The organism is Acidovorax sp. CCYZU-2555 (assembly GCF_018413525.1).
In the GTDB taxonomy this organism is placed as follows: Bacteria; Pseudomonadota; Gammaproteobacteria; order Burkholderiales; family Burkholderiaceae_C; genus Comamonas.
This window is the reverse complement of the sequence record NZ_JAHCDD010000054.1, coordinates 1-40,867: the sequence shown is the minus strand read 5'-3', so window position 1 is coordinate 40,867 and position 40,867 is coordinate 1. Positions and strand designations below refer to the sequence as shown.

General features: G+C 62.6%; 43 protein-coding genes and 1 pseudogene. 19 read left to right on the top strand and 25 right to left on the bottom strand.

The genetic code is table 11. The features are described 5' to 3' along the window. Positions 1-189 precede the first annotated feature (189 nt). Positions 190-705 (top strand): GAF domain-containing protein, encoded by a 516-nt coding sequence (locus KHY18_RS18190; protein ID WP_213303018.1) that lies wholly within the window; start codon positions 190-192, stop codon positions 703-705. A gap of 43 nt (positions 706-748) precedes the next feature. On the opposite strand, the gene KHY18_RS18185 is transcribed toward KHY18_RS18190, so the two are convergent. The 5 genes from KHY18_RS18185 to KHY18_RS18165 form a co-directional block, all read right to left on the bottom strand. Further along, entirely contained in the window at positions 749-1,702 is a 954-nt protein-coding gene (locus tag KHY18_RS18185; protein ID WP_213303015.1) for a SphA family protein, read from the bottom strand. Positions 1,703-1,998: 296 nt separating this feature from the next. Further along, on the bottom strand, positions 1,999-2,295 hold the full coding sequence (locus KHY18_RS18180; RefSeq protein WP_213303012.1) for a hypothetical protein: 297 nt from the start codon (positions 2,293-2,295) through the stop codon (positions 1,999-2,001). Between the two features lie 29 nt (positions 2,296-2,324). Beyond that, positions 2,325-2,489, bottom strand: a complete 165-nt coding sequence (locus KHY18_RS18175; protein ID WP_213303009.1) for a hypothetical protein — start codon at positions 2,487-2,489, stop codon at positions 2,325-2,327. A gap of 250 nt (positions 2,490-2,739) precedes the next feature. After that, the gene (locus KHY18_RS18170) at positions 2,740-5,205 is read right to left on the bottom strand and encodes a TonB-dependent siderophore receptor (protein ID WP_213303006.1); all 2,466 of its coding nucleotides are present in this window, start codon (positions 5,203-5,205) and stop codon (positions 2,740-2,742) included. 135 nt (positions 5,206-5,340) lie between these two features. Continuing rightward, entirely contained in the window at positions 5,341-6,612 is a 1,272-nt protein-coding gene (locus KHY18_RS18165; RefSeq protein WP_213303003.1) for a sigma-70 family RNA polymerase sigma factor, read from the bottom strand. Between the two features lie 161 nt (positions 6,613-6,773). Between KHY18_RS18165 and KHY18_RS18160 the strand changes: the two genes are divergently transcribed. Next, a complete protein-coding gene (locus KHY18_RS18160) occupies positions 6,774-6,950 on the top strand; it encodes a hypothetical protein (RefSeq protein WP_213303001.1) in 177 nt (58 codons plus the stop codon). A 628-nt stretch (positions 6,951-7,578) separates the two neighbouring features. Here the strand turns inward: KHY18_RS18160 and KHY18_RS18155 are convergent. Beyond that, the gene (locus KHY18_RS18155; RefSeq protein WP_213302998.1) at positions 7,579-8,199 is read right to left on the bottom strand and encodes a hypothetical protein; all 621 of its coding nucleotides are present in this window, start codon (positions 8,197-8,199) and stop codon (positions 7,579-7,581) included. Between the two features lie 234 nt (positions 8,200-8,433). Here KHY18_RS18155 and KHY18_RS18150 point away from each other — a divergent pair, with 234 nt between their 5' ends. Then, on the top strand, positions 8,434-9,126 hold the full coding sequence (locus KHY18_RS18150; RefSeq protein WP_213302996.1) for a hypothetical protein: 693 nt from the start codon (positions 8,434-8,436) through the stop codon (positions 9,124-9,126). A gap of 216 nt (positions 9,127-9,342) precedes the next feature. Here the strand turns inward: KHY18_RS18150 and KHY18_RS18145 are convergent, their stop codons facing one another. Then, positions 9,343-9,840 (bottom strand): P-loop nucleotide/nucleoside kinase family protein, encoded by a 498-nt coding sequence (locus KHY18_RS18145; protein WP_213302994.1) that lies wholly within the window; start codon positions 9,838-9,840, stop codon positions 9,343-9,345. 155 nt (positions 9,841-9,995) lie between these two features. Here KHY18_RS18145 and KHY18_RS27445 point away from each other — a divergent pair, with 155 nt between their 5' ends. Then, entirely contained in the window at positions 9,996-10,250 is a 255-nt protein-coding gene (locus KHY18_RS27445) for a TauD/TfdA family dioxygenase (RefSeq protein ID WP_213303032.1), read from the top strand. 71 nt (positions 10,251-10,321) lie between these two features. Here KHY18_RS27445 and KHY18_RS18135 read toward each other — a convergent pair. The 11 genes and pseudogenes from KHY18_RS18135 to KHY18_RS18085 all read right to left on the bottom strand — a co-directional run. Beyond that, positions 10,322-10,738: pseudogene (locus KHY18_RS18135) on the bottom strand (ATPase); the annotation flags it as partial. Between the two features lie 66 nt (positions 10,739-10,804). Further along, positions 10,805-11,059 carry a hypothetical protein gene (locus KHY18_RS18130; protein ID WP_249729213.1) on the bottom strand — a complete coding sequence of 85 codons (255 nt, stop codon included), beginning with the start codon at positions 11,057-11,059 and terminating at the stop codon, positions 10,805-10,807. Positions 11,060-11,176: 117 nt separating this feature from the next. After that, a complete protein-coding gene (locus KHY18_RS18125) occupies positions 11,177-12,163 on the bottom strand; it encodes a Bug family tripartite tricarboxylate transporter substrate binding protein (RefSeq protein WP_213302992.1) in 987 nt (328 codons plus the stop codon). Positions 12,164-12,234: 71 nt separating this feature from the next. After that, positions 12,235-13,176 carry a dihydrodipicolinate synthase family protein gene (locus KHY18_RS18120; RefSeq protein WP_213302990.1) on the bottom strand — a complete coding sequence of 314 codons (942 nt, stop codon included), beginning with the start codon at positions 13,174-13,176 and terminating at the stop codon, positions 12,235-12,237. A 33-nt stretch (positions 13,177-13,209) separates the two neighbouring features. Next, positions 13,210-13,881 carry an amino acid ABC transporter permease gene (locus tag KHY18_RS18115; RefSeq protein WP_213302988.1) on the bottom strand — a complete coding sequence of 224 codons (672 nt, stop codon included), beginning with the start codon at positions 13,879-13,881 and terminating at the stop codon, positions 13,210-13,212. Positions 13,882-13,884: 3 nt separating this feature from the next. Further along, a complete protein-coding gene (locus tag KHY18_RS18110) occupies positions 13,885-14,565 on the bottom strand; it encodes an amino acid ABC transporter permease (protein WP_213302986.1) in 681 nt (226 codons plus the stop codon). After that, the gene (locus KHY18_RS18105) at positions 14,562-15,302 is read right to left on the bottom strand and encodes an amino acid ABC transporter ATP-binding protein (protein WP_249729212.1); all 741 of its coding nucleotides are present in this window, start codon (positions 15,300-15,302) and stop codon (positions 14,562-14,564) included. Before KHY18_RS18105 ends, KHY18_RS18110 begins: the two co-directional genes overlap by 4 nt. After that, positions 15,302-16,153, bottom strand: a complete 852-nt coding sequence (locus tag KHY18_RS18100) for a transporter substrate-binding domain-containing protein (protein WP_213302983.1) — start codon at positions 16,151-16,153, stop codon at positions 15,302-15,304. Before KHY18_RS18100 ends, KHY18_RS18105 begins: the two co-directional genes overlap by 1 nt. 40 nt (positions 16,154-16,193) lie before the next feature. After that, positions 16,194-17,669, bottom strand: a complete 1,476-nt coding sequence (gene hydA, locus KHY18_RS18095) for a dihydropyrimidinase (protein WP_213302980.1) — start codon at positions 17,667-17,669, stop codon at positions 16,194-16,196. A gap of 10 nt (positions 17,670-17,679) precedes the next feature. Next, on the bottom strand, positions 17,680-18,459 hold the full coding sequence (locus tag KHY18_RS18090) for an SDR family oxidoreductase (protein ID WP_213302974.1): 780 nt from the start codon (positions 18,457-18,459) through the stop codon (positions 17,680-17,682). A gap of 181 nt (positions 18,460-18,640) precedes the next feature. Then, positions 18,641-19,558: a LysR substrate-binding domain-containing protein gene (locus tag KHY18_RS18085; protein WP_213302971.1), complete on the bottom strand. Its 918-nt coding sequence runs from the start codon at positions 19,556-19,558 to the stop codon at positions 18,641-18,643. Positions 19,559-19,675: 117 nt separating this feature from the next. Between KHY18_RS18085 and KHY18_RS18080 the strand changes: the two genes are divergently transcribed. From KHY18_RS18080 to KHY18_RS18065, 4 genes are all read left to right on the top strand, one after another. Next, on the top strand, positions 19,676-20,335 hold the full coding sequence (locus tag KHY18_RS18080) for an aspartate/glutamate racemase family protein (protein ID WP_213302968.1): 660 nt from the start codon (positions 19,676-19,678) through the stop codon (positions 20,333-20,335). Between the two features lie 5 nt (positions 20,336-20,340). Next, on the top strand, positions 20,341-21,756 hold the full coding sequence (locus tag KHY18_RS18075; RefSeq protein ID WP_213302965.1) for an FAD-binding oxidoreductase: 1,416 nt from the start codon (positions 20,341-20,343) through the stop codon (positions 21,754-21,756). Between the two features lie 57 nt (positions 21,757-21,813). Beyond that, entirely contained in the window at positions 21,814-22,593 is a 780-nt protein-coding gene (gene yghU / locus KHY18_RS18070) for a glutathione-dependent disulfide-bond oxidoreductase (RefSeq protein WP_213302962.1), read from the top strand. Positions 22,594-22,717: 124 nt separating this feature from the next. After that, the gene (locus KHY18_RS18065) at positions 22,718-23,161 is read left to right on the top strand and encodes a GNAT family N-acetyltransferase (protein WP_213302958.1); all 444 of its coding nucleotides are present in this window, start codon (positions 22,718-22,720) and stop codon (positions 23,159-23,161) included. Positions 23,162-23,218: 57 nt separating this feature from the next. Here the strand turns inward: KHY18_RS18065 and fos are convergent, their stop codons facing one another. Next, complete coding sequence (gene fos / locus KHY18_RS18060) at positions 23,219-23,641, bottom strand: fosfomycin resistance glutathione transferase (RefSeq protein WP_213302956.1); 423 nt, start codon at positions 23,639-23,641, stop codon at positions 23,219-23,221. A 68-nt stretch (positions 23,642-23,709) separates the two neighbouring features. Here fos and KHY18_RS18055 point away from each other — a divergent pair, with 68 nt between their 5' ends. Together KHY18_RS18055 and KHY18_RS18050 are read left to right on the top strand one after the other, a co-directional pair. Further along, complete coding sequence (locus KHY18_RS18055) at positions 23,710-24,231, top strand: GNAT family N-acetyltransferase (RefSeq protein ID WP_213302954.1); 522 nt, start codon at positions 23,710-23,712, stop codon at positions 24,229-24,231. A 9-nt stretch (positions 24,232-24,240) separates the two neighbouring features. Beyond that, a complete protein-coding gene (locus KHY18_RS18050) occupies positions 24,241-24,465 on the top strand; it encodes a glutathione S-transferase family protein (protein WP_213302952.1) in 225 nt (74 codons plus the stop codon). Between the two features lie 11 nt (positions 24,466-24,476). Here the strand turns inward: KHY18_RS18050 and KHY18_RS18045 are convergent, their stop codons facing one another. Further along, positions 24,477-25,085: a TetR/AcrR family transcriptional regulator gene (locus KHY18_RS18045; protein ID WP_213302950.1), complete on the bottom strand. Its 609-nt coding sequence runs from the start codon at positions 25,083-25,085 to the stop codon at positions 24,477-24,479. 146 nt (positions 25,086-25,231) lie between these two features. On the opposite strand from KHY18_RS18045, the gene KHY18_RS18040 reads away from it, so the two are divergent. Genes KHY18_RS18040 through KHY18_RS18030 form a run of 3 tightly spaced genes read left to right on the top strand, consistent with a single transcriptional unit; the run spans position 25,232 to position 28,158 of the window. Continuing rightward, positions 25,232-26,287, top strand: coding sequence for a sugar phosphate isomerase/epimerase family protein (locus tag KHY18_RS18040; RefSeq protein WP_213302948.1), 1,056 nt, complete (start codon positions 25,232-25,234; stop codon positions 26,285-26,287). A gap of 30 nt (positions 26,288-26,317) precedes the next feature. Continuing rightward, positions 26,318-27,202 (top strand): alpha/beta fold hydrolase, encoded by an 885-nt coding sequence (locus KHY18_RS18035; protein WP_213302945.1) that lies wholly within the window; start codon positions 26,318-26,320, stop codon positions 27,200-27,202. 2 nt (positions 27,203-27,204) lie between these two features. After that, positions 27,205-28,158 (top strand): alpha/beta hydrolase, encoded by a 954-nt coding sequence (locus tag KHY18_RS18030; RefSeq protein WP_213302942.1) that lies wholly within the window; start codon positions 27,205-27,207, stop codon positions 28,156-28,158. A gap of 16 nt (positions 28,159-28,174) precedes the next feature. Here KHY18_RS18030 and KHY18_RS18025 read toward each other — a convergent pair whose 3' ends face one another. The 4 genes from KHY18_RS18025 to KHY18_RS18010 form a co-directional block, all read right to left on the bottom strand. Next, a complete protein-coding gene (locus tag KHY18_RS18025; protein WP_213302940.1) occupies positions 28,175-28,462 on the bottom strand; it encodes a type 2 periplasmic-binding domain-containing protein in 288 nt (95 codons plus the stop codon). Positions 28,463-28,816: 354 nt separating this feature from the next. Beyond that, complete coding sequence (locus tag KHY18_RS18020) at positions 28,817-30,400, bottom strand: ankyrin repeat domain-containing protein (protein WP_213302937.1); 1,584 nt, start codon at positions 30,398-30,400, stop codon at positions 28,817-28,819. Between the two features lie 398 nt (positions 30,401-30,798). Beyond that, complete coding sequence (locus tag KHY18_RS18015; RefSeq protein ID WP_213302934.1) at positions 30,799-31,761, bottom strand: IS110 family transposase; 963 nt, start codon at positions 31,759-31,761, stop codon at positions 30,799-30,801. Positions 31,762-32,147: 386 nt separating this feature from the next. Next, positions 32,148-33,425 carry an ankyrin repeat domain-containing protein gene (locus KHY18_RS18010; RefSeq protein ID WP_213302931.1) on the bottom strand — a complete coding sequence of 426 codons (1,278 nt, stop codon included), beginning with the start codon at positions 33,423-33,425 and terminating at the stop codon, positions 32,148-32,150. Positions 33,426-34,295: 870 nt separating this feature from the next. Here KHY18_RS18010 and KHY18_RS18005 point away from each other — a divergent pair. Further along, positions 34,296-35,009: a DUF1294 domain-containing protein gene (locus KHY18_RS18005; protein ID WP_349630314.1), complete on the top strand. Its 714-nt coding sequence runs from the start codon at positions 34,296-34,298 to the stop codon at positions 35,007-35,009. Continuing rightward, positions 35,002-35,562: a GNAT family N-acetyltransferase gene (locus tag KHY18_RS18000; protein WP_213302928.1), complete on the top strand. Its 561-nt coding sequence runs from the start codon at positions 35,002-35,004 to the stop codon at positions 35,560-35,562. Before KHY18_RS18005 ends, KHY18_RS18000 begins: the two co-directional genes overlap by 8 nt. On the opposite strand, the gene KHY18_RS17995 is transcribed toward KHY18_RS18000, so the two are convergent. After that, entirely contained in the window at positions 35,559-36,782 is a 1,224-nt protein-coding gene (locus KHY18_RS17995) for a GGDEF domain-containing protein (RefSeq protein WP_213302925.1), read from the bottom strand. The genes KHY18_RS18000 and KHY18_RS17995 overlap by 4 nt on opposite strands. Positions 36,783-37,132: 350 nt before the next feature. On the opposite strand from KHY18_RS17995, the gene KHY18_RS17990 reads away from it, so the two are divergent. From KHY18_RS17990 to KHY18_RS17975, 4 genes are all read left to right on the top strand, one after another. Continuing rightward, positions 37,133-37,555, top strand: a complete 423-nt coding sequence (locus KHY18_RS17990) for a MarR family winged helix-turn-helix transcriptional regulator (protein WP_349630313.1) — start codon at positions 37,133-37,135, stop codon at positions 37,553-37,555. A gap of 75 nt (positions 37,556-37,630) precedes the next feature. Further along, positions 37,631-38,842, top strand: a complete 1,212-nt coding sequence (locus KHY18_RS17985) for an MFS transporter (protein WP_213302918.1) — start codon at positions 37,631-37,633, stop codon at positions 38,840-38,842. Next, a complete protein-coding gene (locus KHY18_RS17980) occupies positions 38,839-40,044 on the top strand; it encodes a multidrug effflux MFS transporter (RefSeq protein ID WP_249729211.1) in 1,206 nt (401 codons plus the stop codon). Before KHY18_RS17985 ends, KHY18_RS17980 begins: the two co-directional genes overlap by 4 nt. A gap of 281 nt (positions 40,045-40,325) precedes the next feature. Continuing rightward, positions 40,326-40,826 (top strand): hypothetical protein, encoded by a 501-nt coding sequence (locus KHY18_RS17975; protein ID WP_213302915.1) that lies wholly within the window; start codon positions 40,326-40,328, stop codon positions 40,824-40,826. Positions 40,827-40,867 lie beyond the last annotated feature (41 nt).

The following is a 40,867-nucleotide window of genomic DNA, read 5'->3' as shown; positions in this document are numbered from 1 at the left end:
CGGCGATTTCCATCGCCTCGATACAGCCGCGCATGATGGCGCCGCGGCGCGCCGAACTCGGGGCGCTGCTGGCGCGCGAACTGGGCGCGGCGCGCGCAGGCTGAAGGCCGTCGCCAGAGCACGCTGGCGGATACCATCCGTCACAAGCTTGCACCGGAAAGGGGCGTCTGTGGGCTTAGACTTGCTGGCATGCAACTGGACTACAACCCTGACGATATCGACGTCAAGATTTCCGAGCTGCTGGTGGCCACCAGCGACGCCGCGGATCCCGAACTTCCCGCCGCCGTGCGCGAGGTTCTCAATTTGATCCGCACCAAGTTGAGCATGGATGTCGCCTTTGTCTCCGAGATCACCGACGGCCGCCGCATTTTCAAGGCGGTCGACAGCGCGACGGGCTTCACGCCGCAGCTCGAAGCCGGCATGTCGGGCCCGGTGGAGGAAAGCTGGTGCCAGCGCGTGGTCGAAGGCCGCTTGCCCGAAGTGATGCGCGACGCCGCGCCTTATGTGACCGCGGGCCAGGCACCCGACCCCGGATTCCCCATCGGCACGCATCTGAGCACGCCGGTGCGCCTGGCCGATGGCTCGGTCTATGGCACGCTGTGCTGCTTCAGCCGCGGCGTGAAGGAGAAAACCGATATCGATCTGCTGCGCCGCACCGCCAATCTGCTGGCGGGGCGTCTGGCGCCCGGGGCCACGCACGCTTGACGGCGCGCGCGTTCAGCCGTGGACGCGCTGCGTTGGCGAACGCTTATTTCGCCTTGAAAGGCACGACCAGGGTCAGCCAGAAATTCCAGCCTTCGGCGCGGTTCTTCGCGCCCCACTCGTGATAGGCCTTGGCGTTCAAGTAATAGAGCTGCCCACCGGCTTCGAAGAACATGCCGGCCTGCGGGCCTATGCCATTGAGGCTCGACTTGAGCGTGCCCAGCACCGCGCCGCTGCCCGAGTCGCCCTTGAGCTGGCGGTAGAAGTAGCCCACGAGGCCTGCGTGCACATTGGGCAGAAAGAAATACGAGGTGGCCCAGTCGATGTGCGCTTCGGCGCCGCTGCGGTAGTCGCTGGCGGGGTTCCTGGCCTTGTAGTTCATGCCGCCGACAAGGGAAAACTCCAGGCCTTTCTTCTGGTCGAAATAAGTGTAGCCTGCGCCGGCGTCGACGGCCCAGCGGTTGGCGCCGGTGTTGGCCAGCCGGCTTTGACGGTACGAGCCCACGGGAAGAACGCCTGAGGCGTAGGCCATGTAGCTGTGCACGCCGTCGTTCCATTTGACGTTGGCGTTCGGGTAGATGTCGGAGACTCCCGTCACCGCATCGCGTTGCGTGCCCGAGATCGGGCCCAGTACCGGCACGGTGAGTGTCGCCGCGGCCTGGGAGCGTGTGCGTCCCGCGCCAATGCCCAGACCGAGTGACGGCCTGCCACCCCACAGCGTGGTTTCAAAGGTGTAGGTCGGCACGAAAAAGGCCATGTTGACACGCCCTTTGACTTTCGTGTCCAGGTGCCCGGTCGCCGGAAGAGCGCGTGAATCGCTGCCCGCGACCGCCATGTTCAGGTACACCACCGGCAGCGTCCAGCCCGGCTCGTGCGCAATGGCGGCCATGCTGCCCAGCTGGCCCGGTCGCCACAAGTTGACGATGCTTTCGTCGGCATTGGCATGCGAGGCCAGGGCCCCCAAAATCAGTGGGCCCCAGAGGCGGGCATGTGGCTTCATGCAGATCTCCTTGGTTGCAGTCAACGATTGCGGGCGGTGCCTGTGACCGCCATGGGACGTTCTTTCCTTGGCACGACAGCGTAGCAGGGTTTGTAACGTCGAGATACAAGATGACGTAAAAGCCAACAAGTACCTCAGTCGCACCTGGCGTCAGGCCGGCGGTGATTTCGCGACCTGAGCGGGAGCGGCGCGGCACGCATGTCTGGGTCGGCGGCTGCCATGACATGTTCCACGTCAGGGGGCCCAACCGATGCACGGTCACTGGGCGCGAGAGCCTGCGCTCTGGTGGTCAGGCGCTAGGACGGACATCCTTGGTCGGTGAAAGTGATCTGCAGTTTTGCCTTGTGCCGAGCACGCAGCTCTTTCTCGAACTGCATGACCTTGGCAGCGGGCACAGGAAGGCATACCACCAGCAGCACGGTCTTGGGATTGACGCGCACCGCCTCGTCGACGGCGGGCGTGGCAAGCGCCGACTTGACGGCGTTGACTTGGTAGGCATCGGCCGTGATGCGCACTTCCACTGTCTGATACCAATCGGAGCAGCCCGAAAGCGCCAACAGTCCGACCAAGGCCAGGCTTGCGACCACTTTCATCTGTCTTTGATCGCCGCTGATCTGCAGGTTCAGCGGCTGCCTTCGTTGCTCTGCTTTCCCATAGTGACCGACATCACCAGTTCAACCACGGTGGCCAAGGCCAGCACAAGGCCCGCTATTTTGCTGAAATCAGCGAACAGCAGACCTATCGCGACGATGACGCCGGTAAACGACAAATAGTGAATGATCTTCAAGGTGCAACTCGACTTTCAGGGGCGCAGCGCGCCGGCAGGTTGTTGTGGCGACCGCATCGATCACGGCGCCGGCATATGCCGGCGGCGACCGATAGCGTCATTGAAGTGGGTGATAGCAATAACTTAGCAATATGAAAATCAATGTACTTTTGCTATTTTCTTGAAAGCTGCCGACTACACCCATGATCATGAGAATAGCCGATGCCCGCCCTCTGCTGGGGCACCGGCCTGACGATGCACAAGCGCGGGCCTAGAACTGGCCGCGCAAGGTTAGCACCGCATTGCGCGGTGTGCCATACCAGTTGCCGCCCGACGCCGTACCCACGCGTTCGTAGTACACCTTGTCGAGCAGATTGTTGAGGTTCAGCGACACCGTCCAATTGGGATCGATGCGGTACTGCACCAGGGCATTCAATACCGCGTAGCCGCCTTCGGCGAAGGCATAGGGCGAGGCATTGAAGTTGGCGTCATACAGCGCTCCATTGACCGATGTCTTGCTCTGGATATGGGTCGAGCCTCCAAGTTGCCAGCTCGACCATTCGCCGGGCAGACGATAGGCGGTCGACAGCTTGAGCAGATGCTTGGGCGTGATGGTGCTGTAGCTGGTGGCCGTGCTGCGGTCCTTGGTCTGGTTGAAGGTGTAGCCGGCCGCAAGCTGCCAGCCGGGCTGGACTTCGCCGCCGATTTCGGCGTCGAAGCCGCGGCTGCTCACCTTGCCCTGCGGCAGATAGCAGCAGTTGCCGGCCCAGGGATCGCGGCTGGTGGGATAGCGCGCATCGACCACGCCCGTGCCCGTGCGCTCGACATTGAACACGCTGAACGTGGCGTTCAGGCGGCCGTCGAGCAGTTCTCCCTTGAAGCCTGCTTCATAGCTCTTGCCTTTGACTGGGTCGAGTGATGTGCCGGGCAGCGGGCCGGCCTTGAGCAGCGCCTGGGGCTTGAAGATCGAGGCATAGCTGACATAGGCCGACCACTGCGAATTCAAGTCATAGATCACGCCGCCATAGGGCGTGACATTGGTGGGCTCGCCAAATTCGGTGCGCGAAGTCACCGTGCGGTTGCCGGCGGTGTCGGCATTGGAGATCTGCTGCAGAAAGTCGTAGCGGCTCAGGCGGGCGCCGGCGATCACATGCAGGCGGTCCGAAGGGTGCAGGCGCAGCACGCCATATGCGCCTTTTTGCTGCTGGTTCCAGGGGTCGTAGATGTAGTTCAGCGGAACGTTCATGTCGGGATTCCAGGCATTGACCGCGAACAGGTCCGCGGGAACCGCCCAGTTGTCGACCGGCTTGCCTGTGGCCCAGGTGCCCTGCGCGCGCTGCCAATCGGCGCCCAGCAGCAGTTCATGGGTGCGGCCCAGCAGGCCGAAAGTGCCGCTCAGGTTGATGTCCAAGATGTCCTGCTGGCTGGACGTCGCATAGCGGCCGCCGCCCCAGTACGCGCCTTCGCGCGTCTGTGGATCTATGGCGCCATCGACAAAGGCGGTGTGCGCAATGGCGTCGGCCTTCACATGCGCCAGATTGGTCTTGAGCTTCCAGCCGTTGGCAAAGCGGTGTTCGAGTTGGGCAAACAGCTCCGTATCCTTGGTGTCGGAAAAGCCCCAGGGCTGGGTCAGGCTGGCGCTGCGCGGCAGTTCCAGCACTTGGCCGTTGGTGTAGCGCGGCAGGCCATCGCCTATACCGTTCTCGTGCCGCTTGCCGTAGCTGGTACCCACCGTGAGCAGCGTATTGGCCGTCAGATCGGCTTCGAGCACGCCATACAGCGCGGGCTTTTCCTGGCTGCGGTCCAACAGGTGAAAGTGGCGTTCTTCATAGACCGCGACGGCGCGTCCGCGCAGCCGGCCGTCAAAGCCCAGGGTTCCGGTGGCGTCGAGCATGGTGCGGTTGCTGTCCCAGCGGCCCACCGACTGCTCAAACACCAGCTGGTTCTCGGCCAGCGGTTTCTTGCGGGCCAGGTTGACGATGCCGCCCGGGTCGCCCATGCCGCCCAGCAGGCCCGAAGCGCCGCGCATCACTTCGATGCGGTCGTAGAACGCCATGTCCTGCTGCGGCTCGTAGGTGTAGGAACCCAGGGCCAGAGACGCGCCGCCATCGATCTGCATGCTGGTCACCTGGAAGCCGCGCGAATAGAAATCGAACGAGCCGAAGTTGGCGCGGTTGACGGTGATGCCCGGCATCTGCTTGAGCGCATCGTTGACGGTGAGCAGCCGTTGGTCATCGAGCTGCTGGCGCGTGACCACCGACACCGATTGCGGAATCTCGCGAAACGACTGATCGGTCTTGGAGGCAATGCTGGTCACGCGGCTGGTGTAGGCGCCCGTGCCTTCGGTCGTGCCGTCGCCGGCGCGGCGCGCGGCGACGCGCACTTCGGCCAGCGACGCCGTGGGACCGGCGCGCTCGACGACCAGCGTCGAACCATTGACATGGGCCGCAAGGCCGCTGCCTTGCAGCAGGCGTTGCACGGCCGCCGCGGGCGTGAGCGTGGCGCGCAGGGCCATTGCATTGCGGCCTTGGACCAGCTCGGCCGGGGCCAGCAATTGCAGGCCGGCCTGGCGCGCGAGTTCCGACAGCGCCGCATCGAGCGGCTGAGCGGCAATGTCGAAACTGCGCGTTGCCGTCGCGGCGGGCGCGGCAACTGCTGGCTGGGCCCAGACAGCGGGCGCGGCCAGGGCCAGGATGGCGGCGGCGATCAGGTGATGGCGGGCTTGGAGTGATGGCATAACGAGAACAACCTTGGAAATGAAAGCGAAGGGGCCGCAGTGCGGCTTCCAAGGTAGAAACGAACGAGGGCGCGACTTCCCTCACGCTTTTTTTGAAATATCTTTGGCGTGGCCCGGCGACGCCGGCCCACCGCCTCAGCGCCGTGCGATCAGCAGCGCGCGCTCGGCGCCTTGTCCCTCTTCGCGCACCGTCACCGGCAGGCTGCGTGGCAGCAGCCTGAGCCAGGCGCCGGCCTCGGCGATGCGCACGCGGCCAAACACCGTGAGATCTGCCGCCTCGGGCGCGACGCGCAGCGCGACCGGGCTGTAGCGCGCCAGGCGCTGCACTGCCGCGTGCAGCGGCACATGGCGAAAGTCCAGCCAGCCGCTGCGCCAGGGCGCAACTTCGCCCTGGGCCGGTGCGCGCTGCACGCCTGCGTGCGCCGACCAACTCAGCGCCTCGCCCGAATACAGGTCCTGCTGCGCCGCACCCGGCGGCTGCACCCGCACATGGCCTTGCTCCACCGCCACGCGCAGATCGCCGTCGTCGCCCACGGCGACTTCGAAGCGTGTTCCCACCACCGTGATGCGCGCGCCCAGCGCCTCGACGACGAACGGCCTTTCGGCGTCGGCCGCGACATTGAAGAATGCCGAGCCCGCGCGCAACGCCACTTCGCGCCGCGTGGCGTAGTAACGCACTTCGGCGCGGCCCTGGGCATCGAGCGCAATGCGGCTGCCATCGGGCAAGGCCTGTTCCAGCTGCTGGCCGCGCAGCGTCGCCAGCACCACCTGCCAGCCGGGAACAAACGGCCGCCAGGCCTGCCACATCGCGCTGCCGGCCAGGGCCAGGCCGCCCACGCCCAGCAGCGTCGACAGCGCACGCCGGCGACCGCGCCGCTGCACCGTGGCATCGCCGCGCCAGCGCAGCAGCGCGGCCTCGACTGCGTCGAGCGCGCGCATGACTTCGCGCTCTATGGTCTTGACCGATACGCCGTGCTGCTGCGCCAGCTCCACATGCGGCGTGCCTTCGAGCCTGTCGGCCAGAAAGATCGCGCGGCAGCGCGCGGGCAGGGCGGCAAGCGCCGCATCGACCGCGGCCAGCGCCTCGCGGTGCAGATGTCTGTCGGCGACATCGCGCACCGCGGCAGCCGCCGGCATGTCGAGATTGCCGCTGCCATCGAAGCGCTCGGCAGTGCGCCCGGCGCGGCGCAGGTGATCGATCGCCAGGTTGTCGGCCACCGTATAGAGATAGGCGCGCGTCGCGCCCTGGCTGGTCTCGTCGCCACGCGGCCCACGCTCGGCCAGCCGCAGCCAGGCGTCATGCACCAGATCCTGCGCCGTCTGCCGATTGCCCGTACGCCGGGCCACAAAGCCGATCAGCGCGGAGTAGCTGTCGCAGAAGACATCGGAGATCAGGGGGTGGGACATGGCGGGCAGGGTTCAGGCAAAAGCAAGATGCCATTTTAGAGAATAGTTCTCATTACCATCAAAAGGCCCGCGAAGTGACCAAAAGTAAGCCTCCCTTTGACCGACAAGCGCGTAGAGGTGAGTCCCTCAGACTCAAGCTTTCGACTCAAGGAGTGTGTTGGATGAACCCATTGAATCCCGTCTATGCCGTGCTCGCCGCCTGCGCCTTGCTCACGGCCTGTGGTCCCAAGCCCGGTGAACCGGCTGCGCCTGCCCCTGTGCAACATCCCGAGAACTCGCTCAACGGCTCGACGCCAGTGCCTGATGCGCCCGTGGTCGCCGATCCGGCGGCGAAGTAGGCTTTGACGGGCTGGCTGCAAAATGGGTGCATTACCTGTCGTGGTCGGCCTGCTGCTCCAATAACAGTCCGGTGCCCAAGAAGGCCACTGTTTTTCGGTATTTCGGTCTGACTTTCAAATGCCGGCCCTTCGTCGGGCTCTCAAGAAGCAGTTTTTTGTCAACTAAATCAATGAATTAGAGGGCGGTCGATTTTGGCAGACGGCGACAAAACAGTGACCCATTTGTGGTGAGCCTCCCTGGCCGGGCGCGTCGCACCATGAACGGCCTGTGCTCATGACTTGAGCTCAGGCCGTTCATCCTTCGACAGGCTCTCAAGAAACAGCGTTTCTCGTCAAATAAATCAATGACTTAGAAGGTGGTCGATTTTTGTAAACGGCGACCAAACAGTGACCCGTTCGTGGTGAGCCTGTCGAACCATGAACGGCCCATCCTCATGACTTGAGAGCGGGCCGTTCATCCTTCGACAGGCTCAGGACGAACGGATTTTTAACGCCCGCTGTTTCTTTTGAACGCCTTGCGAGACCTTGGCTCGCTTGCCTCACTCAGAGCGAACGGTGGTTGGAGCGTTGCGGAAAACGCCGTTCGGCGGGAGCTAGGTCCGGGTATTCAGATGCCTTTTTCCATGCATCATGGGCTCCGGGAACTCCCTGGCGTCCGGTCCGCCGTCTCAATGAGCGCGTCAAACAATGCAAGGCAATAGCGATCGGTCTTCAATGACAGCGGCGCCGTCTCTTGCCGTTGATCTGCGTTGAACACCAGCCGCCCAGGCGCCAGGCTTTCCAGCAATAGATACCAGCGTCGCAATGGCGCATACAGTTGCAAATGGGTTTCGAAATTGCTGCGCCGTCGCGTGCCGTCATTGGCTTTCTGCGCGCGCACCACATGCTCGGGCGGTTCGAGAAATGCAATCCTGTCCGCGAAACCCAGCTGCTTTTGCGCGATATGCGCGCGCGTGGACACCACGTTGGCCAGCCACTCCTCGCGCGTGCCTTTGCCAACCTGCCATAGACACCAGCCGTAGTGGATCTTCAAGGGATCGGTGTCGAAGCAGACCGCGCCATGTGTGCGTTCGGGTTCCAATTCCCGCAGCCAGCGCTCGCTGTGCCTGTCGCTCCAGAAACGGCCCACGGCGGCGATATCTGCAGTGGCGGCTGGGCTGGCCGTATTTTCTTCAACGATTGCTGGTGCGTATTGCGTGGCCCAACGGGTTTTTCCTGCGGCGCTGACGCCTTCTGCGACGATGATCACGGAGGAATGATACGGTCGCGTGGCTCTCGAAAACGCCTGCACGGATACATGGATCATCAGCAACCGTGCTCCGGGTTTCGTTCTTCGCTGCTGCCAAGATCTGTGTTTTGATAACGCGGTTCAAGGCTATCAGGTGGTGCTGTGCATAGTTAACGAAATTTCTAACAAGAAAAAGCCTACACTGCGAGAGGATGAGTAAAGAATGAGTTATTGCCTTATTAAAGAAGTAGATTTATGAATTTTTTCGAAACGTCGATAGATGCCAAAAACATAAGTGGTTCACTGACGCTGGATGCGCTAAGGGATGAGTTGAATAGCGCACTTTCTCAATCCATGACGTGGTGTATGCCGGATGATAAACAGCGTACCGTATCCAATGCAATGCGCTCCAGCCACTTTTGCTATATGGCTGGTAAATGCCTCACTAAGCTCGCCCCGGGGCTCGGAAGGCTGCGTCACATCAGTTTTAACGATAAAGACATTAAACGCGAATCAGGGGAGTGGTTGTTGGATGCTCTGGTTGCGGAGTGTGATGTCGACGCTTTTGGTGCAGAGGGAGTGGTGACAAAAATCCATGTGGCGATGGAGTGTGAAAGCTCGACCGCGATGAAGGATTTTGTGATCGACTTCAGTAAGCTCCTACACGTAAAGTCGGAGGCAAAGATTTACTTGCAGGGTTTGAATCAACGCCATGAGCCATCGGCGCGCGCGTTTATGGCTGAACGTCTGAAAATGGCATCCAGATACATCAAGCAAATTGACCCAGTTTCAGATTGGTATTTTGGTTTTTGGCCTTCTCCATTAGCTTTAAAAATAGACGCGGATGACCGTTCTCTATGGGCAAATATTGGTGATGAGAAAAACAGTCATTTGATGGGGGTTAAACTTTACAAGTTTAACGGCAAGGAGTTTGCAGACCAAGGTTAAGGAATTTTCTACCATCAACGACGTGGCTGCTTTTTCTCTAGAACTGCAAAAAATCCCATATGAACGGCTGGGATGCTCCACAACGCCTAGTCGTTGTTCTAAGTGTCGGCACACCCGTCCGGAAAGGCTGCGACTCCGCTTGGCTGGCCCATAGCACCCTCAATGGCGAAACGATCTGTCTTCGCAACTTAGCCGGCCGGCCCTGGCCTTGTTGTCCTAGTTATGGCGCACGATCACAAACCCTTCCTCGGCAGACGGCGCCACAAAATGGCGGGTAATCAAGTCGAACTGTGCGTCGGAGGTCTCATAAGGGTGGTCTCCTGATGCGTTTCTGCTGCGCAATCGCGCCTTGCACACGCTGTCGGAGATATCCAGAAAGTGCAGACGGTGCGCTGCGCCGGCGCGCTCGAAAATATCGCGTGCCCAACGGCGCGTGTCTGGCGTGTTGGCCGGGAAGTCGAGTACCACCGACACTCCGCAGCGCAGCAAAGCCTCGATGTGCGGCGCCATTGCTGCGCGCAGCCGGGCCGCGCAGCGCGCGTAGTCCGCTATGGCGAGAATCTCATTGGGGTATAGGCGGGACAGCCAATCGTCCTCGTTGATGCGCACGGTGCCAGACGCCTGGGCGAGCCGCTGGGCCAGCGTTGACTTTCCTGAGGCAATTTTTCCGCACAGCATGTGCAGCACGGCGGGCGGGGTTGCCAATGGGTTCATCTGATCTCCTGTGGTCTGAAAGCCCCCGGAGACAGAAAAAACCCGCCTCGTGGGGCGGGTTGCTGGTGCTGCTCAGGCCGCGCGCCAACCCACCATCCAATGGATGGTGCGAATAATCGACACGATGTGCGAGCGGGCCATGCGAAAAAGCATAGCTGCATTCGGCGCACCAGGCAACTGCATGTGCGGCAGACCCAGCGAGTATTTCGATCGTTCGGCGTCCTCGAGTTGGTAACCGCTGTCGGCATGAAGCCAGATGCCGCCATCGCTGGCAGACCGGCGATCTGATCGCCTGGGACAACCGCTGCACCCATCATCTGGCACTGACCGACTACGACATCAATAAGCTGCGCATCATGTGTCTGACGACCTTGCTGAGGGCGCAGTGCCGCCGGCGTCTGGATGCGTAAGAACTGAAGCGAGGTCGCACCGGCTGTCCTTCAGCGGGAGGAATGCCGGCGCTGCTGGCCGGAGCGGCGCTTCAGGAGAAGGTCTTCCAAAGGTCAGTCGCCAGGAACCAGGGGTTGATGATGCTGGTCTCCAATCGGATGGTGTCGAAATCGATCACCTCGGCCAGCAGCTTGTGCTTGGCGCCCGAGTTGTCAAAGATATAGGCACGATGCGCCACCTCGCAGGCTTCGGTCATAAGCGCGATGGACTTGTGATATCGATCGATGACTTTTTCGCCTGGTACCGGGTGACCGCCTTGCAGCACGCGCCGGTGCACCCGGTCGATGTTGATGGCGGGGTCGTCGGTCGCAACGAAGTATAGATAGATGCGATAGCCGCGCGCCCGGGCTTCTCGCATGAAGTCGATCTTCGAGCGGTGCGACATCACAGTCTCGAAGGTGAAGGTTTTGCCTTCTTCGAGCAGCTCCTGGCGTACCGCTTGGGTCCTGCAAGAACACGAAGGCGCGGCTGGGCAGGTTTGGCGGTCTTGGCCGTCGGTGCTGCGTGAGCGACCTTACTTGACACGCTTGAGGATAGTGCCAGGCTTGACGCGCTTGCCAAGCGGAACGTTCATGATGAACGTTTCGCTGCCGTCGAGCCTGCGCTCGACGATCTGGCCTCTGGCGGTCTTTAGAGTGACCGCGCCGGTATGTTTGAGTGCCGTCCGGTATGCATCATGACCTGCCTTCGCGGCCATCGCCGGAATGCGTCGCTCGGCGATCTGCATTCCGCGTTCGGTCTGAATGGTCTGGTGGGTCTTGGTGGACATGAGAGTGGAGCAAAACGGTTGTCTTGAGTCTATCAGCAAGCGGTCCGGCATGCCACCTTGGCGCTGGCGAGCGATCTCATGCAGGAAGTCTGGCAGTGCTCTGAACCGCCAACTGCCTCACTGCCCTATCGCTCCCGCCCCGCCCAGCTGCGCCACCACCGGCTTCCACTTCGCGGCCTCGGCCTTCACATAGGCCGAAGCCGCGGCATCGCCGATATGCAGATCGGCAAAGATTCCCTGCTCGGCCAGCGTGGCGGCCATGGCCGGCGTGCCCATCACGGCCTTGGTGGCGTCTGCCAGCGCCTTCTTCACCGCTTCCGGCGTGCCGCGCGGCACGGCCACCACGTTCCACAGCATGGCGTCGAAAGGCAAGGCCAGATCGGCGGACTCGGCGATGGTGGGAATGTCGGGCGCCAGCGCCAGGCGCTGGGGCGTGGCGACACCGACGATATGCATGCGCCCGCTGCGGTGAAACGGCAGCATCACGCCCAGCGTGCCCACGGCCATTTCGATCGCGCCGCCCATCAGGTCCTGCATCGCCGGGCCCGTGCCCTTGTAAGGGATGTGCACCATGGGCGCGCCGGTCTGCTGCTTGAAGCGCTCCACGGCCACATGCATCAAGGTGCCCGTGCCCGGCGAGCCGTAGTTGTACTTGCCGGGGTTGTGCCTGGCGGCGATGGCCAGCGTCTTGAGCGTCTTGGGCATGGACGGACCCACGGCGAAGGCGATGGGCGCGCCGCCGAGAACGCCTATGTAATCGAAGTCGTCGGCGGCGCTGTAGCGCGGCTTGGGCTCGGTGAGGTTGTAGAGTGCATGGGTCGAGGCGGTGGCGAACAGCAGCGCGTAGCCGTCGGCCGGGCTGTTCTTGACATCGAGGCTGCCCAGCGCGCCCGAGGCGCCGCCCTTGTTTTCGACGACCACGGTCTGGCCCAGCTGCTTGCCCAGGGCTTCGGCGTAGAAGCGCGCGAAGCCGTCGACCGGGCCGCCGGGCGGAAACGGCACGACCATGCGCAGGGTTCTGGCCGGGTAGGCCTGGGCGCGGGCCGGCAAGGTGGTGGCGAGGGTGGCGGCGCTGGAAGCTTGCAGAAAGTATCGGCGTTGCATGGTCACTCCTGGAATCGCCAGCCCGCAGGCGCTGGTCGGGGTTGAAAAAGAGGGCGGGCGGCCCGCGCGGCTCAGAGCCCGCGTTCGCGCAGTGCGTTCTCCTGGCGTGCGATCAGGCGGCCGAGTTCGGCCATGTCGATGGCGTTGAGAACGGGGCCCGGGCGGCGCACGTAGGCCGAGCGGATCGCGCCGCGGCGCTTGAGCGTTTCCTTGCGCAGCGCCAGGCCCAGGCCGTACTGGAACTCGTGGCGCAGCAGCGGCAGATAAAGGTTGAACAGGTCTTCGGCTGCGTCGCCGCGGCCCTGGTCGAACAGCGCGCAGGCCTGGACCAGCATTTCGGGATAGGCAAAGCCGGTCATCGCGCCGTCGGCGCCGCGCAGCATTTCCTGGGGCAGGAACAGGCCGCCGTTGCCGACCAGCACGCTGATGCGCCGCAGGCCGTCGGCAAGGCTTTGGCTGCGCACTTCGCTGAGCTTGCGCATGCCGGGGAAGTCTTCGTGCTTGAGCATCACGATCTGCGGGAAATCGGCGATCAGCTGGAGGATCACGGCCACCGACATGTGCACGCCGGTGACCTGGGGGAAGTCCTGCAGGCAGATCGGAACGTCGGGGCCCAGCAGCTGGGCCATGCCCGCGAAGTAGTTGTAGATCTGCTCGTCGGTCTTGAGATTGGCGACGGGCGCGATCATCACGCCGGCCGCGCCCTGGTCCATCGCGGTCTTGGACAGGCGTTCGACATGGCGGTTGGACGCATGGCTCACGCCCACCACCACCGGAACGCGGCCGTCAATGCGCCGCAGCACGCGGTCCATCACCGCGAGCGTCTCTTCTTCGGTGAGCTTGGGCGCCTCGCCCATCATGCCCAGGATGGTGAAGCCGGTGACGCCCTTGTCGAGGTAGAAGTCGGTGAGGCTGTCGGTGCTTTCGAGGTCCAGCGCGCCGTCGTCGGTGAACGGCGTGGCGGCGATGATGTAGACGCCCTTGGTGGTCTCGCTGATCTTTTTGGCAGTCATTGGTTTCCTTTGGAGAGAGGTTTTGGGGGCCGCTCAGCGGCGCGCGCGCCGGTGCTCGAGTCGGCCCAGCCAGCGGGTCAGCGGCCACAGCAGCGCGAGGTACATCAGCGCGGCCAGAATCACGGGCGAGGGGTTGTAGACCAGCGATTGCGCGTCGCGCGCGGCGCGCATCAGTTCGGGCATGGCCACGACGCTGGCGATGCTGGTCAGCTTGACGATTTCGATGCCGTTGCCCACCAGGTCGGGGAACACGTTGCGCACGGCCTGCGGGATCACCACCAGGCGAATCGCCTGCAGGTGGGTGAGTCCGGTGGAGCGCGCGGCTTCCATCTGGCCCTTGGCCACGCCTTGCAGTCCGGCGCGGAACACTTCGGCGTAGTAGCTCGCGTTGTTCAGCACAAAGGCCAGCGCCACGGCGGCGACCTTGCCCAGCTCCAGGCCCAGGAACGGGCCGCCGAAGTAGACCAGGATCAGCAGCACCAGCGGCGGAAACGCGCGAAAGAAGTCGATGTAGGCGATGATGGTCCAGCGCAGCCAGCGGCGGCGCGACTGCGTCAGGCCCAGCGCGAGCAGCAGCCCGGCCGCGGCGCCCAGCGGAATCACCAGCGCCGACAGCCAGATGGTGGTCCACAGGCCATTGAGCAGGTGCGGAAACACCGCCGCATAGACTTCGAGATTGAAGAAGTTTTGAATCAGGCTTTCCACGGTCTACCTCTGCTGCCAGTGTTGTTCGAGCCAGCGCGAGAAAACGACCAGCGGCAAGAAGACGATCAGGTAGGCGAGCGCGGCCATCATCAGCGGCGTGGGGTTGCCCGAATGGCTGCTCGCCCCCTGGGCGTTGTTGAGGATTTCGTTGAGCGCAACGACCGAGCCCAGCGCGGTGTTCTTGGTGATCGAGATCACGCGGTTGGTCAGCGGCGGCAGCGCGCGGCGCAGGGCCTGGGGCAGAACGACCAGGCGCATCGCCTGCCACCAGCGCATGCCGGTGGAGCGCGCGGCTTCGAGCTGGCCGGAATGCACGGCCGAGATGCCGGCCCAGATGCTTTCCTCGGCATAGGCCGCAAGCACCAGCGACAGCGACAGCCAGGTGACGGCGAACGCCGACAGCGGCAGGCCCAGCGCGGGCAGCCCGAAATACAGCACGATCAGCACCACCAGCGGCGGCAGCGAACGCATGATGTCGGCAAAGGCGATGATGGGCAGCGTGAGCACGCGGCTGCCGAGCGCGCGCGCGATCGCCAGCAGCAGGCCCAGCAGCGTGCCGGTCACGACCACGGCCAGGCCCACGCCCACAGTCATCACCGCGCCCGAGGCGATCACGGGCCAATATTGCCGGGCCACCTCCGCGTTGAAGAAGGTGAACAGGAAACCGCTTTCTGCGCCCGTCATGTGAGTCGGCTCCCGTAGCGCGCCAGAAAGCTTTGCGTGCGCGGCTCGCGCGGGTGCTCGAACATCTCGGCGGCCGTGCCTTGCTCGACCACCACGCCGCCGTCCATGAAGACCACGCGGTCGGCCGCGGCATGGGCGAAGGCCATTTCATGCGTCACGACCAGCATGGTCATGCCGCGCAGGCGCAGGTCGCGCATCACGTTGAGAACGTCTTCCACGAGTTCGGGATCGAGCGCACTCGTGGGTTCGTCGAACAGGATCACCTTGGGCTTGAGCGCCACGGCGCGCGCAATGCCCACGCGCTGCTGCTGGCCGCCGGAGAGCTCGCTGGGGAAGGCCTGGGCCTTGGCGCCCAGACCCACCTGCTCCAGCGCTTCGCGCGCCAGCGCATGGGCTTGGGCCTTGGGACGGTTTTGCACATTGCGCAGCGCGAGCGCGACGTTGTCGAGCGCGTTGAGATGCGGGTACAGATTGAACTGCTGGAACACCATGCCCACGTCCTGGCGCAGGCGGTTGATGTCGACCACGGCCGACGTCACCTGGTGGCCGTTGGCCAGGATGGTGCCGCTGGTCGGCGTCTCCAGCAGGTTGCAGCAGCGCAGCATGGTGCTCTTGCCCGAGCCCGAAGGCCCGATCACGCACACCAGCTCGCCGGCGTTCACCTCCAGGTCGACGCCGCGCAGCACCACGTTGTCGCCATAGGACTTGTGCAGTCCGGAAATTTCAAGAATGGGCATCAGGCGCACTTGGGGGTCACAGGGGTGGCGTCATAGCCTTCGGTGCCGGGAACGCCGGTGCCGGGGGCGATCTTCACGGCGGCATCGTCTGCGCCGGGCTGGAAGCCGAACCACTTCACGGCCAGCTTGGCGACGGTGCCGTCTTTCTTCATGCACTTGAGCGCGTTCGAGGCAGCGTCGCGGCCGGCCTTGTCGTCGGCGCGGAAGGGCAGGGCCCATACCAGGCCGGTCTTGATGGTGTAGCTGGTCTTCAGATTGGGGTTCTGCTTGGCGGCCCAGGCGACGACGGTGGTGCCGGCCAGGTTGTAGTCGGCGCGGCCCGATTGCACGGCCTGCACGGCGTCGGCATTGGCGCCGTAGACATCGAACTTGAAGCCGTACTTGGCGGCGTTGTCGCGTGCCCAGCCTTCGTAGTTCGAGCCCTTGTTGACGGCCACGGTCTTGCCCTTGAGGTCTTCGAGCTTGGCGATGGCCGGCGCGGCGTTGGTGCCCAGGAACGTGTAGTCGGTGTCAAGATAGCCTTCGGTGAACAGCAGCGACTTGGCGCGCTCTGGCGTCACGGTGACGGGAGCGACCAGGAAGTCGTAGCGCTTGCTGTTGAGGCCGGGAACCAGGCCGGAGAACTCGGCGCCTTCGATTTCAATCTTGCGGCCCAGGCGCTTGGCGAGTTCCTCGCCGAGATCGACATTGAAGCCTTGCACGCCGCCGCCGAGCTTGGCCATGGCATGGGGTGCGAACGTCGCGTCGACAGCGGTGCGCAGCGGCGCCTGCGCCATGGCGGCCGTGGAGGCCAGGGCCAGCAGCGCGCAGGGCAGGGCGCGCAGGCCGGAGAACTTGGAAGTGGATGTCATGGGGGAACTCCTGAAGAGATCGAAAAAGAAGAAAGGGATTTCAGTCGCGGCGCTGCAGGCCCACGAGTTCGCTGAAGCGGCCGCGTTCGAGCGACGGCGTGGGTCGGCTGGCCAGCGGGTCGGGACGGCCACGGGCGATGTATTGGCCCGTTCCGCGTTCCACCTGCAAGGCGTTGTCGCGCACGACACAGCGGCCACGGCTGAACACCTGCTCGGGCCAGCCTTGCAGCACCCGGCCTTCATAGGGCGTGTAGCCCACGTTGTCGTGCAGCATCGCGGCATTCACGCAGACGCTGCGCTCGGGGTCCCACAGCACGATGTCGGCGTCGGCGCCCACGGCGATCGCGCCCTTGCGCGGCGCCAGGCCGTACATGCGTGCATGGTTGGTGGCCGTGAGGGCGACGAATTCCTCGATGCTGATGCGACCCTTCATCACGCCTTCGGAGAACAGCAGCGGCAGGCGCAGCTCTATGCCGGGCACGCCGTTGGCCATTTCCTTGAACGTGGTGGCATCGCCCTTGGGCAGCTTGCCGGTTTCGTCGAAGCGGTAGGGCGCGTGGTCCGATGAGTAGACGCCCAGCGTGCCGTCCTTGAGGCCGTCCCAGACCGCTTCCTGCGAATCGACATCGCGCGGCGGCGGGCTGCAGCAGAACTTCGCACCTTCGACGCCGGGCAGATCGCTGTCGTCGGCTTCGAGAAACAGATACTGCGGGCAGCTTTCGGCATAGACCGCGGCGCCGAGCTGGCGCGCATTGCGAATCACCTCCACGGTCTCGCGGCCGGCCACGTGCACGATCAGCACCGGCACATCGGCCAGGCGCGCCAGCGCGATCGCGCGGTTCGTGGCTTCGGACTCGGCGAGCTTGTCGTGCGCCACGGCATGGAACTTGGGCGCGACATGGCCGCGCTCGAGCAGGCGGTGGGCGATCCAGCGGATCATGTCGTGGTTCTCGGCGTGCATCATGATCAGCGCGCCTTCCTCGCCGGCCACGGCCATCACTTCGAGCAGCTGGTAGTCGTCGAGCTTGAGCTTGTCGTAGGTCATGTAGACCTTGAGCGACGTGATGCCGTCGCGTATCACTTTGGGCAGGTGCTCGCGCAGCGCGGTCTCGTCGGGGTTGGTCAGGATCAGGTGGAAACCGTAGTCGATCACAGCCTTCTCGGCCGCGAGCCGCGAATACGACTGCACCACTTCGGGGATCGAATCATTGCGGTGCTGGGCCGCGAACGACAGGATGGTGGTCGTGCCGCCGAACGCCGCCGAGACGGTGCCCGAGTAGAAGTCGTCGGCGCACATCACGCCCATGCCCGAAAGCTGTTCGATGTGGCAGTGGCTGTCGATGCCGCCGGGCAGCACCCAGCGGCCGCTGGCGTCTATGTCCTGGGTGCCTGGAGGCAGATTGGGGGCGATCGCGACGATCACCCCGTCGCGCACGCCTATGTCGGCGTGGAAGGTGCGATCGGCATTGCTGATGCGGCCGTTGCGTATCGTGAGGTCGAAAGAAGCTGGGGTCATGGCGTGCAGACTAGAAAGTGCCGGGGTAGGAACCGCCATCGAGCAGCAAGTTCTGGGCCGTGATGAAACCGGCCTGGGCGCTGCACAGGAAGGCGCAGGCATCGCCGAACTCATGCGGCTGGCCGAAGCGCCCGGCCGGGTTGGCGGCGCGGCGCTGCGCCAGCACTTCGGCTTCGGGCTGGCCGTTGTCCTTGGCCCATTGGCGCGCGGTCTCGAGCAGGCGGTCGGTCTCGAACGGGCCGGGCAGCAGGTTGTTGATGGTGACGTTGTGCGCCACGTTCTTGCGCGCGATGCCGGCGACAAAGCCGGTGAGGCCCGAGCGCGCGCCGTTCGACAGGCCCAGGATGTCGATGGGCGCCTTCACGGCCGACGAGGTGATGTTGACGATGCGGCCGAAGCGCCGCTGCACCATGCCGCCCAGCGTGGCGCGGATCATCTCTATGGGCGCAAGCATGTTGGCGTCGAGCGCCGCGATCCAGGTGGCGCGGTCCCAGTCCTCGAAGTGGCCGGGCTTGGGGCCGCCCGCATTGTTCACCAGGATGTCGGGCGCAGGGTGGGCGGCCAGCGCCGCGGCCCGGCCTTCGGGCGTGGTGATGTCGGCCACCACGGCATGCACCAGCACACCGTAGGTGCGGCGGATATGCTCGGCGGTGTCTTCGAGGGTGTCACGGCCGCGCGCCAGCAGCGTCAGGCCCACGCCTTCGGCGGCCAGCGATTCGGCGCAGGCCCGGCCCAGGCCCCGGCTGGAAGCGCAGACCAGCGCGTGGCGGCCTTCGAGTCCTAGCTTCATGCCGCCACCTCGCTTGGGTGGACGGGGGACTCAGTGCTGGAAAGAGGGGGTGCGCAACGGGCGCTGTGAAGGCGGGTGCAAAGCATGGGGAGCGGCCTTGGATGCGTTGAAGTTGCATCCATTATTCCGAGCGCTCCCACGCATGTCGCGTGACACTTTGACCGTCGTCATTAACATCATGTTAATGATCTTGGTCGGAAATGCGAAAGCCTTCGCGCTCCATCACGTGCTGCAATACCTCGACGAACGCCTGGGCGGGCTGCGACATGGGCTCGGTGCGCAGCCGCACCAGCGTGGCCTTGAGCACGGGCGCGTTGAGCACCGGGCGCACCACGAACTTGCTCGCGGTCCAGCTGTTGGCCGAGAATTCGTCGACCAGCGCAATGCCCGCGCCGGCCTGCACCAGCGCGCAGGCGTTCTGCGGCGAGCCGGCCTCGATGGCGGCGCGCGCGGTCTCGCCCACGGCGGCGAACAGCGCATGCACCATGGCGCCGAACGGCGATTCGCGGTCGTAGGCGATCAGCGGAAACGGCAGCAGATCGGCCACCGTGAGCGTGGCGCGCCGCGCCAGCGGGTGGTTGTAGGGGCAGATGCATACCAGGCGGCCGCTGCCCAGCTCCTCCATTTCGAGATTCGGGTGGCTGACCGGCAAGATGGTCAGCGCCAGATCGGCCTGGCGGTTGAGCAGGCGCTCGGTCAGCGGCGCATGGCCCAGATACTGGAAGGTCAGCTTGACCTGCGGATTGCTGTGGCGGAACTCGGCCATGGCCAGCGGAATCAGCGCCTGGCCCACGCTGGGGCTGGCCACGAGGTTCAGTATGCCTTCCTGGTGTTCGCTGAGTTCGCGCGCCAGCTCGTTCACGCGCTTGACGCCCGCATAGACCAGTTCGACTTCATGGAACAGCTTTTTGGCTTCGGGCGTGGCGAACAGCCGCCCGCGTATGCGCTCGAACAGCGGAAAGCCCACGCGCGCCTCGGTGTGCGACAGCAGGCGGCTCACGGCGGGCTGGGAAACGAACAGCAGCTGCGCCGCGCCGCGGATGGAGCCGGTGATCATGACGGCGCGGAAAACTTCGATCTGGCGGAGATTGAATGCCATGGTGTACGCGCTAACGAATAACAAGGTGTTAATGATGACGCATGAATTGGCAAGTGTCCAAGTCGCCTTGCGCTTCTACACTCGCCCAAGTTTCTCCACGCTTGCACAAGGCAGCCCATGCGCGACACGCTTTACGTCATCAATCCCAACAGCAGCCAGGCCGTCACCGCCGGCATAGACACCGCCATGGCGCCGCTGCGCCGCGCGGGCGGCCCGCGCATCGAATGCGTCACGCTGGCCGACGGCCCGCCGGGCGTGCAGACCCAGCAGGATGTCGATCGCGCCGCGCTGTCGGTGCTGCGCTTTGCGCAGGAGCACCAGGAAAGCGCCGCGGGTTTCATCACCGCCTGCTTCAGCGACCCGGGCCTGCACATGCTGCGCGAAATGCCCGGCACGCTGTCGCTGGGCATCAGCGAATGCGGCGCGCTAACGGCCCTTACGCTGGGCCAGCGCTTTGGCGTGGTCGCCATTTTGCAGGGCTCGATCGCACGCCACTGGCGCAACTGGGGCGCGATGGGCATCACGCAGCGCGTCGCGGGGGAAGTCGCCATAGGCCGCGGCGTGGCCGCGCTGGCCGACCATGACGCGACGCTCTCGGCCATGGTCGCCGCAGGCCTCCAGCTGCGCGACGAGCAGGGCGCGAACGTGCTGCTGATGGGCTGCGCGGGCATGGCCGCGTACCGCGAACCGCTGCAGGACGCCACGGGTCTGCCCGTGGTCGAGCCCACGCAGGCCGCGGTGTCGATGGCGCTGGGGCGCATTCAACTGGGCTGGTGAGCGCCATGGGCAATCTGCACCCCCGGCTGCTGCTGCGCCTGCATGCCGCGGTGGGTGACGCCGGCCTGATCGCAGACAGCGAAGCCAAGGCGCCGTACGAAAGCGACTGGCTGGGGAAGTGGACCGGCCGCAGCAGCATCGTCGTGCGGCCCGCGAGCACCGCCGAGACCGCGGCCGTGATGTGCATCTGCCACGAGACGCATACGCCCGTGGTGACCCAGGGCGGCAACACCGGCATGAGCGGCGGCGCCACGCCCGACGGCAGCGGCGCGCAGGTGGTGCTGAGCACGGTGCGCATGAACCGCATCCGCGCCATCGATCCGCTCAACAACACGCTGACCTGCGAGGCCGGCGTATTGCTGGCCCACATCCAGGCCGCGGCCCAGGAGGTCGACCGCTTCTTTCCGCTGAGCCTGGGCTCCGAAGGCAGCTGCACCATTGGCGGCAACCTCGCGACCAATGCCGGCGGCATCGGCGTGCTGCGCTACGGCAACGCCCGTGAACTCACGCTGGGCCTGGAAGTCGTGCTGCCCGATGGCCGCGTGTGGCACGGCCTGCGCGCGCTGCGCAAGGACAACACCGGCTATGACCTGCGCGATCTGTTCATAGGCTCCGAAGGCACGCTGGGCGTGATCACCGCCGCGGTGCTGAAACTTTCGCCACGCCCCGTGGCACGCGCCACGGCCTGGGTCGGCGCACGCGATATCGATGCGCTGGTGGCCCTGCTGGCGCAGCTGCGCTCCCACTGCGGCGAGCGGCTGGTGGCCTTCGAGATGATGTCGGCGCCGTCGCTGGCGCTGATCCTGGAACATGTGAGCGATGTGCGCGCGCCGCTGGCCGGTGACCACGCGTTCCACGCGCTGATCGAGCTGGCCGACACCCAGGGCGAGGGCCTGGCCGCGCTGCTCGAAACCAGCCTGGAACAGGCGCTGGAAAACGACAGCGTGCAGGATGTGGCGGTGGGCCTCAGCGGCGTGCAGACGCAGGCCTTCTGGAAGATACGCGAAGGCATCTCGCAGGCGCAGATGCGCGCGGGCAAGGCCATCAAGCACGATATCGCGCTGCCGATTTCGGCGATCGCCGACTTTGTGCACGCGGCCGATGCCGCGCTGCGTGCGCTGCAGCCCGGAGTGCGCATCATCAATTTCGGCCATCTGGGCGACGGCAATCTGCACTACAACGTGCTGCTGCCGCTGGACACGGCGCCCGAAGCGATGGCCGCCACCACCAGCCAGTTCAATCGCATCGTGCACGACCTGGTCGCCGCCGCCGATGGCTCCATCAGCGCCGAACACGGCGTGGGCCAGCTGCGCCGCGACGAGATGCGCCACTACAAGTCGGAAGTCGAGTTTGATTTGATGATGCGCATCAAGCAGTCGCTCGACCCCAACCAGATCATGAACCCGGGGAAGCTGGTCTGAGCGCTGCACGCCGCGGCCATCCGTTCTATCCTATGCGGTCAACTGAAGGAACATCGCATGGAACAAAACCCCTCCGAACAGCCCAAGGTCTGGACCCCGCCGCCCGCCCTGGGCGGGCGCTTCGGCAACATCAACCGGCCCACGGCCGGCGCCCAGTTCACGCAGGAGCTGGCGCGCGGCGACAAGCCCTTGCAGCTGTACTCGATGGAGACGCCCAATGGCGTCAAGGTGGCCATACTGCTGGAGGAACTCGCGGCCCTGGGTGTTGCGGGGGCGGCCTACGATGCGCACCGCATCGACATCATGAAAGGCGAGCAGTTCGGCAGCGGCTTTGTCGCGATCAATCCCAACTCCAAGATTCCCGCGCTGGTCGACCAGAGCGAAACACCGGCGCTGCCGATCTTCGAGTCCGGCGCCATCCTGCTGTATCTGGCCGAGAAGTTCGGGCACTTTCTGCCCACCGGCGCGCAGCGCGCGCAATGCCTGTCATGGCTGTTCTGGCAGATGGGCAGCGCGCCGTATCTGGGCGGCGGCTTCGGGCATTTCTATGTCTATGCGCCCGAGAAGATCCAGTACGCGATCGATCGTTTCACCATGGAAACCAAGCGCCAGCTGAGCGTGCTCGACAACCAGCTGCAGGACAACGAGTACCTTTGCGGCAGCGAGTACACGATTGCTGATATCGCGATCTGGCCCTGGTACGCGGGTGTCGCGCTGGGCCGGGTGTACAACGCGGCGGAGTTTCTCGATGCGCAGGCTTATCCCCATCTGCTGCGCTGGGCGCACCAGGTCGATGCACGGCCGGCGGTGCAGGCGGGGCGCGCGCTGTTCAAGTGAGGGTGCAGGCGGGCGCTGGTGCCTGGCGCCGGCGTCTGCGCGGCATCGGCAGATTGAATCTGCCGCCAATCGAACGAGAGCACGGGGATCAAAGGGGCGCTATGACCAGTTTGGAGAGTTCAAGATGAAGGCAAGAGATGCGGTGGACTCCGACGCTGGAAATATTGCGAATCTATTGGAGCAACTAGGCTATTGCGCTTCAGAGGAATTGGTGCGGGAAAAGATACGGCTTCTGGCTTCAAGCGCCATGGACGCAGTCGTTGTGGTGGAAAACGCCGACGTTATCGTGGGTGTAATCAGCCTGCACGTCTTTGAGTTGTTTCATCAGGTCGGACGAATAGGGCGTATCACCTCTTTGGTCGTCAGTGAAAACGCTCGGGGCAAGGGCGTTGGGGCATTGCTGGTTTCCAAAGCGGACACCTTTTTCTGCCAGCTGAATTGTGAGCGTGCGGAAGTCACCAGCGGCGACCACAGAGCCGCAGCCCACCAGTTCTATCAAAACCAAGGCTATGCGCCAGATGAACGCCGCTTCATCAAGCGGTACCAGATGTTGGATGGTGACAAGTAAGCTGGCGCAGTGCCATTCGCTCGCCAGCGGAAGTCGATGGCCACCCGGATTGAAAATTCACTGCGCCTTGGCGTCAAAAAATTCCATGTCCGCATAGGGCTGGGCACGGCATTTGGCGAGACGGGAAGCCAAGCTTCCCACATGGGCTTCGAGCTTGTGACCGTCCGGGTCGAGAAAGTAGAACGAGTCGCCTTCACTGCCATTGATCTTCCATTCGGGCACTCCCAGCCCACGCAGCCTGGCAACAAAAGCGCCGAAATCTGCTTGTGAGATCGAGAAGGCATAGTGCGTGTACTCCGGCAAGGGAAGCGGCGATCTGCTTGCGTCCACAGACAGGCACAGCCATAAACTGCCAAGTTCAAGATATGCACCAGTTTTCCAGCGCGCGGCAAGCGTGAAGCCCAGCCGGTCTTGGTAGAAGACAACGCTGCGTTCCAGGGACTCGACGGCCAGCGTCAGGTGGTTTATTCCGGTCAGCATTCTTTCGTTTCTCTTGTGGTCGGTGGTATGGGGCAGGCGCAGTTTCTCGAAACAGGAGGGTAGGGGATATGTCAAACCCAGACCGTACGTCGAATGTTCATGATGCACGCGTTGCGAGAATGTGGCATCAGCATCTGCCTGCTCCGCATGGCGGGGTATCGAACTCGCATGTCTTTCGGCCCGTGCGCGGCCAGGATGGTCCCGCGATTGCCATGATTTCGCAGCGCGCGTTTCTTGGCGGGCCGGATGAAGCATCCGAAAACGATTTTCTCGGAAAAGTTTCGGCGATCCTGGGTGGGCGCTACGGTCGCTTCATGGACACCGCTTCGTTGGTTCATGAGTCGTCTTCGGGTGCTCTGGACGCAGCCCTGCTGATCACGGACTACTTGCCCTACGCCTGTCCTGTGATTGCATTGGTCGTCGTTGAAAAAGCGGCGCAGCAACGTGGCGTCGCCACCGCACTGTTGTTGCACAGCCTTGCCGTATTGCACCAGGCGGGTCAGAGCCAGTGCTGCGCGCGTATCACGCAGGGCAATCTGGCTTCCGAGCGCCTGTTTCAAGGCTGCGGTTTTGTTCCCGTCTTGGAGTGAGGCCTTGCCGTGCACCAGTTGCAGGGCAACGAACACCTCTGCGGCAGCGACTGCACGACTGCCTTCATCGCTATCTGGCCGTGGTGCGTGGGTGTCGCGCTGGGCCGGGTGCACAACGCGGCGCAGTTTCTCGATGCAAAGGCCTGTCCGAATCTGCTGCGCTGTTCAAGTGAGAACCCGCGCGGATGCGTGGCGCGCGCAACGTTCACTGCCACCCAGCTCATGAGGGCTTAAGAGGCCTTGGGTCAATGCGTGGCTGGGCTCAACGCCTGGTCCAGCACCCCCATGGCGATCTCTGAGGCCGCGAGCAGGCGCGGGCGCGATACGCCGTCGCGCGCCTGCACCGAGATGCCGTGCAGCTGCGTGGCATAGAAGTCGCCCAGGGCCTGCACATCGGTGGTTTCGCGCAGCTGGCCCGCGTCTTTTGCGCGCTGCAGGCGGTCGATGATGGACTGCGTGCGCTGGCGGCGGTGGCCCGCCAGCCAGGCGGCGACTTCCTCGTTTTCCTGCGCGAAATTGATTGCCGCCATGACCACCATGCAGCCCTGGGGCCGACCGGGCTCGGTATAGACCGTGGCCGCATCCAGCAGCATGCGCGCGATGGCGTCGCGCACCTGCGTTTCTTCGGCCAGGGCGCGATCGGCGAAGCAGCCGGCGCCCGACTCATAGCGCTGCACGGCCTCGCGGAACAGCGCCTGCTTGCTGCCGAAGGCCGCATAGATGCGCGCCGAAGCAATGCCCAGGGCCTGGACCAGGTCCGCCATGGACGTGCCTTCGTAGCCGCGCTGCCAGAACGCCAGCATGGCGCGCTCCAGCGCCTGGTCGCGGTCGAATTCCCTGGGTCTTCCGGCCATGTGTGTTGTCCTCTTCAAAAGTCAGTGCGGCATCTTAGCGGCGTGCCATCGACGGCGCCGCGCGCCGGGTTTGCAAAAACGGCGTCGCTTGCGTGATACCATTCTTTGTCGATCAACAAAGAATACATCAACCCAAGGAAAATCACATGCAGACCATCAAGGGCCCTAGCCTTCATCTCGCGCAATTCGCCGACGACAAGGCACCATTCAATTCACTGGAAGACATCGCGCGCTGGGCCGCGGGCGTGGGCTTCAAGGCCTTGCAGATTCCCGCCTGGGACCTGCGCCTGTTCGACGTGGCCACGGCCGCGCAAAGCCAGACCTACTGCGACGACGTCACCGGCATGCTGGCCTCGCACGGCCTGGTGGCCAGCGAGCTGACCACGCACATCTTCGGCCAGCTCGTCGCCGTGCACCCCGCCTACGACGCCATGTGCGACAGCTTCGCTCCCGAGGCCTTGCGCGGCAATCCGGCGGCGCGAACTGCCTGGGCGCTGGAGCAACTCAAGCTCTCGGCCAGCGCCTCGCGCCGCATGGGGCTCACGGACATGGGCACGTTCTCGGGCTCGTTCGTCTGGCCCTATCTGTTTCCGTTCCCGCAGCGCCCGGCCGGTCTGATCGAGACCGCGTTCGAGGAGCTCGCACGCCGCTGGCGCCCCATCCTGGATGCCTGCGACGCGCAGGGCGTGAACCTCTGCTACGAGATTCACCCCAGCGAAGACCTGCACGACGGCACAAGCTTCGAGCGTTTCCATGAATTGGTAGGCCAGCATCAGCGCTGCAAGATCCTGTTCGATCCCAGTCACTTCGTGCTGCAGCAGCTGAACTACCTCGACTACATCGACATCTACCGCGAGCACATCCGCATGTTCCATGTGAAGGATGCGGAGTTCCTGCCCAGCGGGCGCCAGGGTATCTACGGCGGCTACTCGTCGTGGCTCGATCGCGCCGGGCGCTTTCGCTCGCTGGGCGACGGGCAGGTGGACTTCAAGGCCATCTTCTCCAAGTTCGCCCAGTACGACTTCCAGGGCTGGGCCTCCCTGGAGTGGGAGTGCTGCCTCAAGGACCAGGAAGACGGCGCACGCGAAGGCGTGGACTTCATCAATCGCCACATCATTCGCGTGACCGACAGGATCTTCGACGACTTCGCCGGCGCACCCGTCAATCAGCGCCAGATCAACGCCATGCTCGGCATCGCCTGAGCGCCCTCGCATCCCGATTCGGACCCCAAAATGAACGCTATCCCTTCGACTCTCGCGCCCGCGCAGGACGCTTTTTCCCACGACTATGTGCGCATCGATGGCCACCGCATCCACTGCGTCACGGCCGGGCAGGGCGCGCCCGTGCTGCTCATTCCGGGCTGGCCGCAGACCTGGTATGCCTGGCGCCATGTCATGCAGGCGCTGGCCGCGCAGGGCTTTCAGGCGATTGCCGTCGATCCGCCCGGCACGGGTTTCTCGGACCGGCCCGACACGGGCTACGACACGGGCGCCATCGCGCAGACGCTGCACCGCACCATGCTGGCGCTGGGCCATGCGCGCTACCAGGTAGCAGGCCACGACGTGGGCATGTGGGTTGCCTATGCGCTGGCCAGCGACCAGCCCCAGGCCGTGCAGTCGCTGGCGCTGACGGAGGCGGTGATCCCCGGCCTGGCGCCCGAGCCCAGCATCTTCGCGCCGCCCGAGCAGAACATCTTCCTGTGGCATTTCATGTTCAACCAGCTCGCCGATCTGCCCGAGACCTTGATTGCGGGCCGTGAACGCGCCTACCTGGAATTCATGTTCAACCGCTGGTCGCTGCGGCGCGACCGTGTGGCCGTCGATGTCTATGTCGATGCCTACTCGGCGCCCGGCGGGCTGCGCGGCGGTTTTGCCTACTACCGCGCGATTCCCGAGACCATGCGCCAGAACCGCGAACGCGCGCAGCGCGCGCTCACCATGCCGGTGCTGGCCATAGGCGCCGAGCACGCCACCGGCGATGCGCCCCTGGTCACGCTGCGCGGCCATGCCGACGATCTGTGCGGCGTGATCGTGCCGGACTGCGGCCACTTCATCATGGAGGAGGCCGCCCAGCCCTTCATCGCGGCACTGCTGCCTTTCCTGCAAAGGACGCTGTGACCATGGCCCTGGACGCTGACATCGCGCGCTATCTGCAGGCGCAGGCCCGGATGCCCCAGCCCGCGACACCGCCCACGCTGGCGCAGCTGCGCCAGGCCACAGACGCCGGACTGCGCGCCCTGCACGGCCCGCAGGAGCCCGTCGCGCGCACCGGGAACTTCACGCTGCGCGCGCGCGACGGCGCCCCGCTGCGCCTGCGTCTCTACTGGCCGTCGGCCCATGGCGGGACCCAGCCGGCGCTGGTCTTCGCCCATGGCGGTGGCTGGTGCCTGGGTTCCATGGAGCTCTACGACAACCCATGCCGCGCGCTGGCCGTGGCCACTGGGGCGGTGGTGATCTCGGTGGATTACCGGCTCGCGCCCGAGCACCGCTTTCCGGTGCCGCTGCACGACTTCTGCGATGCGCTGGCCTGGACTTTCGCGCAGGCCCAGGTACTGGGACTGGACCCCCGCCGCATCGGCGTGGCCGGCGACAGCGCGGGCGGCAACCTCGCGGCCGCGGCCTGCCTGGCCGCACGGCAGGGCGACGGCTGGGGCGCGGCCGGTGCGCCGGCGATTGCGCATCAACTGCTGCTGTATCCCGCGCTCGATGCGGCGATGGACTCGCCGTCGTTCGACAGTTTCGGCGAGGGCCACGCCCTGACGCGTGCGGCAATGGCGTACTGCTACGGCGCCTATCTTGCGCATCCCGCGCAGGGGCGGCTGGAGCAGGTGTCGCCGCTGCGTGCCGACAGCCTGGCCGGCCTGCCGCCGGCCACGGTGATCAGTTGCGAGTACGACCCGCTGCGCGACGAGGCCGAAGCCTATGCGCGGCGCCTGCAGGGCGAGGGCGTGGCGGTGCAGGCCGTGCGCCTGCCGGGAATGGTCCATGCGTGCATGCACATGCTGGGGCTGGCGCCCGCGGCGCGGCGGCTGTTCGACGAGGCCGGCGCCGCCGTTCGACGGGCGCTGGGCTAGACGCTGTCCTGCAGCGTCACGGCGCGGAGGGCTGTGCGCGCGCCGCCGCGAGGCAGTCTTCCAGCGCCGCGATCAAGCGCTCGGATACCAGCTTGACGATGGGACCAATCGGCTTGGTCGCATCCACGGCCACGGCGATCTCCTGGGGTTCTGCGCCGCGATCGCGCACCGGAATGAAGACCAGCTGGCCCGAGGCCAGCTCGGCCGCCACGTCCAGTTCGGAAGTGAACACCACATGCTGGCCGCCCAGCGCCAGCTGCGTGACCCGCTGCAGCGAGTTGGCTCGGTGAAGAAACAGCTGCATGACATAGGGATGGAACTGGCGCCCACCACGCCGGAACAGTTCCGCCAGACCAGTGCGCAGGAGACAGGCTTGTATGGTTTGGTCTCCATCAACCAAACTTCAAAAAAGAAAGGGCGAGGAGCTGGGATGAGGACATCGACTGGCTCGTCGTGCCCATCCCACCCGTTTCGCCCTGAGCCCGTCGAACAGCGTTTTGGGATGAAACCTTTCCTGTTCTCCCGCCCATGGCCCTCAAGGTGATTCTTTCGCGCACTATGGCTTGAGCAAGCCAGGTCGCTTGGCATCTTGCAGAGTCCAGACATCGCACGCGCAGGATGCGATGTTTTGCGCCGGGTGCGACACCTGTTTCTGCGTTCAATATTCCGGCGTGTTGCCAATCAAGACCGCATCGACATTTTCGTCGGTAGCGGCTGGCTCAAGCAAATCAGCAGGCGCTTGTGCGGTTTCGCTGGCATCGGGTTTGTCGGTTGTCGGCAGCTCCTCGTCGATTGCCCCATTCTCAGCAATGAAATGCACTAGTGCGCCCAACGTGGTCTCGATATGAATCGGTGATTCCAGGTCGTCCATCAAGGCAGTAAAAAATACCTTTTCTTCGGGGGTTTCGAGCTTGTGATTGTCCTTGTCTTTTTTGTAAATTGTCTCGCAATATTTTTCCGAATTCAATTCGTATTGAGCGAAGTATTTACTGAAGAATTGCTTGATAAGAATTTCTTCTAGCTGAATTAATGATGCTCTATCAAGGGAGATTTTTTCGTCGATTTTTTCGTCGATTTTTTTGAGGATTTCTTCTATCCAGGGCTTTTTGCTGGTTTCCTTCTGGGCGTTTGTGACGATCTTCACAGCGGTTGCTTTCTTCTCGGTGTGGCGTTTTGCGTTGAAAACCCCTCCCAGATCCTGCATTAAATCCAATTCGATATAGTTGCCTGTTTCCACAGCCGTATTCAATTTGTTGGAAATGAAGGCCTTCTTCTCTTCAGAGTCTTGGATTGAATCCCGTAAAATATTAACAAGATTCAAATGCTCAGCATTAATTTTACTAATGGCTGTCTCCAGCGCCAGAATCTGTACAAGGGTTGAATCAGAGATTTTGATTCCCATCTCATTGGGAATTTTCTCGCGCGCAGTGTTTCTCAAGGAGTCTTCTGTGTCGATATTGCCGCCAGCCAGTATATTTAAGAAATCATAGCTTCCGAAACAGAGATGAATGTGGTTTGTTGTTATTTTTGACCCGGCGGCCACTACTGATTCTACAATTTTCATTTTTTCGCGCATGCTAATGCCTTTACGTCCGAGACACCGTATCGCTTGCAGCGGATCATCGAACCGGTTTTCATTGGGAAATGAATTGACATCCGCTTTGGCTTTTATCAATAGATCTACCATTTCAGAAGTACTGTTGAGGGCTGCATTTCCAATAGGTGTCACTCTAAGGCAATCAACTTCATTGGGATCTGCGCGATGTTTCAAAAGTAATTCGGCTAGGTCTAAATCATTTTTTAAAACCGCACTCGTCCATAGAGAAAATGTTTCTGGATTAAGAATTTTTGTATTTGCACCTTTTTCCATCAGTAAATCAATGATTTGATATCTAACTGAAGAGGATTTGGGTTTAAGCTCTGAGATTGCCAAAAATAACGGTGTATACCCACCAAATTTGTTAAGGCGATCGATATCTGGCTTGCACTCGCGATCTAACAAAATCCTAACCATTTCTGGCTGTAATTCAGATACGGCCTTATGGATAATTTCATATCTATTTAAAATATAAGATGAAAATATGCGGTCGTTATCATTGATGATTTTTTTAAACGAAGATAAATCGCCGATGCTTATGGCAGAAATCAAACTTTCGACTGCGGCTTGGATTTTGTCTGGCGCAGGTGGCGACGTATGGGTGCGTGGGAGGGCGGTCTCTTCTGCAGAATTTCCGAAGTTCATGGTGTTGATCCGGGGAGGTGATGAATGAACAAAGCATGTCCGTTCTTCGACATTTGGCCCTGGAACCCGCTGCTGCTCAGGGTGACTGGCAGCAGGCCATGGCGTCTGAAAAGGGAAGCGCTGACAGCTTTTGCTAATGAATATTATAAACTAATAGTCTATAGCTATCAATGGGGCGTGCGATACCGAACCATGGGGGTGTAGATCTTTGGATGGGGCATGCAAGGCTCAGGGCGAACGGGGAACTGTTCACGCTGAACGTAGCTGGACAATTGCTGAAGGTGAACAAAGCTGCGAAAAACGGCAGAACGCTTAACGCAAACCATAGAACCTCAGGGCGGACGTACTGGAGGTGTCGTGCCCTCCACCCGGTTCGCCCTGAGTAACCGTCTTTGAAGTCAAGCTCCGTGAAGTGATTTGTCCCAAGGCTTGTTAGTTTTGACCATCGCGTTGAGCGTGGTTAGCCGCTTGCGCATGCAGGCTACCAAGGCGACCTTGGGCAACTTGCCAGCGGCCCACAGCCGGTCATAGAAGCACTTGTTGGCCGGGTTGTACCGCGCAGCGGTGAGCGTCGCCATGTAAAGCACGCGGCGTATCTCGAAGCGTCCGCCCTGCACGCGTCGTCGGCCCCTGGTGTTGCCCGAGTCATTGGCAATTGGGGCCACACCGACCAGAGCCGCGATCTCGCGCCGATTAATTTTCCCCAGCTCAGGCAGCTCAGCGATCAATGTTGCACTGGCTACCGGGCCTATCCCCACGGCCGAGCGCAGCAGCTTGTCCAGCTCGGCGTAGTGCGCCTGGACATGGCCTGCCATCTGGACTTCGACGTCATCGAGTTGCTTGCGGATTGCCTCGATCATGGCCTCAATGCTCGGACGAACGATAGCGATGGCCAATTGCAACCGCTGGCGCTCGGACAGCATCATTGCCACAAGCTGACGCCTGCGCGTGACCATAGCGGCCAGTGCCTGCTGCTCCTTATCAGCCAGAGGACTTATGAGGCTGCCCAAGTCGTCGCGACGTAGCAACACGCCCGCGAATTGCGCCAACATTCGCGCGTCGATGCGGTCTGTCTTGGCCAGCCGCCCCATGGACTTGGCGAAGTCGCGCGCTTGGCGAGGATTGATCACCGCCACGGGCAATCCTGCAGCCTGCGGAGCGCAGGCCAGAGTCGCTTCGTAGCCGCCAGTGGCCTCCATCACGACCAGTGCCACGCCCAGCGGCTTTAACGCCGCTGCCAGGGCCGAGTGAGCCTCAGCATCGTTGTCGAAACGCTGGCCATCGAGCTTGGCGCCCAGCACCCAGACATCCACGTGCGCCTTGGCGACGTCGATGCCCACCACCACAGAGGTAATAGACATGGTCTTCCGCTGCCTCGCTTGTAAATGCGCTCTCGGACGAGCCGGCGCGCGTAAACGTTCGGGCTTCAGAAAGACCAGCACGATGACCGTGCGCGATGTACTCAGGGACGGGCTTCAAAACCCCAGCTTGTACCAGGCTGCACGGACTGGTCTGGTCACCTCAACGGCAACTAAACTTTAACGCGCTGGTCTGAGTTGAAACATACAAGCATGTCGAAGAGCGTTTTAGGACGAAACGTTTCCTGTTCGCCCGCCCATGGCCCCCAAAGTGATTCTTTCGCGAACTATGGCTTGAGCAAGCCAGGTCGCTTGCCATCTTGCAGAGTCCAGACATCGCACGCGCCGGATGCGATGTTTTGCGCCGGGTGCGACAACTGTTTCTGCGTTCAATATTCCGCCGTGCCAATCAAGACCGCATCGAGATTTTCGTCGGTAGCGTCTGGCTCATGCGATTCTTCTTTCGAGGGCGTTTTGCTGGTTTCCGTCTGGGCGTCGTTGACGATCTCCACAGCGGTTGTTCCCGTCTCGGCGTGGAGTTCTGCGCCGAAAAGTACTCCCAGTTTCTGTGGTGCATTCAGTTTGAGATATATACCGTTTTCCTCAGCCGTTTTCAATCTGTGGGAAATGAAGGCCTTCTTCTCTTCAGAGTCTTCGATGGAGTCCAGTAAAACCTTAACAAGATTCAAATGCCCCGCATCAAATTCTCTATTAGCTATATCCAGCACCAGATTCTGTTTATAGTTCAATTGCCACGCATCAAATTCTATATTGGCTGTCTCCAGCGGCAGATTCTGTTCATAGGTTGGATCAGAGATTTGAATTTTCATATTATCGAGAATTACCTCGCGCGCAGTTATTCCCGAGGAGTCTTCTGTGTCGATATTACCGCCAGCCAGTATATTTAAGAGATCATTATCTCCGAAGCACCAATCTATGTGGTCTATTTTTATTTTTGAACCGGCGGCCACTATTGATTGTACAATTTTAATTTTTTCGGGCGTGTTATCCTTGCCACATCCGACCCCCAGTATCGTGCGCAGCGGATCATTGAACAGGCTTGCATTGAGAGGTGAATTGACTTCCGCTTTGGCTCTTATCAATAGATCTACCATTTCAGAATTTCTCTTGTCGGCTGCATGTCCAATCGGTGTCGTGCCATATATATTAGTTTCATTGGGATCTGCGCAATGTTTCAAAAGTAATTCGGCTAGGGCTAAATCATTTGTGGAAACCGCAGTCGACCATGGAGTAAGTCCATTTGGAAAAAAAACTTTAGTATTTGCACCATTTTCCATCAGTAAATCAATGATTTGATAGTGATCTGAAGAGGAGTCGGGTTCAAGCTTTTCGAATGCGAGAGATAACGGTGTATGCCCAGTGCTGTGAAGACCGTCGATATCTGGCTTGCACTCGCGATCTAACAGAGTCTTAACCATTTCTGGCTGTAATTCAAATACGGCCTGATGGAGAATTTCATGTTTGTTTAAAATATCAGATGAAAATATGCGGTCGTTATCATTCATGATTTTTTTAAACCAAGATAAATCGCCGATTCTGATGGAGAAAATCAAACCTTGGACTGCGGCTAGGATTGTGTCTGGCGCAGGTGGCGCCGTATGGATGCGTGGAAGGGCGGTCTCTTCTGCAGAATTTCCGAAGTTCATGGTATTGATCCGGGGAGGTGATGAATGAACAAAGCATGTCCGTTTTTCGACATTTGGCCCTGGGACCTGCTGCTGCTCAGGGTGACTGGCAGCAGGCTATGGCGTCTGAAAAGTGAAGCGCTGATAGCTTTGGATAACGACGAGTGTATATCGATAGTTTTAGGATATCAATAGGGCGAGCGACACCGTATTTCGGGGTGGCGATCTTTGGATGGTGCATGCAAGGCTCTCAAGAAACAGCTTTTTTCGTCAAGTAAATCAATGACTTAGCGATGGTCGGATTTGTGCAAACAGCGTTTATTCAGTCGCGATTTGCTTAAAACGAATAGCTAATGGCCGTTCGCCCTGAGCCTGCCTGGCCGGCCGCGTCGAAGGGCGTCTCATACCTACGCAGTGCGCCCATTCATCCTTCGACAGGCTCAGGACGAACGGGATTTTTAGGCCATGTCTGGACCTGCTTCTTTCAACCGCCTTGCGAGGCTCAGGGCGAACGCGGAACTGTTCACGCTGAACCTAGCTGGGCAATTGCTGAAGGTGAACGAAGCTGCGAAAAACGTAAGAACGCTTGACGCAAACCATGGAACCTCTCAAGAAACAGCTTTTTTCTCCAAGTAAATCAATGGCTTAGACATGGTCCGATTTATGCAAACGGCGCTTGGTCAGTCTCGATTTACTAAAAACGAGTAACTAATGGCCGTTCGCCCTGAGCGGGGCAAGCGAGCCAAAGTCTCGCAGGGCATTAGAAAGAAACAGCGGGCCTCTCCCCCGTTCGTCCTGAGCGGGGCCGCCAGCGCCATCTGCGTTCGCATGAATTGCGGGTGAGCGGTGGCTTGATGAATACCGGCAGAGCCTACTGCTGCGGAAGTTATAGTGAAGCTTCAGCAAGCGCTCCCCAATATTCAACGCTGCCAAGCACGCCGCAATCGGTGCTGGATATATCCTCAAGCAAGCTCAGAAATCATGCACTTTGAAGGCATTGTTAAATCCTGGAACGACGACCGAGGCTTTGGCTTCATCGACCCCGGGCAGGGCGGGCAGGAAATTTTTTTCCATATCAAGGCCTGTCGCGGACTGCGCGGTCGCCCGCAGCCGGGGCAGCGGGTCACGTTCCAGGTGGAGGTGGGCGCGCAGGCCAAGAAGCGCGCGATCAACATTGAAGGGCTGCCGTCGCCCCGCAAGATCGCGGTCAAGACGCAGCGCGCGGGGCCCCCACCATGGGGCCCGGCCAGCGTGCTGGCCATTCCATTGTTGCTGGTGGTCGTTGCCGCGGGCTACCTGTTAGGCCAGCCGCCACGCTGGGCCCTGTGGGCCTATCCGGCATTGAGCGCGCTGACTTTCATCGTCTACGCCTTCGACAAGTCAGCGGCCCAGCAGGGCGGTTGGCGAACCTCCGAGAACAAGCTGCACCTGCTGGCCTTGATCGGCGGCTGGCCAGGCGCGCTGGTGGCCCAGCAAGTGCTGCGCCACAAATCATCGAAGGCGGAGTTTCGCGCGGTGTTCTGGGCCACCGTCGTGCTCAATGTCTTCGCGTTCATTTTCCTGGCAAGCCCTTATGGCCAGTCGCTGGCCGGCATCCATGGCTGAATCCGCCGTGTCGAAAGCACAGCGCATTCGCATCGCCGCACTTTGCGCGCAGGACGCGCCGCGCTATCGGGCGCTGATGCTGCACGCCTACCAGGCCGCGGCCGATGCCTTCACATCGACCCCCGAAGAACGCGCCGCCGAGCCGCTGTCGTGGTGGCTGGCGCGCATCGCCGACCCCAAGGGCCTGAGCCACGTGTTCGGCGCGTTTCTTGGCGACGAACTGGTGGGCACGGTGGCGCTGGAGTTCGCCGCCAAGCCCAAGACCCGGCACAAGGCCCATCTGATCGGCATGTTCGTGGCGCAGGCCGCACGCGGCTGCGGCGCGGGCCGGGCGCTGCTGCAGGCGGCAATGGGCCTGGCCGGCGATCGTCCCGGCGTGCGCGTGGTGACGCTCACGGTCACCGAAGGCAATGCGCCCGCCATCGCGTTGTATGAGTCGTTCGGGTTCCAGGCTTTTGGGGTCGAGCCCCTGGCCATCGCCACGCCCGAAGGCTTCAAGGCCAAGGTCCATATGTGGCGTGAACTGCCGCCGGCGCTCGGCGGCGCGGCCTAAGCCCCGGTCTCCACGGGCTGGGCCACGGGTGTCTGTGTCTGCGGCGTGCAGGCAGCGGGAGCGGCCTGGGCGGATTCGATGCGATTGCGCCCGCCCGCCTTGCCGCGGTAAAGGGCTGCGTCCGCTTGCTGCATGGCATTCTCCAATGCCTGGGCACTGGTGAATTGCGCTGAAATGCCTATCGTGGCGGTGATGCGCAGCGCCTGGTCGCAGCCCGCCACCTCAATCGCCTGGTCTTCGAGGGCCGCGCGCAAACGCTCTGCGAGGCGCAGTATGCCGGCTTCGTCGGTGTCCAGGCAGATGGCCACAAACTCTTCGCCGCCGATTCGGCCTGTGAGGTCGCCGCGGCGCACCGTGGCGCGCAGCACCTGCGCCACATGGCACAGCACGGTGTCTCCAGCCTGGTGGCCATGGCTGTCGTTGATGCGCTTGAAATGGTCTACATCGAGCAGCAGCAGGTAAGCCGGTGCGGCGTTGCGCGCGTTGAAATGCTGCTGCAGCGCGTCGTCCAGGCCGCGGCGATTGAGCAATCGCGTCATGGGGTCGCGTGCCGCCATGTCGCGCAGGTCATCGGTCAGGCGGCGCAGTACCAGCCAGATGATCGAAGGCGGCAGCACGGTGGCCAGCGACGACATGTAGATGTAGAACATCAGCTGAAAGCTGCTGTCCATCTGCAGAGCGTCCAGACCGCCGGTGACGATCTTCACGAACTTGATCGCGTTGAGTATGCAGATGCCGCCTATCAGCAGCGCAAAGAGGAACATCTCGCGGTGCAAGTCCTTGGCAAAAGTGCGTACGCCATAGATCACCGTGAGCGTCATGACCAGGAACAGCAGCGCTGACATGCCGGAAAGCATGGCGTGGCGCGCCACCGGCCCCAGGCCCCATTGCACCAGCACCTGCGCGCCGACATAGGCCAGCGCAAACGCCATCAGCGGTCGCCACAGCGGTACGGCCTGGCCGAAGAAGCGCATGGCACCGAGCCAATAGGCGATGGGGGCGGCAAGGGTGAGCGTGTGGTTGACCACGCTCATCAGGCTCCAGGCCGGCCTGCCTTCGGCCAGCTGCAGCACATAGGCCAGGCCCAGCAGGAAATTGCCCAGGGCAAAAAGATCCATGCCCATCTTCTTGCCGTGCAGGCGTTTGCTGAAGAGCAGGAACATGACCGTGAAGCACAGCAGGTGCGCGCACAGCATGCCGACGAGAATGGTTGCAAGCATGTTGACGTGGAAAGAAAAGGACGCAAGGTCTGCGCGCGCAGGCGTGGCGGCCGGGGATGGGCCAGCAACGCCTCACTTGTCGTGCCCGGTGACCGATGCCATGGCCTGGGGAAATGGAGAGCAACGGCGAAGTCTAATGATTTTCCTGCGGATTCCCTCTCTCTCTTTATTACAGATCCTGCGCGGCTGAAGCCCGTACCAGGGCAGATTGCTGGCCGCAGGTGACAGGGCTTTGATCTGTCGCAAGGTTTTTGTCAGCCTTCAAGCACTCCGGGAAAACCCGTGGCAAAATACTTTGCATGCAAACTAACTCACCGATAGACGCCGACTGCGCACCTGAGTCATCTCAGGTGCGTTCTCGTTTCGGGCTGCTGATCGGCAGCGTCTACCGGCAGTGGCGCCGCCAGGTGGACTTGAGTTTCAAGGACCTGGGCCTTTCCGATGCGACGCGCACGCCTTTGCTGGTGCTGTACGAGCAGGGCGGGCCGCTGCGGCAAAAGGACCTGGCCGATGCGCTGTATCTGGACAGCTCCTCGCTGGTGCGCGTGCTGGCCCAGCTGCGTGAAGCGCAGCTGGTCGACTGGGACTGCGACCCCGCGGACCGGCGCACCAAATGCATTGCGCTGACCGACAAGGGCCGCGAGATCGCGGCCTTGATTCTGGCCAAGAGCATGGAGATAGAGCGCACGCTGCTCGCCGATCTGTCCGAGCAGGAGCAGCAGGTGACGCGCGCCGTGCTGGTGAAGATTTCGCAACGTTTCGCGTCGTTCTGACGCCGGTCGCATGCCAAGAACAAGGCCTGGGTTCTTACCCTCAACCAGGCCCAGCAGAAGAAAAACGGTAGAAAAATGAAATTGAAAGCATCGCCTTTTGCCTGGGTGAGTTTTGCGATGATCGTCGGCGTCATGGGCACGGCGCTGATCAGCCCGCTGTACGCACTCTACAAGGAAGCCTGGGATCTGCAGGCCAGCGACATTTCGCGCATCTATGTGATCTACATGGGCGGCGCGCTGTGCACGCTGCTGTTTCTCGGGCGCCTGCCCGATCGCGTGGGTTTCCGGCCGGTGATGATGTTCGGCCTGGGCATGGCGATCATCGGCACCTTCATCAGCCTGATCGCCTGGGATGTGACCAGCCTGAGCGTGGGCCGCCTGATCGTCGGCGTGGCCTCGAGCATGGTGACCACGAGCGCCACGCTGGGCCTGGCCAAGCTGTCGCCGCCCGGCAATGTGCAGCGCGTGGCGATGATGAGCGGTTTCCTGATCGCGCTGGGCTTTGGCGTGGGCCCGCTGGTGGGCGGCGTGGTCGGCCAATGGGCGCCGTATCCGCTGGTGACCACCTATGTGCCCACGCTGGTGCTGGCCGCGCTGGGCATGCTGGCGCTGGCCAAGCTCGAACTGCCAGCCAACGCCTCGCCCAAGGACCAGCAGCCGCTGCAGTGGAGCGATGTGCTGCCCAAGCTGACCTGGCCCACGGGTGAAGCGTCCAAGGCGTTTGCGCTGACCAGCAGCCTGCCGTTCCTGGCGTTCGGGGTCTTCGGCCTCTATGCCTCCATGTCGCCGCTGTTCCTCGACAAGCTCGTTCCCTGGCATGGCCCGGCCGTGAGCGGCACGGCGATCGCCTTGATCCTGCTGATGTCGGCCTGCACGCAGATTCTCGCCGGCCGCATGCCCACGCATTGGTGCGGCGCGCTGGGCCTGGTGAGCCTGGCGCTGAGCAATGCCTTGCTGATGATCAATCTCTGGGCCGGCTCGGCCACGCTGTTCGCGCTGGGCGTGCTGTTCACGGCCGCGGGCCATGGCATGAGCATGCTCGCGGGCATGAGCATGGTCAACCGCATCGCGACGCCGGCCAATCGCTCGGGACTGCTGTCGACCTATCTGGTGATCGGCTATGTCGGCAGCATGGTGCCCATGCTGGGCATAGGCTGGATCGCCGACAACTGGGGCATGGACGTGGCCGTGCGCACGTTCTGCGCCATCGTCATCGTGCTGGGCTCGACGGCCGCAGTGTTCTTTCAGCGCCACCCACGCATGCAACCCGCGCTGCTGCCTGCATGACCCAGCCGACCCGGGCGCCGATGTGGCTGCTGGTGCTGGTCACGCTCAGCGGCACCATGGCGATGCACATTTTTGTGCCTGCCCTGCCCGTGGCCGGCGAGGCGCTGGGCGCGTCGCCCGCGAGCATGCAGCAGACGATCACGCTGTACGTGATCGGGCTGGCGCTGGGTCAGCTGATCTATGGGCCGGTGTCCGACGCGCTGGGCCGGCGCCCGGCGCTGCTGCTGGGGCTGTCGATTTATTTCAGCGCGGGCGTGATGGCCTTGTTCGCGCCTTCGCTCGAGTGGCTGGTGATCGCGCGGCTGCTGCAGGCGCTGGGCGGGGCCGCCGGCATTGCGCTGGGACGCGCCATCGTGCGCGATACGGCCCACCCCCAGCGCGTGACCAAGGACCTGGCGCTGCTCAATCTGCTGACGCTGGTCGGCCCGGGCCTGTCGCCGATTCTTGGCGCCTACCTCGCCGACCACTTCGGCTGGCGCGCCATCTATGTCTTTCTGGTGCTGAGCGGCAGCGTAATGCTGCTGTTCACCTACCGCATACTTCCCGAAACCAATCTTCAGCGCAGGCCGCTCAAGGTCGGCTCCATCGCGCGTGACTACCGCCAGCTCGTGACCCACCCGGGGTTTGCGGGCTATATGCTGGGCGGCGCCTGCATCACGTCGGCGCTCTACCCTTATCTGGCTTCGGTGCCGTATATCGTGCACGGGCAGATGGGCCTGCCTATCAGCGCCATCGGCTGGTTCGCGGCCAGCACCATCGTCGGTGCGAGCCTGGGCACGTTTCTCACCCGCCGCATGTCCGGGCGCTGGCCGGCCGATCGCTTCCTGCTGCTGGGCGCGGGCCTGGGCCTGGTCATGGCGAGCACGCTGCTGGTCTTTCATCTGCTGGGCTGGCTGACGCCCGCTTGGCTGCTGGCGATCACCGTCACCATGACGTTCGGCGCGGGTTTCGCCAGTCCGGCGGCGCTGGGCTGCGCGCTGTCGGCCGTGCCGTCGCTGGTCGGATCGGGCGCCGGCCTTTATGGCTTTGGCCAGATGGCGATGGGCGCGGTGGGCACGCTGCTGGTCGGCTTTGGCGATGATCCTGTGATCTCCTGCGCGGTGACACAGATCTGCATCACGGCGCTGGCGCTGACGAGCTTTCGCTTTGCGCGGGCGTATGGGGTGTATGCGACGCGCCAGGCCGGCGGCCTGCAGGGGTAGTTCTTCTCCTACCCAATTAATAGATTTAGTCTATTGTTGTTTGTTTTTGAATAGTTAAAGTATGTGCTGGTTCTGAGCGGAGGACGGCCAAGAAACGCCGCCAATGTGCAAGCTTCTCAGCTTGCCGCCCGTGGCGCTGACAGGCGCGAGTGCCGCACACCAGACCCTCGCACTTTGCGTTCGTGGTAGCAAGGTGTGATTCAAAAGGTCGGTCCATTTCTGGGCCGGCCTTTCTTTTTATTCATGGGTCGGGCCCAGCGGCCGACCGCACAGGAGGACCGATGGACGGGCTTACTTTTATCGCCGAGATGAGCAAGGCCATGGCCTGGCCCCTGGCCGTCGTGGCGCTGGCACTGATCTTTCGCCCGCAGTTGCGCGCGCTGCTGGCGCGCATCAGCAAGGGCCGGCTGGGGCCGGCCGAGTTCGAGTTCGAACAGCAGCTGCAGATGCTGGCCGCGCAGTCGCCCGGGCCCGGGACTGCTGGCGCCAGCGCAGGCGTCGCGGCCGTGATGCTTTCGGCCGGGTCTGCGCGCCAGGCGATTCTGGCGGCCGGGCGCAATCTGGAGCACCGTGCCCAGGCCGGCATGCAGTCGCTTTGCGCCTACGATCTTGCGCTGTACCAGCAATTGCGCGGCTTGCGCGACCAGGTGAGTCAGCGCGTGGATTTCAGCCCTTCGCCCGAAGCCGCGGGCACTTATGTGCAGTTGGCGCGCGGGCTGCAGGCACGCATGGAGCAGGCGCGCATGGAGCAGCAGGCCCACCCCGTCGAAAAAGCCGCTTAGAGCGGCTAACACAACCCTTGCTACGTCGTTGCGTCGCCTTG

Bases quoted from the DNA above. Each gene is read 5' to 3' on its own strand.
- KHY18_RS18020 (WP_213302937.1), bottom strand. From the start codon at position 30,400: ATGAACTTCGGAAATTCTGCAGAAGAGACCGCCCTCCCACGCACCCAT.
- KHY18_RS18045 (WP_213302950.1), bottom strand. From the start codon at position 25,085: ATGGCCGGAAGACCCAGGGAATTCGACCGCGACCAGGCGCTGGAGCGC.
- KHY18_RS18160 (WP_213303001.1), top strand. From the start codon at position 6,774: ATGAACCCATTGAATCCCGTCTATGCCGTGCTCGCCGCCTGCGCCTTG.
- KHY18_RS18025 (WP_213302940.1), bottom strand. From the start codon at position 28,462: ATGCAGCTGTTTCTTCACCGAGCCAACTCGCTGCAGCGGGTCACGCAG.
- KHY18_RS17985 (WP_213302918.1), top strand. From the start codon at position 37,631: ATGAAATTGAAAGCATCGCCTTTTGCCTGGGTGAGTTTTGCGATGATC.
- KHY18_RS18000 (WP_213302928.1), top strand. From the start codon at position 35,002: ATGGCTGAATCCGCCGTGTCGAAAGCACAGCGCATTCGCATCGCCGCA.
- fos (WP_213302956.1), bottom strand. From the start codon at position 23,641: ATGCTGACCGGAATAAACCACCTGACGCTGGCCGTCGAGTCCCTGGAA.
- KHY18_RS18035 (WP_213302945.1), top strand. From the start codon at position 26,318: ATGAACGCTATCCCTTCGACTCTCGCGCCCGCGCAGGACGCTTTTTCC.
- KHY18_RS18150 (WP_213302996.1), top strand. From the start codon at position 8,434: ATGAATTTTTTCGAAACGTCGATAGATGCCAAAAACATAAGTGGTTCA.
- KHY18_RS18190 (WP_213303018.1), top strand. From the start codon at position 190: ATGCAACTGGACTACAACCCTGACGATATCGACGTCAAGATTTCCGAG.
- KHY18_RS18105 (WP_249729212.1), bottom strand. From the start codon at position 15,302: ATGCCCATTCTTGAAATTTCCGGACTGCACAAGTCCTATGGCGACAAC.
- KHY18_RS18065 (WP_213302958.1), top strand. From the start codon at position 22,718: ATGAAGGCAAGAGATGCGGTGGACTCCGACGCTGGAAATATTGCGAAT.
- KHY18_RS18075 (WP_213302965.1), top strand. From the start codon at position 20,341: ATGGGCAATCTGCACCCCCGGCTGCTGCTGCGCCTGCATGCCGCGGTG.
- KHY18_RS18015 (WP_213302934.1), bottom strand. From the start codon at position 31,761: ATGTCTATTACCTCTGTGGTGGTGGGCATCGACGTCGCCAAGGCGCAC.
- KHY18_RS18170 (WP_213303006.1), bottom strand. From the start codon at position 5,205: ATGCCATCACTCCAAGCCCGCCATCACCTGATCGCCGCCGCCATCCTG.
- KHY18_RS18145 (WP_213302994.1), bottom strand. From the start codon at position 9,840: ATGAACCCATTGGCAACCCCGCCCGCCGTGCTGCACATGCTGTGCGGA.
- KHY18_RS18080 (WP_213302968.1), top strand. From the start codon at position 19,676: ATGCGCGACACGCTTTACGTCATCAATCCCAACAGCAGCCAGGCCGTC.
- KHY18_RS18040 (WP_213302948.1), top strand. From the start codon at position 25,232: ATGCAGACCATCAAGGGCCCTAGCCTTCATCTCGCGCAATTCGCCGAC.
- KHY18_RS18120 (WP_213302990.1), bottom strand. From the start codon at position 13,176: ATGACTGCCAAAAAGATCAGCGAGACCACCAAGGGCGTCTACATCATC.
- hydA (WP_213302980.1), bottom strand. From the start codon at position 17,669: ATGACCCCAGCTTCTTTCGACCTCACGATACGCAACGGCCGCATCAGC.
- KHY18_RS18110 (WP_213302986.1), bottom strand. From the start codon at position 14,565: ATGACGGGCGCAGAAAGCGGTTTCCTGTTCACCTTCTTCAACGCGGAG.
- KHY18_RS17975 (WP_213302915.1), top strand. From the start codon at position 40,326: ATGGACGGGCTTACTTTTATCGCCGAGATGAGCAAGGCCATGGCCTGG.
- KHY18_RS18030 (WP_213302942.1), top strand. From the start codon at position 27,205: ATGGCCCTGGACGCTGACATCGCGCGCTATCTGCAGGCGCAGGCCCGG.
- KHY18_RS18010 (WP_213302931.1), bottom strand. From the start codon at position 33,425: ATGAACTTCGGAAATTCTGCAGAAGAGACCGCCCTTCCACGCATCCAT.
- KHY18_RS18090 (WP_213302974.1), bottom strand. From the start codon at position 18,459: ATGAAGCTAGGACTCGAAGGCCGCCACGCGCTGGTCTGCGCTTCCAGC.
- KHY18_RS18100 (WP_213302983.1), bottom strand. From the start codon at position 16,153: ATGACATCCACTTCCAAGTTCTCCGGCCTGCGCGCCCTGCCCTGCGCG.
- KHY18_RS18180 (WP_213303012.1), bottom strand. From the start codon at position 2,295: ATGAAAGTGGTCGCAAGCCTGGCCTTGGTCGGACTGTTGGCGCTTTCG.
- yghU (WP_213302962.1), top strand. From the start codon at position 21,814: ATGGAACAAAACCCCTCCGAACAGCCCAAGGTCTGGACCCCGCCGCCC.
- KHY18_RS18055 (WP_213302954.1), top strand. From the start codon at position 23,710: ATGTCAAACCCAGACCGTACGTCGAATGTTCATGATGCACGCGTTGCG.
- KHY18_RS18185 (WP_213303015.1), bottom strand. From the start codon at position 1,702: ATGAAGCCACATGCCCGCCTCTGGGGCCCACTGATTTTGGGGGCCCTG.
- KHY18_RS18085 (WP_213302971.1), bottom strand. From the start codon at position 19,558: ATGGCATTCAATCTCCGCCAGATCGAAGTTTTCCGCGCCGTCATGATC.
- KHY18_RS17980 (WP_249729211.1), top strand. From the start codon at position 38,839: ATGACCCAGCCGACCCGGGCGCCGATGTGGCTGCTGGTGCTGGTCACG.
- KHY18_RS17995 (WP_213302925.1), bottom strand. From the start codon at position 36,782: ATGCTTGCAACCATTCTCGTCGGCATGCTGTGCGCGCACCTGCTGTGC.
- KHY18_RS18125 (WP_213302992.1), bottom strand. From the start codon at position 12,163: ATGCAACGCCGATACTTTCTGCAAGCTTCCAGCGCCGCCACCCTCGCC.
- KHY18_RS18165 (WP_213303003.1), bottom strand. From the start codon at position 6,612: ATGTCCCACCCCCTGATCTCCGATGTCTTCTGCGACAGCTACTCCGCG.
- KHY18_RS18130 (WP_249729213.1), bottom strand. From the start codon at position 11,059: ATGTCCACCAAGACCCACCAGACCATTCAGACCGAACGCGGAATGCAG.